The organism is uncultured Chryseobacterium sp. (assembly GCF_936933875.1).
GTDB lineage: Bacteria > Bacteroidota > Bacteroidia > Flavobacteriales > Weeksellaceae > CAKZIK01.
This window is the reverse complement of record NZ_CAKZIK010000046.1, coordinates 1-57671: the sequence shown is the minus strand read 5'-3', so window position 1 is coordinate 57671 and position 57671 is coordinate 1. Positions and strand designations below refer to the sequence as shown.

At 35.8% G+C, this 57671-nt stretch carries 60 protein-coding genes (1 of these 60 running past the window's edge); 32 read left to right on the top strand and 28 right to left on the bottom strand.

The genetic code is table 11. From position 1 onward, the window contains the following. The 7 genes from Q0252_RS07130 to Q0252_RS07100 all read left to right on the top strand — a co-directional run. Nucleotides 1–232: the end of a hypothetical protein gene (locus tag Q0252_RS07130; protein ID WP_297984889.1), read on the top strand. It extends 362 nt beyond the left edge of the window; the window shows 232 of its 594 coding nt (coding positions 363–594); its start codon lies off the left edge, out of view; it ends in the stop codon at nucleotides 230–232. A gap of 6 nt (nucleotides 233–238) precedes the next feature. Then, nucleotides 239–781 carry a TlpA disulfide reductase family protein gene (locus tag Q0252_RS07125; protein ID WP_297984887.1) on the top strand — a complete coding sequence of 181 codons (543 nt, stop codon included), beginning with the start codon at nucleotides 239–241 and terminating at the stop codon, nucleotides 779–781. Nucleotides 782–802: 21 nt separating this feature from the next. Continuing rightward, on the top strand, nucleotides 803–1675 hold the full coding sequence (locus Q0252_RS07120; RefSeq protein ID WP_297984885.1) for a carboxypeptidase-like regulatory domain-containing protein: 873 nt from the start codon (nucleotides 803–805) through the stop codon (nucleotides 1673–1675). 1 nt (nucleotide 1676) lies between these two features. After that, on the top strand, nucleotides 1677–2315 hold the full coding sequence (locus tag Q0252_RS07115; RefSeq protein WP_297984883.1) for a DoxX family membrane protein: 639 nt from the start codon (nucleotides 1677–1679) through the stop codon (nucleotides 2313–2315). A 108-nt stretch (nucleotides 2316–2423) separates the two neighbouring features. Next, nucleotides 2424–2960, top strand: a complete 537-nt coding sequence (locus Q0252_RS07110) for a hypothetical protein (RefSeq protein ID WP_297984882.1) — start codon at nucleotides 2424–2426, stop codon at nucleotides 2958–2960. 157 nt (nucleotides 2961–3117) lie between these two features. After that, nucleotides 3118–3378, top strand: a complete 261-nt coding sequence (locus Q0252_RS07105; protein WP_297984880.1) for a DUF3853 family protein — start codon at nucleotides 3118–3120, stop codon at nucleotides 3376–3378. Between the two features lie 243 nt (nucleotides 3379–3621). Next, nucleotides 3622–5097, top strand: a complete 1476-nt coding sequence (locus tag Q0252_RS07100) for an RNA-binding domain-containing protein (RefSeq protein ID WP_297984879.1) — start codon at nucleotides 3622–3624, stop codon at nucleotides 5095–5097. Nucleotides 5098–5507: 410 nt separating this feature from the next. On the opposite strand, the gene Q0252_RS07095 is transcribed toward Q0252_RS07100, so the two are convergent. The 12 genes from Q0252_RS07095 to Q0252_RS07040 all read right to left on the bottom strand — a co-directional run bounded on the left by Q0252_RS07095 (nucleotide 5508) and on the right by Q0252_RS07040 (nucleotide 20212). Continuing rightward, on the bottom strand, nucleotides 5508–6038 hold the full coding sequence (locus tag Q0252_RS07095) for a hypothetical protein (RefSeq protein WP_297984877.1): 531 nt from the start codon (nucleotides 6036–6038) through the stop codon (nucleotides 5508–5510). Between the two features lie 23 nt (nucleotides 6039–6061). Next, the gene (locus Q0252_RS07090) at nucleotides 6062–7204 is read right to left on the bottom strand and encodes a relaxase/mobilization nuclease domain-containing protein (protein WP_297984875.1); all 1143 of its coding nucleotides are present in this window, start codon (nucleotides 7202–7204) and stop codon (nucleotides 6062–6064) included. Further along, nucleotides 7197–7646 (bottom strand): special sigma factor, encoded by a 450-nt coding sequence (locus tag Q0252_RS07085; RefSeq protein WP_297984873.1) that lies wholly within the window; start codon nucleotides 7644–7646, stop codon nucleotides 7197–7199. The genes Q0252_RS07090 and Q0252_RS07085 overlap by 8 nt, the downstream gene beginning before the upstream one ends. Before the next feature lie 148 nt (nucleotides 7647–7794). Beyond that, nucleotides 7795–8706 carry a toprim domain-containing protein gene (locus Q0252_RS07080; protein ID WP_297984871.1) on the bottom strand — a complete coding sequence of 304 codons (912 nt, stop codon included), beginning with the start codon at nucleotides 8704–8706 and terminating at the stop codon, nucleotides 7795–7797. 220 nt (nucleotides 8707–8926) lie between these two features. Then, the gene (locus Q0252_RS07075; protein WP_297984869.1) at nucleotides 8927–10159 is read right to left on the bottom strand and encodes a primase-helicase family protein; all 1233 of its coding nucleotides are present in this window, start codon (nucleotides 10157–10159) and stop codon (nucleotides 8927–8929) included. A gap of 1 nt (nucleotide 10160) precedes the next feature. Beyond that, a complete protein-coding gene (locus Q0252_RS07070; protein WP_297984868.1) occupies nucleotides 10161–10484 on the bottom strand; it encodes a DUF3853 family protein in 324 nt (107 codons plus the stop codon). Nucleotides 10485–10692: 208 nt separating this feature from the next. Beyond that, complete coding sequence (locus Q0252_RS07065; protein WP_297984867.1) at nucleotides 10693–11646, bottom strand: hypothetical protein; 954 nt, start codon at nucleotides 11644–11646, stop codon at nucleotides 10693–10695. Beyond that, on the bottom strand, nucleotides 11643–12947 hold the full coding sequence (locus Q0252_RS07060) for a site-specific integrase (RefSeq protein WP_297984865.1): 1305 nt from the start codon (nucleotides 12945–12947) through the stop codon (nucleotides 11643–11645). The genes Q0252_RS07065 and Q0252_RS07060 overlap by 4 nt, the downstream gene beginning before the upstream one ends. Nucleotides 12948–13161: 214 nt before the next feature. Then, on the bottom strand, nucleotides 13162–13611 hold the full coding sequence (locus tag Q0252_RS07055; protein WP_297984863.1) for a response regulator: 450 nt from the start codon (nucleotides 13609–13611) through the stop codon (nucleotides 13162–13164). A gap of 186 nt (nucleotides 13612–13797) precedes the next feature. Continuing rightward, nucleotides 13798–15561, bottom strand: a complete 1764-nt coding sequence (gene argS / locus Q0252_RS07050) for an arginine--tRNA ligase (protein WP_297984862.1) — start codon at nucleotides 15559–15561, stop codon at nucleotides 13798–13800. Nucleotides 15562–15643: 82 nt separating this feature from the next. Further along, nucleotides 15644–17143 carry a SusD/RagB family nutrient-binding outer membrane lipoprotein gene (locus Q0252_RS07045; RefSeq protein ID WP_297984861.1) on the bottom strand — a complete coding sequence of 500 codons (1500 nt, stop codon included), beginning with the start codon at nucleotides 17141–17143 and terminating at the stop codon, nucleotides 15644–15646. A gap of 18 nt (nucleotides 17144–17161) precedes the next feature. Further along, the gene (locus Q0252_RS07040; protein WP_297984860.1) at nucleotides 17162–20212 is read right to left on the bottom strand and encodes a SusC/RagA family TonB-linked outer membrane protein; all 3051 of its coding nucleotides are present in this window, start codon (nucleotides 20210–20212) and stop codon (nucleotides 17162–17164) included. A gap of 134 nt (nucleotides 20213–20346) precedes the next feature. Here Q0252_RS07040 and Q0252_RS07035 point away from each other — a divergent pair, with 134 nt between their 5' ends. Further along, entirely contained in the window at nucleotides 20347–20940 is a 594-nt protein-coding gene (locus tag Q0252_RS07035) for a ribonuclease HII (RefSeq protein ID WP_297984858.1), read from the top strand. Between the two features lie 55 nt (nucleotides 20941–20995). Here the strand turns inward: Q0252_RS07035 and yidC are convergent, their stop codons facing one another. Together yidC and Q0252_RS07025 are read right to left on the bottom strand one after the other, a co-directional pair. Next, nucleotides 20996–22804: a membrane protein insertase YidC gene (gene yidC / locus Q0252_RS07030; protein WP_297984857.1), complete on the bottom strand. Its 1809-nt coding sequence runs from the start codon at nucleotides 22802–22804 to the stop codon at nucleotides 20996–20998. A 151-nt stretch (nucleotides 22805–22955) separates the two neighbouring features. After that, on the bottom strand, nucleotides 22956–24560 hold the full coding sequence (locus tag Q0252_RS07025) for a CTP synthase (protein WP_297984855.1): 1605 nt from the start codon (nucleotides 24558–24560) through the stop codon (nucleotides 22956–22958). A gap of 77 nt (nucleotides 24561–24637) precedes the next feature. Here Q0252_RS07025 and radA point away from each other — a divergent pair, with 77 nt between their 5' ends. Both radA and Q0252_RS07015 read left to right on the top strand, forming a co-directional pair. Further along, nucleotides 24638–25984 (top strand): DNA repair protein RadA, encoded by a 1347-nt coding sequence (radA, locus tag Q0252_RS07020; RefSeq protein WP_297984854.1) that lies wholly within the window; start codon nucleotides 24638–24640, stop codon nucleotides 25982–25984. Between the two features lie 88 nt (nucleotides 25985–26072). Continuing rightward, nucleotides 26073–26654, top strand: coding sequence for an ACP phosphodiesterase (locus Q0252_RS07015; RefSeq protein ID WP_297984853.1), 582 nt, complete (start codon nucleotides 26073–26075; stop codon nucleotides 26652–26654). On the opposite strand, the gene Q0252_RS07010 is transcribed toward Q0252_RS07015, so the two are convergent. Continuing rightward, complete coding sequence (locus Q0252_RS07010; protein WP_297984852.1) at nucleotides 26651–27154, bottom strand: DUF6702 family protein; 504 nt, start codon at nucleotides 27152–27154, stop codon at nucleotides 26651–26653. The two genes, Q0252_RS07015 and Q0252_RS07010, sit on opposite strands and share 4 nt — an antisense overlap. Nucleotides 27155–27216: 62 nt before the next feature. Between Q0252_RS07010 and Q0252_RS07005 the strand changes: the two genes are divergently transcribed. The 5 genes from Q0252_RS07005 to Q0252_RS06985 all read left to right on the top strand — a co-directional run bounded on the left by Q0252_RS07005 (nucleotide 27217) and on the right by Q0252_RS06985 (nucleotide 32980). Continuing rightward, nucleotides 27217–27789, top strand: a complete 573-nt coding sequence (locus Q0252_RS07005) for a HupE/UreJ family protein (protein ID WP_297984851.1) — start codon at nucleotides 27217–27219, stop codon at nucleotides 27787–27789. Between the two features lie 73 nt (nucleotides 27790–27862). Then, nucleotides 27863–30229, top strand: coding sequence for a M1 family metallopeptidase (locus tag Q0252_RS07000; RefSeq protein ID WP_297984849.1), 2367 nt, complete (start codon nucleotides 27863–27865; stop codon nucleotides 30227–30229). A gap of 172 nt (nucleotides 30230–30401) precedes the next feature. After that, entirely contained in the window at nucleotides 30402–30680 is a 279-nt protein-coding gene (groES, locus tag Q0252_RS06995; RefSeq protein ID WP_297984847.1) for a co-chaperone GroES, read from the top strand. A gap of 114 nt (nucleotides 30681–30794) precedes the next feature. Further along, complete coding sequence (gene groL, locus Q0252_RS06990; RefSeq protein WP_297984845.1) at nucleotides 30795–32420, top strand: chaperonin GroEL; 1626 nt, start codon at nucleotides 30795–30797, stop codon at nucleotides 32418–32420. 140 nt (nucleotides 32421–32560) lie between these two features. Further along, on the top strand, nucleotides 32561–32980 hold the full coding sequence (locus tag Q0252_RS06985) for a hypothetical protein (protein WP_297984844.1): 420 nt from the start codon (nucleotides 32561–32563) through the stop codon (nucleotides 32978–32980). 8 nt (nucleotides 32981–32988) lie between these two features. Here the strand turns inward: Q0252_RS06985 and Q0252_RS06980 are convergent, their stop codons facing one another. The 4 genes from Q0252_RS06980 to Q0252_RS06965 all read right to left on the bottom strand — a co-directional run bounded on the left by Q0252_RS06980 (nucleotide 32989) and on the right by Q0252_RS06965 (nucleotide 36839). Further along, the gene (locus Q0252_RS06980) at nucleotides 32989–34740 is read right to left on the bottom strand and encodes an ABC transporter ATP-binding protein (protein ID WP_297984842.1); all 1752 of its coding nucleotides are present in this window, start codon (nucleotides 34738–34740) and stop codon (nucleotides 32989–32991) included. A gap of 83 nt (nucleotides 34741–34823) precedes the next feature. Then, nucleotides 34824–35291 carry an IS200/IS605 family transposase gene (tnpA, locus tag Q0252_RS06975; protein WP_297984840.1) on the bottom strand — a complete coding sequence of 156 codons (468 nt, stop codon included), beginning with the start codon at nucleotides 35289–35291 and terminating at the stop codon, nucleotides 34824–34826. Nucleotides 35292–35460: 169 nt separating this feature from the next. Then, nucleotides 35461–36192, bottom strand: a complete 732-nt coding sequence (truA, locus tag Q0252_RS06970; protein ID WP_297984838.1) for a tRNA pseudouridine(38-40) synthase TruA — start codon at nucleotides 36190–36192, stop codon at nucleotides 35461–35463. A gap of 26 nt (nucleotides 36193–36218) precedes the next feature. Continuing rightward, a complete protein-coding gene (locus Q0252_RS06965) occupies nucleotides 36219–36839 on the bottom strand; it encodes a DUF3667 domain-containing protein (RefSeq protein WP_367174826.1) in 621 nt (206 codons plus the stop codon). On the opposite strand from Q0252_RS06965, the gene Q0252_RS12305 reads away from it, so the two are divergent. The 3 genes from Q0252_RS12305 to Q0252_RS06955 are packed head-to-tail and all read left to right on the top strand — an operon-like array spanning nucleotide 36840 to nucleotide 38080. Beyond that, the gene (locus Q0252_RS12305; protein ID WP_367174825.1) at nucleotides 36840–37133 is read left to right on the top strand and encodes a hypothetical protein; all 294 of its coding nucleotides are present in this window, start codon (nucleotides 36840–36842) and stop codon (nucleotides 37131–37133) included. Next, entirely contained in the window at nucleotides 37054–37548 is a 495-nt protein-coding gene (locus tag Q0252_RS06960; RefSeq protein WP_297984834.1) for a metallophosphoesterase family protein, read from the top strand. The genes Q0252_RS12305 and Q0252_RS06960 overlap by 80 nt, the downstream gene beginning before the upstream one ends. A gap of 37 nt (nucleotides 37549–37585) precedes the next feature. Next, the gene (locus tag Q0252_RS06955) at nucleotides 37586–38080 is read left to right on the top strand and encodes a Smr/MutS family protein (protein ID WP_297984832.1); all 495 of its coding nucleotides are present in this window, start codon (nucleotides 37586–37588) and stop codon (nucleotides 38078–38080) included. On the opposite strand, the gene Q0252_RS06950 is transcribed toward Q0252_RS06955, so the two are convergent. Further along, nucleotides 38077–38391, bottom strand: a complete 315-nt coding sequence (locus Q0252_RS06950; protein ID WP_297984831.1) for a DUF6370 family protein — start codon at nucleotides 38389–38391, stop codon at nucleotides 38077–38079. The two genes, Q0252_RS06955 and Q0252_RS06950, sit on opposite strands and share 4 nt — an antisense overlap. A 117-nt stretch (nucleotides 38392–38508) precedes the next feature. Here Q0252_RS06950 and Q0252_RS06945 point away from each other — a divergent pair, with 117 nt between their 5' ends. Next, nucleotides 38509–39222: a DUF3822 family protein gene (locus Q0252_RS06945; protein WP_297984829.1), complete on the top strand. Its 714-nt coding sequence runs from the start codon at nucleotides 38509–38511 to the stop codon at nucleotides 39220–39222. Between the two features lie 176 nt (nucleotides 39223–39398). Continuing rightward, nucleotides 39399–39974 (top strand): 16S rRNA (guanine(966)-N(2))-methyltransferase RsmD, encoded by a 576-nt coding sequence (rsmD, locus tag Q0252_RS06940; protein WP_297984827.1) that lies wholly within the window; start codon nucleotides 39399–39401, stop codon nucleotides 39972–39974. 187 nt (nucleotides 39975–40161) lie between these two features. On the opposite strand, the gene murI is transcribed toward rsmD, so the two are convergent. The 5 genes from murI to Q0252_RS06915 form a co-directional block, all read right to left on the bottom strand. Then, the gene (gene murI, locus Q0252_RS06935; protein ID WP_297984825.1) at nucleotides 40162–40992 is read right to left on the bottom strand and encodes a glutamate racemase; all 831 of its coding nucleotides are present in this window, start codon (nucleotides 40990–40992) and stop codon (nucleotides 40162–40164) included. Nucleotides 40993–41110: 118 nt separating this feature from the next. After that, nucleotides 41111–42235, bottom strand: coding sequence for a radical SAM family heme chaperone HemW (gene hemW / locus Q0252_RS06930; protein ID WP_297984824.1), 1125 nt, complete (start codon nucleotides 42233–42235; stop codon nucleotides 41111–41113). A gap of 36 nt (nucleotides 42236–42271) precedes the next feature. Continuing rightward, nucleotides 42272–43222 carry a PorP/SprF family type IX secretion system membrane protein gene (locus Q0252_RS06925; RefSeq protein WP_297984823.1) on the bottom strand — a complete coding sequence of 317 codons (951 nt, stop codon included), beginning with the start codon at nucleotides 43220–43222 and terminating at the stop codon, nucleotides 42272–42274. 35 nt (nucleotides 43223–43257) lie between these two features. Next, on the bottom strand, nucleotides 43258–44322 hold the full coding sequence (locus tag Q0252_RS06920) for an RluA family pseudouridine synthase (RefSeq protein ID WP_297984821.1): 1065 nt from the start codon (nucleotides 44320–44322) through the stop codon (nucleotides 43258–43260). A 42-nt stretch (nucleotides 44323–44364) separates the two neighbouring features. Then, complete coding sequence (locus tag Q0252_RS06915; RefSeq protein WP_297984819.1) at nucleotides 44365–45438, bottom strand: PASTA domain-containing protein; 1074 nt, start codon at nucleotides 45436–45438, stop codon at nucleotides 44365–44367. A gap of 159 nt (nucleotides 45439–45597) precedes the next feature. Here Q0252_RS06915 and Q0252_RS06910 point away from each other — a divergent pair, with 159 nt between their 5' ends. From Q0252_RS06910 to Q0252_RS06895, 4 genes are read left to right on the top strand one after another with little or no spacing between them, the layout of a single operon-like run. Next, nucleotides 45598–46584, top strand: coding sequence for a D-alanine--D-alanine ligase (locus tag Q0252_RS06910; RefSeq protein WP_297984817.1), 987 nt, complete (start codon nucleotides 45598–45600; stop codon nucleotides 46582–46584). A gap of 3 nt (nucleotides 46585–46587) precedes the next feature. Continuing rightward, nucleotides 46588–47046 carry a pantetheine-phosphate adenylyltransferase gene (coaD, locus tag Q0252_RS06905; protein WP_297984815.1) on the top strand — a complete coding sequence of 153 codons (459 nt, stop codon included), beginning with the start codon at nucleotides 46588–46590 and terminating at the stop codon, nucleotides 47044–47046. Beyond that, the gene (locus Q0252_RS06900) at nucleotides 47047–47679 is read left to right on the top strand and encodes a trimeric intracellular cation channel family protein (protein WP_297984813.1); all 633 of its coding nucleotides are present in this window, start codon (nucleotides 47047–47049) and stop codon (nucleotides 47677–47679) included. Then, a complete protein-coding gene (locus Q0252_RS06895) occupies nucleotides 47679–48035 on the top strand; it encodes an SdpI family protein (protein WP_367174824.1) in 357 nt (118 codons plus the stop codon). The genes Q0252_RS06900 and Q0252_RS06895 overlap by 1 nt, the downstream gene beginning before the upstream one ends. A gap of 52 nt (nucleotides 48036–48087) precedes the next feature. Here the strand turns inward: Q0252_RS06895 and Q0252_RS06890 are convergent, their stop codons facing one another. Together Q0252_RS06890 and Q0252_RS06885 are read right to left on the bottom strand one after the other, a co-directional pair. Next, nucleotides 48088–48654 (bottom strand): DUF2892 domain-containing protein, encoded by a 567-nt coding sequence (locus Q0252_RS06890; RefSeq protein ID WP_297984811.1) that lies wholly within the window; start codon nucleotides 48652–48654, stop codon nucleotides 48088–48090. 51 nt (nucleotides 48655–48705) lie between these two features. Beyond that, the gene (locus Q0252_RS06885; protein WP_297984809.1) at nucleotides 48706–49200 is read right to left on the bottom strand and encodes a dihydrofolate reductase; all 495 of its coding nucleotides are present in this window, start codon (nucleotides 49198–49200) and stop codon (nucleotides 48706–48708) included. A gap of 77 nt (nucleotides 49201–49277) precedes the next feature. Between Q0252_RS06885 and Q0252_RS06880 the strand changes: the two genes are divergently transcribed. The 5 genes from Q0252_RS06880 (at nucleotide 49278) to Q0252_RS06860 (ending at nucleotide 53723) form a co-directional block, all read left to right on the top strand. Continuing rightward, nucleotides 49278–49886, top strand: coding sequence for a LemA family protein (locus Q0252_RS06880; RefSeq protein ID WP_297984807.1), 609 nt, complete (start codon nucleotides 49278–49280; stop codon nucleotides 49884–49886). After that, the gene (locus Q0252_RS06875; RefSeq protein WP_297984805.1) at nucleotides 49886–50314 is read left to right on the top strand and encodes a TPM domain-containing protein; all 429 of its coding nucleotides are present in this window, start codon (nucleotides 49886–49888) and stop codon (nucleotides 50312–50314) included. The genes Q0252_RS06880 and Q0252_RS06875 overlap by 1 nt, the downstream gene beginning before the upstream one ends. Beyond that, nucleotides 50295–51116, top strand: coding sequence for a YgcG family protein (locus Q0252_RS06870; protein ID WP_297984803.1), 822 nt, complete (start codon nucleotides 50295–50297; stop codon nucleotides 51114–51116). The genes Q0252_RS06875 and Q0252_RS06870 overlap by 20 nt, the downstream gene beginning before the upstream one ends. A 208-nt stretch (nucleotides 51117–51324) precedes the next feature. After that, nucleotides 51325–51858 (top strand): NAD(P)H-dependent oxidoreductase, encoded by a 534-nt coding sequence (locus Q0252_RS06865; protein ID WP_297984801.1) that lies wholly within the window; start codon nucleotides 51325–51327, stop codon nucleotides 51856–51858. Continuing rightward, nucleotides 51858–53723, top strand: a complete 1866-nt coding sequence (locus tag Q0252_RS06860; RefSeq protein WP_297984800.1) for a monovalent cation:proton antiporter-2 (CPA2) family protein — start codon at nucleotides 51858–51860, stop codon at nucleotides 53721–53723. Before Q0252_RS06865 ends, Q0252_RS06860 begins: the two co-directional genes overlap by 1 nt. Here the strand turns inward: Q0252_RS06860 and Q0252_RS06855 are convergent, their stop codons facing one another. Further along, nucleotides 53724–54533 carry a head GIN domain-containing protein gene (locus Q0252_RS06855; RefSeq protein WP_297984799.1) on the bottom strand — a complete coding sequence of 270 codons (810 nt, stop codon included), beginning with the start codon at nucleotides 54531–54533 and terminating at the stop codon, nucleotides 53724–53726. 81 nt (nucleotides 54534–54614) lie between these two features. Here Q0252_RS06855 and Q0252_RS06850 point away from each other — a divergent pair, with 81 nt between their 5' ends. From Q0252_RS06850 to Q0252_RS06840, 3 genes are all read left to right on the top strand, one after another. Further along, on the top strand, nucleotides 54615–56759 hold the full coding sequence (locus Q0252_RS06850) for a M3 family metallopeptidase (protein ID WP_297984797.1): 2145 nt from the start codon (nucleotides 54615–54617) through the stop codon (nucleotides 56757–56759). An 83-nt stretch (nucleotides 56760–56842) separates the two neighbouring features. Beyond that, complete coding sequence (locus tag Q0252_RS06845) at nucleotides 56843–57184, top strand: hypothetical protein (protein WP_297984795.1); 342 nt, start codon at nucleotides 56843–56845, stop codon at nucleotides 57182–57184. Then, nucleotides 57181–57483 carry a hypothetical protein gene (locus Q0252_RS06840; RefSeq protein WP_297984793.1) on the top strand — a complete coding sequence of 101 codons (303 nt, stop codon included), beginning with the start codon at nucleotides 57181–57183 and terminating at the stop codon, nucleotides 57481–57483. The genes Q0252_RS06845 and Q0252_RS06840 overlap by 4 nt, the downstream gene beginning before the upstream one ends. Nucleotides 57484–57671: the final 188 nt, after the last annotated feature.

Here is a 57671-nt window from a genome sequence, read left to right as displayed (position 1 = left end):
CATTGAGAAGGAGGTTAAGCAGTTTACTAGTTTCTTTTTATCGGTTAATAAAGAGATTGAAGAAAGAGCATTTTATAATAAAAGCACTTTTGAGAAATATGGAAGTGTGGATAAATTTCCGCAAGAATTTTGGGAGGAACATTCAAAATTTGAAGCAAATATTTCGGCAAAAGAAGATGAACTATTATTTCAGTACACAAAGAAACATTCAGAATCTTATGTTGCTTTTTGAAAATTAGTGGAGAAATTTGAACGGCATGGATACAAAGAAATTTATGAGAAAACATACAACAATCTCTCTAAAAATATTAAATCTAAAAATTCTTCAAAAGTTCTTTTTTCTGCTATAAAAGAAGCCAAACTTTTTTCTGTAGGAAATCAGTTCCCAATTCCTGAAATTACAGATTTGCAGAAAAAGTCGGTCAAATTTCAACTGCCAAAAGCGAAATATACTTTAGTGGATTTTTGGTTCAGCCATTGCAAACCTTGCAGAGAAGAACTTCCGAAATATAAAGAACTTTATGGTAAATTTAATCCGAAAGGTTTTGAAATGGTAGGAATCGCGACAGATAAAACTTTCGCATTACCTAATCTTCACAAAACAATCGAAGAGTTTGAAATTCCTTGGACAATTTATCTCGATGAAAATTCAAAACAATCCGCTAAATGGACAATTAAGGTTTTTCCGACCAACTTTCTTTTAGATGAAAATGGAAAAATTATCAAGAAGAATATTTCTCAGAAAGAACTTGAGGGTTTGTTGACTCAAAACTTAAATTAGATGGCTTAAACACTAAAGAAAATGAAATTCAAACACCTTGATTTATTAATATTCCTCCTATTTTTCAATTGGTTTTCCTCACAAACCATACACGGAACCATCATTTCCAACGAAACCAAACAACCCGTTCCTTTCGCCAAAATCGGAATTCAGAACGAAACTTTCGGAGCGATTGCCGATGAAAAGGGAAACTTTTCTTTGGATTTTACCAATGTGAATAAAAGTGGAAACTTAATTGTGGAAGTAGCAGGATTTAAACCCTATCAAATTTCCGTAGGAAAATTTATTTCACAAAACAAACATCAGATTTTCTTGGAAGAAAGAATCAGCGATATTCCTGAAATCGTGATTACGCCGAAAAAATTCAAAGATGCAAATTTGGGTTACAACTCAAAATCCAAAAGTCTGCATATTGATTATCTCTCCAAAAATTCAGTGGGAGCGAAAAAACGTTATACCGACGAAGAACTCAGCCAACCGCAAAGTGAAATCGCGATTTCGATTGAACCGAAGAAAAACGCAAAACTCTTGAAGATTCATATCAATTTTGCTCAATTCACTTTAGACAAACCGCTTCCTACAAGATTCAACATTTATGATGAGAAAGATGGAAAACCCAATCAACTAATCAATTCGGAAGACCTTGTTTTTGAGATTTCGAAGAGTGAGATAAAGGACGGTGTTTTCACGCTTGATGTTTCAAAGAAAAACATTTGGCTGAAAGGGAAATACTTTATCAGTTTCCAACCATTAGACAGGAATTTTGAAGGCAATTTCTTTGTCAGCGCAGGATTTTTAGGAAAAGCTTTTCAAAGAAGTTATCTCGAACCGTGGAGAGTTCTTCCTGCGAGTATCGTTCCTGCGATTAATGTGGATGTGAAAATTGAAAAGTAAAATGAAGGAAAAATTATTCCGTATCACGAATTCCAAAGGTTACGATTATTTTATTTTAATCGCGAGATTTGTTCTTGCGCTCAATTTCATCAATTATGGTTATGCAAAATTAATTGATGGTGGTCAATTTGGAGTTTCGGCGCAGGAGTTGGCAACTCCGCTGAAAGATTTAAGCACATTTCGCGTAATGTGGTATCTTTTCGACCACGAACCAATAAAAAGTGTCGTCGGGATTCTGCAGATTGTTTGTGGTTTGCTTTTGATTTACAATCGTACCGTAATTTTAGGCGTGTTAATGTTTATTCCAATTGCGCTCAATATTTGGTTGATGGACATTTCCTTTATGAATGAATCGATGGCGAAAGGATTTACGACCCGTTTTGGGTTTTATTTCATTCTTTGTTTTCTGATTCTTTTCCATTACAAAGAAAGGGTAAAACAAATGTGGATTTCTGCAACGAAAGGAGTTTCCACCAAATTCAAATTCCCGATTTGGATGTATTTGATTTTGCCGATTTTAGCATTTTTTTTAGAATTATCTTCAGCAGTTCCGGGTGTTATTTATTATTTGATTACGCAACCGAAAGAAATGATTCAAGCGATGAAGCATTTGTGGGAAACGTTGATGAAGGTGTTTTAAGACTAATCAGCAAGATTGATTTTAAATGATTTAGGTAATAGAAATTATGTATATTTGGGTGTTAAGGCAATTCTAACCAAACTAATTAATAAAACTAGTTTTTAAATAATGACCAAAGATGAAATTGAAATAAAACAAAATCAAGAGTTTTTAGAATTGTTGGAAAAAACAAGAAAAATTAAAAACAAATGGGAAGTTTATAATTTCGGAGAATTTCAAAAAAAATCTGACAAAACTATCGCCGAAAAAATTTATGAAGAAAGTTTTTTGATGTCTTCTATTTTGGACACTTTCACTTTCAGAGAATCATTAAATTTAAAAGAAATTCTTGAAATAGTATTATCCGAAAAAGTTCCTAGATATTTTTTTGATAAAGTTTCTATTCAAAAAATATATGCTGTTATAATTGAGATGATTAAACTTGGTTATATTGAACCTTATAGAAAAGAGGAAACAGTTGTTCCAATTTTTCAGTTAACAAAATTAGGTGTGAAAATTCTTCAGGAAAGAACACTTCAGAATCTTGCATTAACAGGCTTTTACAATTATCAATCTTATAACCTGAACAAAAAAGCAATAAATTTAAGTCTAATTGCATTAGCAGTTTCAATTATTGCTGTAATCATAACAATATATTTCTCATAGAAAGAACTGCCGAATAACATTTCTATGTAAACGAGGAATGGTTTCAATCACTGAAAAACATCCTTAAACACCAATCAATCTACTTCTCCAACAGTTGAATATCTTGTAGCATCCCTTTAATCAGATTATTTTTAACCAAAATATAAGTTAAAACACAATGAAGGGAAATGAAACAAAGAAATATCTTTGGGAACTCACCATAGATGAGTTCAAAGAATTGCAACGAGAAATTAGCAAAGAAAAAACATACGAATACGGCATCAAAGGATTGGCGAAAATTTTGGGATGTTCCCGCTCTAAAGCCTACAATATAAAAGCATCGGGCATTCTAGATGATGCCATTTTCCAAAATGGAAGAATGATGGTAATTGATGTGGAGAAAGCACTTCGATTATTATCTAAAAATAGTTCTGTGTAAAAATGAAGAGTGCAAAATTGGTTCAAAAATTTTGAACACAGAAACGGAATTTTTTCGGCTTTTTGATGAAAAGTATACAAGTGTAACTAAGTTTGATATAACAAAACTTTAATGATTTTCAGTATTTATAGGTGTTTTACAAGTTTTTATGAACTTTGTTATAAAGCAAAACTATACAAGTTGTATATAAGATTGTAACAGGAAATATCTTTCATTATCTTTGGATCTTAGTTTTAATTTCTGATGGCATTACCAATTAATATCGAAAGTCTTTTAACAGGACAAACCGTGGAGTGGGATCGTATCGAGTTCAAAAAAGGATGGAATCCCGAAGATGTGATGCATTCGGTTTGTGCTTTTGCCAACGACATCAACAATTGGGGCGGCGGATATATTTTCATTGGAATTGAGGAGAAGGACGGTCAGCCGATTTTGCCACCTCATGGTCTGCAGTTGAATCAGTTTGACGCCATCCAAAAAGAACTCATGAAAATTGCCAATCTTATTTCGCCTTATTACTGTCCGGTAAGCCAACCGTATAGACTGGTCGATAAAGATGTGTTGGTGATTTGGGCTCCAGGAGGAGATAACAGACCTTACAATGCACCAGTAAAATATGGCTCAAAGGATTCAGGAAGAAAATATTATGTTAGAAGAAGCTCGGTAACCAAGCAAGCAAACCGACAAGAAGAAATGCTATTGGTGGAAATGGCTAAGAAAATACCCTTTGATGACCGTGTAAATCATCACGCTTCAGTAGAGGATTTAAGCTTCAATCTTATTCGTGGTTTTTTGGAGGAAGTTAAAAGTGATCTGCGTACAGAAGCCCTTAAAATGCCATTGAAAGATTTGGCTGTCCAAATGCGTATTGCTTCGGGTCCTGTAGAAGCATTGCTTCCTTTAAATGTTGGATTGTTATTTTTTAATGAAAATCCACAGAAGTTTTTCCGTGGAGCAACCACAGAGTTTATTGTTTATTCGGACAATTCAGGGAAAGATTTTACGGAAAAGCGTTTCACGGGCCCTATTCATTTACAAATGAGGGAGGTTTTGGAATATTTTAAAACCAATGTTCAAAAAGAAAGAGTAAATAAGAGTTCTGTAAGAGCCGAAGCAAACAGAGTGGTTAATTATCCTTTTGACGCTGTGGAAGAAGCTATTGCAAATGCATTCTATCATCGAAGTTATGAAAATGAAAGTCCGATAGAGATAAATATATGGCCCGATAAAATGGAAATTTTGAGTTTCCCTGGTCCGCTTCCACCCGTTACTCAAGAAATGCTGAAAGAACGCAGGATTGTAGCAAGAACCTATCGTAATCGCCGTGTTGGCGATTTCTTCAAAGAAATGAAACTTACTGAAGGTAGAGCTTCCGGTTTTCCAACAATTTATGACAGTATGGAAGAAAATGGTTCCCCAAAACCAAGCTTTGAAACGGATGATAATTTCAGCTTTTTCCTTTGTACACTGCCAGTAAATCAGTTTTTCATCAATGTGGAATTAACAGACAGAGAGAAATCAATTCTTAAATTTTGTATCACTTCGCAAAAGAGAAGTAGCGTTTTGGAGCATTTAGGTTTGCAAAACCAGCATTCCAACTATGTGCGAAACATTCTACCACTACTTGAAAGAGGATTAATTGAGTTTACAATTCCGCAAAATCCAACGAGTCCACGACAGGAATATATTACAACCGAAGCCGGAAAAGACTTCTTATAATTTGTAGCTGAAAGTATACAAGTGTAACTAAGTTGTTATGTAGCCGAATTTAATATTTCCTTTATTTAATGGTGTTTTGGGTAGTTTCTGTACATTGATTTATAGATAGAAGTATACAAGTTGTATGTAAGTTAGTATGGTTTCTTCGGAGCACTCTAATACCTTTTGCTGTGCGAATTTTAGATAAATAATGAGTATTGCTTAAGAAATAAACTTATCGTCTTTTATTCTATCACGGATGGCGTACTAACCTTTTGCCCATATTTTGAAGTCCAGAATAGCTCTGAAATTTTCAAGCGGTAAATCCTTCTTGTATTTATAATTCTTCGGGTTATAGCCTGCCTCAATTGCATTGTAAAAAAAATACTTTTTCCATTTTTTTCGTTTTTAATTGTTAGTATTTATTTGAATTATTTTTTAGCATCAAATCCTTCTTTAAAATTTAATAATTTGTTTGCCTCTTTAGGATTTCTTTTTATGAATTCATTCATCATTTTTGTGTTGTTTTCCAAATTGTCTAAATATTCCGTTGAAACTACAGTTCTATTTTCTTTTTCTAGATCAATCAGAAACTCTTTTTTGGATTTAATCGCTTCTGAATACCATCCATCCGACATTTTTTTAAGATAAAACAGATAGATTAAGGACATAAGGAAATACACTACGGAACTTATCACAACTATTTTCAATATATGAGATTTTCGATTTAGTTGGTCAAGTTGGCTCTTGCTGGATTCGGAAAACTGTAATTCAATTGTCTTTGGTAGCGTTTCAAGCACTTCTCTAAGAGAATCAGTCTTTTTTGAAATAAAAGCTTTAATGATTCTCAATCGCTGTATGTCCCGCTTTAAGTTAGAATTATTGTTATTATTCTTTTTTAGTTCTTCAAGTAAATTTGCTAGTAGTTCGGTTGGATTTGGTTTTTGTTCTGAATTTTCCATTTGATTGTATTTTTTTATGTTAATTATCTTCTAAAATGACGACTTTCATCGTCATAAATTGACTTTCTCCTCTTCTTGAGCAAACTATCATCAGCTGATACATAATTGGGTTTGATAAAATCTTTGACTAGTTCTTCCAAAGTAGAAATCACACTTTGTTCCTTGGTATTTTCATATTGATTTGTTGAAATTTCCAAATTCATATTTTCAATAAATTTCTTGGATAAACTTGGGTCTATTTCCGACAATTCAAAGCCCATTTTTTTATCACAGAAAAATCCTGATTTATTATTACTTATTGGCTTTATCCAAAGTTTTTCGATTTGAAGTTTTCCCATTGAAGTTGAATATTTGACTTTTATTTGTAAGTTTTCTTTTTCTGCTCGTTCTCTAAAATCAATAAGTGATTCGATATTCAAATTTTTCGAAATAAAAGACTTCAACTTGAAGATTTCCTTCATTTCTGCAATTTTCAATTTATTGGTAATTTGACTTAATGTAAATCCTGGAAGGTATATTCGTTCAGTCTGATCGTTGATATCATCGTGGCGAACGATCCGCATACCTGAAATTCCAATTTTTTCATTTTCTGATAATGTTACACGAAATCCTACTGAGTTCATTTGAAAAACAAGTTGCTCGAAGTTGTTTGAAGACCGAATACAATTTTTCAAATTCTGCAGCATTTCAGCCTTCTTTTCAATTCCAATTTCAACATCTGTTTTGATACCGTGTTCACGTAAAATCGCCCTCAACTCCTTTCCAAATCTATCCCCACATTTTGCCGATTTAATCGAGCATTTTCCATTGGTTTGGATGCGGTTAACGATGAAGTGTATATGGAAGTTTTTGGTTGAATTATGGGAATCCACAATCGCTTGATTATGGTCGGTCATTCCCATCTGTCGCAGTGCTTGCAAAGTGATTTCAGTGAGTTTGTCTTCTGAAATATTATTTGCAAAATGCGGAATTGAAACATATCCTGTTAAAGCCCATTTATGAACATTTTCATTTCTATCGGCAATCATCTTCATTTCTTGAAAGATCTGCTCAGGAGTTGTACCCAATAAATTTTGTGAATGAACCATTTTTGCAAAACCTTTATCATTGCCATTGTATTCAATTGCGATGGAAGAAATTCTTCTTGTGGTGCAAGAGTTATTCATTTTCATTTAGTTTTTCAATTAAATATCTACGCATCAATTCGGTCACTTTCTCAATTTCTTGAAGGATGATTTTTTTGTTTTCAAAAACATTCCATTCTCGATGTCGTAATAGATTTTTGATATGCGTAAAATTATTGGCATATGACAGTAAGATTTCATCCGTTCTAAATTCATGTATTTTTAATTCTTTTTCCGTCAAAACCAACCTTATATATTCCGAGATTTTAAGGCTATGTTTTTTGGATAATTTCTGAATTTCTTCGAATTCATTTTCTGTAAATCTCACGGTGAATTTTCTCAAAAAATGAGTGGATGTCTTTTTCCGAAGACCACCTTTTCTACCAATTTCTCTAAAGAATTCTTTTCGCTTTTTTTCTGCATTTCTTGCCTCTTCTTCTTTCGATATTTGTTGTACAAAATCGGTTAAAAAATCATTTTCCATAATATTTGTATTTAATGTTAAAATTGTAAATCATCTTGTTTGCTATCCGAATTTTTAGTTCAAAAAAGTATTTTCGACGGCAGGAGAAAATCAAAAATCCCTACCGACGACACGCTAGTGGTCGGACGTAGGGTACTTTTTGCACAACCTATCTGCCGATTTTGCGTGTCGTTATTTCACGTAGGTCTCTTTCCTCTAAACCTATATCCATTTTACGCATGTTCCCACTGATTAAAAACTCATTTAAGTCTTTGTGATTTTTGAATAAAATCCGTTCGTCAGAAACATTGGAATTTTGTTTTTTGAGAATGTCGGTTACAGAATCTCCCGTCCTGTCATTGTCCAAAAAGAGTTCAATATTATGATAATTTTCGAGTTGATTTTTGACCTTTGAAATCATCGTGACGGAATTCAAAATGATGTAATCCGAAGGTTCTTTTTCGAGTGGTTTTTCCAAAATTTTGAACGACAAATAATCTGCAAATCCTTCAAAAATCCTTAAAGTTTTAGATTGATTTTTCACTGAAGTGAGGTCTTTTTTACCTAAACAAATTTTGACGTATTGATTCCTCATTTCATATCCGTCCGAATCGTTTTTGAATCCCAAACCGAAATAATTCTTTCCGTTGAGTTCATAATGAATTTCTTTGAGTTCAGATTTTAAGGAATCGAGTTTTCTTGATTTTAAATAGTCAATCAAACTTGGATGTTCCACTTCTTTGATTTTGAAAATCTGATAGCCTGATTTTGGTTTATCATCTTCATTTTCCATTTTCTTCATTGTTGGAATTGAATAATCAAATCTTTTCAGATATTCCAACGCTTCGGAAACTGAACATTTTTTGATGCCTTGAACCAAGGAAACATTGTCGTATTTCACTCCTGTTCCAAAATCAAATGCAGTGTTCTTTTCAAAATTCACTGAAAGACTTGGTGTTTTTTCTTCACGATCAAATGCAAGATAAAAAGCGGTTCTTCGGTTGTCCTTGCTCGGGAAAAGAGAAAAACTCTCCAAGATTTCCCTGATGCTGATATTTTCGTTTGCCTGTTTGCAATTCATTGTTTTGTGTTTATTAATTAAAAGCTGTTTCTATTTTGATGATTTGATGAAATTGTTTTGTAATCGGTTGTGTTTTAAATGATTATTACATCATCAGTTCTTCATCATTTCATCAAATTGGTTTATTTCTATTCATCATTTTGTCATCAAAAAACAGAGTGAATTGCTTTGATGAGGGTTTTGATGAACCATAACTGATTGTTTTTCTTTTCAATAGCAATTACTTCATCAAGTCATCATACTTTTTGAGGATAAAGTCCTTTTCAATAGTAAAATATCTCCCTTTTGCATTGTTCTGATAAAAAACACCTGCATGATCGATATCATATCGGATGTATGCGAGGGAATTGGATTGAGCTGTCAATTTCCAATTCTCTTTCAGGATATTTCGGACATCTCTTCTTGTGAAATAGGTCAATCTGAACATTCGGTTAAGCATGTTCAAAATGTCCTGCGGAGCAACATTAACACTTGTGTCATCAATAGATTCGAAGAATTCAAAAAAAAGTTCTATAACTTTTGATTCCAGCTTGTTGTTATTTCGGAAGACAAGTTTCTGAAGGGCTTTGGTTTTGATGTCCTGAGGGGCGAACCACATTCGGCTCTTTTTTTGAGAAAAGAATGATCTATCAATTAGATATTTTAGGAATAATGGAATTTCCTCTTTAAGATTATTGAGAAATTCTGTGTTTTCCGTTTTGATTGGATTGATTTTCAAAATCCAAAATCTGATTTCGTTTTCATCAATTTGAATGAAATTATCCTCATTGTTACTGCAGAGAATAAACTTTCCAAAGAAGTCAATTTCCTCACGGTCTTTACCTTTATTTTCAAGTTTATCTTTGTTTGTAGTTGAAAGATATTTAAGTCGCTCGGTAATTTCTTTTCGGTCAAAAAACACTTCGTCAATTGCAATTAGAAGCATAGAAGCCCAGTCTGAATTGAATTGACTATTAAAGGAATCTCCTTTAATGTAAGTCATATTTAGTCCGAAAATTTCCTTAAGCCATTTTATGAAAGTGGTTTTCCCTGTTGCTCTCTCTTTGCTAACCAAACATAAAATTGGAAGAATCTGTGTTGGGTTAATCAATAGGATTTTCAGATAATCAAGACCTAAGTCTATCTGTTTTCCGAAAATGTGTTCTAAAAACTGTAAAGTAAATGGAAGGTCTTCTATAGTAACTTTTGCAACAACTGGTTGGAAAGGAATTTCGTTGTAGATGTTATAGAAATTTTCAACATTTTGCTTAAAATTCAAGTTGTCAGGAATGCAACAAAAACCATCATATTTTGGGATTTTACTCAAATAATTTCGCTCATGGTCTTGAATAATGGTTTCACGAGACCACTTCGTTAGAATTGTTATTTTATCTCCAGAAATTTGAGGTTTTGTGACTAACTTATAATAAGTAGTTCCAATTCGGAGGTAAGGTATATGTGCAGGATTATTCATTTCAATTTTCTTTAGTGGATATTTCCTTATTGTTTGATTTGAAAAGCTGCAATGCAATTTCCGCATCTACCACAATTGTTCGATTTCGTTGAAAAATTGCATCATCAATAACTCCACTTTTCTTAATTCGATTCGCTGTTGCTATTGAACAATCAAAAAGATTTGCTATGCCTCGTATTCCATAAACAAGTTTTTTATTTTCCTTAATTATTGGCGGGCCAGTTTGATTAGCAATTTTCTCTTTCTCTTTGGAGTTTGTAAGTGCTAGAAATTCTTCGCCTGTCATTTGCCATAGTGGCTTTGTTAATAAATTCTGTGTTTCCATTTTTAATAAATTTGATACCACAAAATTTCAACGATTCCCAAGTTCAGCAAAATTCAAAATGAAAAATCAGCGCAATTTTTTGCACTGATTTACAGGTTATTACATTAAAAAATATTTATTTTATGCTACTAATAGATTCATAGAAATTCAAAAGAGCTCAAAAGCACTCATTAATTGATTTTTTTTTCAAAAAAACAGTTAATGATGTTTAAAGGAGTTCATGTTTTGCCGAATTAATAATTGCGTCAATCTCTTTATGTAATTGTACTTTGTTTTTGCTAGAAGGATTAATCTTCTTTTCGAAATCATTTATATCAAAGTAAGTTACCATTTCATCTCTCCAAATTGCTTTTTTCGCTGGCTTAATAAATTCAATCGCAACCCTATTAATAGCATATGCAATGAACTTATCTGTATTTCGCTTCTTTTGTACAGCCATGAGATCTTTTCCAGCCATTTGATTTACAAAATCTAGGAACTCTACAAACTCGATAAGATCTAATCCAACAAACAAATCATATAGAACTCCCAAAACTCTTCCGTTGACGAATACTTCATCAAGATACTTTTCAAAAACACTTAATGAGGAAAAAGCAAACTCAATTTCTTCAATTTTTTCAATCATTTTCTGAGGATGAAAACCATACAAATAATCTAATTTTCGTTCCTTTCTCCCCCAATCATTATACAAAGAATTGCAATATTCCCTCTCTTTTTTATATTCATTATTAATTTCTTCATATTCTTTTCTCAATTCAATCATTTGCTCGGACTCTTCACTGTATCTCATACACCACGATTCTAATCTCCCATTGAGTTCGAGCCGTTTGTCACTTATCTGTCTTAAAACTTTGTATTGTGAATTGTAGATTGATTCTTCTTTTGAACATTCAGTCGAGATCACCGAAGAAATACGGTGATACTTAAAAAGAAATCCTTTTTCAGTTAGTAAGTTTTTTAAGTTTGATAATTTCGCTTTGTATTCTCGGTAAATTAGATTGGGTCTTTGGTGTTCAAACAAAGCACTAAATTCAATTTTGTTTTTATAATCAGTAAAAACAATACACGAATCAATAATTTCTTTTGATAAGTTTTCGTTGTTTAATGTTGTGAGAAACTTCTCCATTACGATTAGTTCATCAATATGTTCTGTTATTTTCATAGGATATTTAGTTTTTGCATTTGCGCTTCTCTTGTCGAATCTACTACATCGATATATGGTTTCATAGACTGATAATCTGAATGACCAGTCCATTTCATGATAACCTGAATTGGAATTCCTTTTGCAACGCACAGACAAATAAATGTTCTCCTTCCCAAATGGGATGAAAAACATTCCGACTTTGGTTTTACATCGTCATGCCGTTTGTTCCCAATAAAATAAGTGTGACTAATAGGGTCATTTATTTTTGCAAGAGCACCCAATTCCTTTAAGTAATCATTATACTTCTGATTAGAAATAACAGGAAGTGCAAAATCACTCTCCGGTTCGTAATCGTTATACTTTTTAAGTATGTGTAACGCAATATTGTTAAGTTCGATTGTGAGGTTGTCCGTAGTCTTCTTGGTTACAATTTGTATTTTGTCATTCTTGATATCACTTTTTTTCAACTTTGCAACATCAGAATGTCTTAATCCGCAAAAACAAGTGAATAGCAGAATATCTCGTACTCTTTCTAAATATTGTTTGGTTTCTGGAATTTCTAAATCTCGTATTTTTTTTATTTCTTCTTCAGAAAGAAAAACGATTGGTTTTTCTGCTGTTTTTAGTTTCGGATTAAATTCTTTGAATATGGAGCCGTCCACATATTCGTGCTTAATAGCAAATCTTAAGAACCATTTCAAGTTCTTCAAATATTTTTTTGTAGTAACATTATTTAATTTGATTGTGCCAAAAAAGTACGACATCAACTTTGTCATTCCATCGGAGTCCAAATCTTCAAATGACAAATCTTTGTTAAATTCAGTAAGGTGATTTTTTAAGGCTGCAAATTTCTTAAAGGTGTCTTCACTCCAATTATTAATTTTTCCTGAGTAAGAAGTGAATTCGTCATAAACATCAAAAAAGGTTTTGCTCTCTTCTTCTGCCGCATTTAGTAACTTGCTTTTTCTTTTCTCTCCCTTATCTTTTAGATCGTTGAAGTAGTTCTTTAACTCTGATGGTTCAGGAATTCTATCTTCAATTTGGCATTTGATGAAAAAGGTTTGAAGGTCTGATAGGAGAGTTTGTATTTTTGTATTTATTTCTTCAGCACTTATGCCATTTTTATTAATAGACCCTTTCTTTACTTCTAGTAATTGTTCATTCCATAGATTTCTATCAATTCGGTATCCTGTAAATAAATTGATTCTATTAGCATTATAAGTCAAGCGAAAAAAAATCGGAACATTATCGTCGATAATCTGACCATCTTTTTTTCTCTTCTCTAATTCTATATTGATTTTTCTCCTAATTGTAATCATACCATAAAATTTACAGCCAAATTTACAGCCATTTTTTATGATACACAATAAGATTATTTAAGTTTCACAAAATATTATTTAAATGCTAAACATTGATTAACAGTAAATTATATATTTTATGATGTTCTATAATTGATAAGGTTCGAATCCCTGTGAGTCTACATAAGTAATTAATCCTCTGAAATTTCAGAGGATTTTTTTTATTAATAAGTTTTTATTTTGTGACTTCGAGGACGAAATTGTCTTCCGTACGCTTTGAATTGTGGTCTTGCCAGTTCATCGTGAGAACAATGTTCATGGTTTTTACAATATCCTGAAATGAAGACTGCTTTTTGATATAAAGGTTTGCGCCCTGCTTATAGCTACTTCCTACATCTTTATCTGCATCTGAGGTGGAATAAATAGCAACAGAAATGTTTTCGAATTTTTTGTTGCCTTTAAGCCTTTTCAAACATTCCAGTCCGCTGATGTGTGGCATATTTAAGTCAACAAAAATAATCTCGGGCAAAATGGTTTCTTCTTCCAGCTGCTCCAACATCTTTAAACCACTGTCGTACGTAACAATTTCCGGGCTATAATCGGTTTCAGCAAAGGCATCAGAAAAGAAAAGCCTGTCGTCTTCATCATCATCAACCAGGTAAATAAGGGATATATTATTTTTCATACATATTGTAATTGTCAGCAAATTTACAAAATAATCAACAAAACTATCATTTTTTTTATCAATTATTAATCATAAATAAAAACAGTAATTATAAATAAAAAATAAAATACAAATCAATAATAGCTTCCTAATTTTATTCACTATAGTAAACAAAAAAAGTCTTCAGAAATCTGAAGACTTAATTTTTTACATTCGGTTAACTGTACCAATCCCTAACAAACCAAGCGATTTTTTGATGGTTTTACCAGTTAAATCTGATAATTCCAGTCGGAACTGTTTAATACTTTCATCATCCTGATTCATAATCGGATTGTTCTGATAAAACGAGTTATAAGATTTTACCAAATCATAAACATAATTCGCAACCTGAGCCGGGCTTAAAGTTTCTGCGGCTTTTGTCACCACTTCTTTATAGGTGGAAAGCTGCATAATGAGCTCTTTTTCAAATTCGTTGAGATGATAATTTACAGAATTTTCTTTTGAGCTAAACTGAGCTTTATTCAACAGTGATTGAATCCTAGCATAGGTGTATTGGATAAAAGGACCTGTATTTCCGTTAAAATCAATACTTTCAGCAGGATTGAAAAGCATTTTCTTTTTTGGATCCACTTTCAGCATAAAATATTTTAATGCTCCCAAACCAACAGTTTCGTATGACGCTTCCTTTTCTTCATCTGAAAGATTTTCAAGCTTTCCTAACTCCTGTGCTTTCGCTTTAGCAGTTTGATACATTTCTTCCATTAAATCATCTGCATCTACAACCGTTCCTTCACGCGACTTCATTTTACCTTCCGGAAGTTCAACCATACCGTAAGAAAGGTGATATAGCTGATCTGCCCATTCGTAGCCTAATTTCTTTAGGATTTTAAACAAAACATCGAAGTGATAATCCTGCTCGTTTCCTACTGTATAAATTAGTTTCTGAATATTATTGTCTTTAAAACGCTGCACCGCAGTTCCCAAATCCTGCGTCATGTAAACGGAAGTTCCATCAGAACGCAGCAAAAGTTTTTGATCCAAACCTTCATCCGTTAAATCACACCAAACAGAACCATCGTCTTTTCGGTATAAAACTCCTTTTAGAAGCCCTTCCTGAATTAAATCTTTACCAAGTAAATACGTATTACTTTCGTATTGCTTTTGATCAAAATCTACTCCTAATCTTTTATACGTTTCATCAAACCCTGCATAAACCCAGGAATTCATCATTTGCCAGAGGCTTCGTACATGTTCATCTCCTTTCTCCCAATCCAACAGCATTTTTTGAGCCTCAAGAATGGAAGGCGCCTTTTTCTTTGCCTGTTCTTCATCTATTCCGTTGTTCTTGAGCTCGTTAATTTCTTCCTTGTATGTCTTATCAAATTCAACATAATAGTTTCCAACAAGTTTATCACCTTTCAGATGAGTGGATTCCGGAGTTTCATTCTTCCCCGATTTTTCCCACGCCAACATCGATTTACAGATATGAATTCCTCTGTCATTAATAATCTGTGTCTTGATAACATTATAACCGTCTTCCGCCAGAATTTGGGCAACGGAAAAACCTAAAAGGTTATTTCTAATATGACCTAGATGCAAAGGTTTGTTGGTATTTGGTGAAGAATATTCTACCATTACGGTTTGATCTTTATTCTCAATCTGTTCTAAACCATTTTTAATTGTATTGAAATTATCAACAAAAAAACTGTCTTTAATTTTAAGATTAAGAAAACCTTTCACCACATTAAAGCTTTCAACAAAATCAGACTGTACTGTCAATGAAGTACCTAATTCGTTTGCTATAATATCCGGACTTTTCTTCGCCAGTTTAACCAAAGGAAAAGTAACCACTGTAAAATCACCTTCAAACTCTGTTTTATTTTGCTGAACTTCAAGAGTAACATCATTAAGTTGATAAGTGCTTCGGATGATTTCCGAAATTTTATTTTGAATCAGGTCTTTAATATTCATATAGAAAAAATTGAAGTGCAAATATACGGAAATAAAAAAACCGCTCCGAAGAGCGGTTTGAGTTTATCTTAATGAAAAGATATTATAGTTCCCACCAGAATTTAGAAGTGTTTTTATCTTCTGCAGGTGATAATCTTGATACAGCTTCATTATAATTTGTTGCGTTATAATTTGCTTCTTCAAGAGGATAAGGCATTCTTGTTGGGATTTTACCTCCATTGATTGCACTGTGAGCAGGCAATAAAGTAGGGTATCCTGTTCTTCTCCATTCGGACCAAGAATCAAATCCTTGGTTGAACAATGCAACCCATTTCTCTTCAGCAATTACTTTAGCAGGAGCAGCAGCATAATCCACAACTCTAGCAGCAGCGTAAGCAACAGCATCAGCAGCAATTGCGGATCCGTATTTAGCATCAAGTGTTTGGTAACTTCTTGTAATTCCTAAAGTTAGCATTGCAGTAGCACTTTCAGCAGTCCAACCCAATTGAGCAGCTTCTGCTCTGTTAAGGTAAGTATAACCAGCAGTCATTAAAGCCATTGGAGCATCAGCACCTTTGAATTTAGTTGATTGTTGTGCAGCATTTGCAGAGTTATCCAAACCAGCTGCAGTTAAATCATCCACTGTGTATCCATAAGCCAAACCAGTTCCTGTATTACCACCAGTACTAAATACGCTTAATCTTTTATCTAAAGTATGGTTTGAAGTTCTGTTAAATGTATTAGCAGCACCTTTTAAAGATTCAGTAAACTCTCTTGAAAGATAGTAGTCTGCCGCTCTAAAAGTATTTAGTGGATTAGCAACTAAACTAGCAGAAGAGAACGTCCAGTAAGCTTCCTGTGCAGTAGTTTCAATTACACCTCCCGAGTTAGACAGTGCCTCATTAAAAGTTTGAGCAGCAAAACCTGAAGCACCTGGATATTTCTTGCTTAACTGCAAAGCTGTTTGCAACAATACAGAGTTCGCCAATCTTTTCCAGTTTGCTGTAGATCCTTGATAAAGGATATCTCCCTGAACAGCAGTTTTAGCAGTGTTCAGCATGTTTCTACCTTCCTGAAGATCTTTAATGATTCCTTTGTATACAGCTTCCTGTGTATCATACTTCGGAGTACGAAGACCTTCACCAATTTTAGCAGCTTCAGAATATGGAATATCTCCATACGTATCTGTAATTCTCTTATAGATAATAGACTTGAAAATCTTAGAAACACCAATCATATTCTCCGCTGCCCCTTGAGTTAACATTGCAGGCGTTGGGTTATTAGAATAATCTGCTATTATTTTATCTAAGTTAACAATTTGGTTAGCATAATATCTACCCCAAGCTCCACGCTCAAAACCATAGATTTGTTGAGTAGTATATACAGACTGTGCTTGATACTGAACATACAATTGTGGGTTCATCAAGTAAGAATTTCCCCCGTTTTGCGCAAAACTCATCATTGATCCAGACATCAATGCAGAGTAACTTGCGTCATACGCACCGTACTTATCTTTATTTAAATCCCCGAAGTTTTCATCTCTACAAGACCCTAATGAGCCTAAAACGAAAAGGGATAGTACTACAATTTTTAATTTTCTCATTGTAATTATTTAATATTATTAAAAATTAATTTTAACATTTACACCATATCCTTTTGTAGATGGCAACTGTCCGTCTTCACCATAAACTTGAGACATCTCTGAAGGATCTTGTCTGTGGTAGTTATCTTTAGATACCCAAATTAACCAAGGGTTTCTTGCTGTTAAACCAACTGTAATTCCCTGTACTGTAGTGTTTGCAAACAAAGATTTAGGGAAAGTATAAGATAATCCTACTTCACGTAACTTAATGTAGCTGCCATCGTGGATATATTGCTCAGCTAATCTGTTACCGTGGAACTGTGTAAAGTAATCGTAAGCTTCGATGTATGTATCAACTGGGTTACCAGCTTCATCTACACCAGTTACACGTACACCCCCACCATCAGCTACTGCATCTCTTACACTGTGTCCATTCTCGTTAATTGCAGCTGTAGGTGCTAACAAACCACCTGAGTTACCCCATTGTTCTGATAAAGAGAACCATTTTCCTCCTTTTTGGAAATCAATACTTGCTGCTAATGTAACACCTTTGTAACCAAATGAGTTGTACCAACCACCTGTAAATTTAGGAAGGATACTTCCAAAGTTTTTGTTACCTTCAATTACATACAAGCCATCAGCATTAAGAACTTTATTACCGTTCTCATCTCTTGCGAAACCGTTACCAACTAACTGACCCCATTCTTCACCTACCATTTGAAGGACAGATACATAACCGAATGCAGGTGACAAACCATAGTTGATTGCATTAAGTCCTTCAGCTACTTTTTCAATAGTAGATTTGTTCATCGCAAAGTTTGCAGATGTAGTCCAGTTAAATCCATTTGAATTTCTGATAACATCACCAGAAAGGTTCAATTCGATACCTTTTCTTCTAGCATCCCCAGAATTTAAGAAAATACTTAGTGCTCCTGAAGAAGAAGGCAATGTTACCGGAAGTGGCTCATCATTTCTCTTCTCATCATAATAAGTAGCTCCTAAAGTAACTCTGTTTTTAAGGAACTTAATATCAGCTCCAAATTCAAGGTTTTCGTTAATCGCTGGCTTCAAAGTAGGATCAATATATCTTGTTGGCTGTAATGCCATTTGATATGATCTTGTACCCATTGCCAAAGGCTTGTCATAGAAGAAATACTCAGGATTAGTAGCTCTTGCATTAATATCACTCGCAATCTGTGCAATACCTGCTCTTAACTTGAAGTAAGTGATATAATCGTTTTTAGCCCAAAGATTGTGTAGCAAAACACTCGCTCCCAAAGAGTAAGTAAAGAAAGAGTTATTACCGTTCAAATAAGCTGAGTTAACGTCATTTCTGGCAGAAGCATCAATATAGAAAGTATCATCATAACCAACAGAAACGTTACCAAATAACGATTTGTAAGTTTTACCATAATCCCATGGATCTGGAACCGGAGCAATATTAGCATTCTTGAAATCCCAAACATCAGGAGTAAGCAACCACTGAAGTTTTCCAAAAACATCCATGTTTTCAGTTGTACCAGTCCAAGACTGGTTTGTAATATTTCCTCCTACAAAAGTATTAAGGTCAATTTTACCAAACTTGTTAGAGTAGCTTAATCTACCTTCATATTGATCTTCAGTATAATCAGAATCAGTTAAACCAAAACCGTTCAAGAAGTCCATGTACCCTCCTTCTGTTCCACTTGCACTTTTTGTAAGTGAATAAGGCATGAAATATCTGCTGTTAGAGATATTGTTTACTCTTGAATAAGAAACTCTAGCCGTTAAGTCATCAGTAATTTTGTAAGATGGTGCAACGGAGAACATAATGGTTTTTCTATCCACATAAGGTCTGTATCTCTCCATATATGTAAATGGATTATACCAGAATCCAGGTTTTGTTCTGTAAGCACTTGGCCCATCAATTCTGTAATAATCTGGTCCCCACCAGTTCCAAGATGCATGATATCCTCTAGGTGTTTCAAGATCTTTAAGCTCCTTCATTTTGTTGATATCCAAATCTCTACCAAACCATTGGTTGAAAGATCCGGAAGTCTGGTTAGAATAACCATCATCAAAATCTCCGGTTGTTCTGCCCTGAGAAAAGTTCAGTACTGCTTCTACATTTAATTTGTCATTAAATTTGTAGTTTGCAGTAGAGTTGAAATAATTTCTTCTTAGTTCAGTATACGGAGTAATACCATTTTGAAGCAAGTTAGTGAAAGATACTCTACCTGTGAAAGCGTCAGTTCCGCCAGATACAGAGATTGAATTCTTAAATGTGAATGCGTTATCGTAGAAATCTTTTACGTTATTGGGTTGCGCAACCCATTTAGCTGTCTGTCCGAAATATGGACTGTCTTTCCAGAATGCATACCAAGGCAAATAATCTCTACCATCAAATTTAGCACCCCAAGATTCGTCAGCAAGGTAATTTTGACCTCTCTTATAAGTCATACCTTCTAATGCAGCCCATTCTGCAGGATGTCTTACCGGATTGAAATGGAAAGTTCCGAATGAATCCTCTCCATCATAACCTTGTCCATATTCATTTTGATATTTCATTGTTCTTGCAACAACATCTACGTTTGTTGAAGAGTTCAATTCCACATTTAGTCTGTTTCTTGCACCTTTTTTAAGCGTCATTACAACAACACCATATTGAGCTCTTTGCCCATAAAGTGCAGTTGCGTTTGGCCCTTTCAAAACGTTAACAGACTCTAAGTTATCCATATCAATCGTATTGGGATCAACGATAACTCCATCCAATACATAAATTGGATCTGCATCAGATAGCATAGAAACCGCACCTCTTAAACGAAGTTTACCAGTTTCACCAAGTTTTGATCCAGCTTGTCCGTTAAGCTGAACACCCGCAACCTTACCAACGATTGCATTTTTAACATCCACATTCTGCGTTACGTTAAGCTCTGCAGCTTTAACAGTTTGTGTAGCATAAGGAAGCGATTTTTCTTCCCTTTTAATACCAAGAGCTGTCACTACAACACCCTCGATATCAGTTGTTTTAGTTGTATCAGTCTGTGCATCTACCATTGTAAATGATGCAGAAAGAACTACAGCTAAAACGCTTGTTGTTAGTTTCTTCATATCAAATTAAATTTTTCATTGGCACAAAAATGCAAACTTTTGTTAAATCTACCAAACTTTTTCTTAACAAATCGTTAATTATTTTGTAAATTTGTTAAATCATTAAAATTAAACATGCATTTAAGTTAAATTTTATGGAATTATTAAAAAAATGGTCTGATAATTATGTTGAAGCAGGTTGTGATGAAGTTGGAAGGGGCTGTTTATGTGGTCCTGTTGTAGCAGCAGCTGTTATTTTGGATGAAAATTTTAAGCAAAATTTGGTTAACGATTCTAAAAAATTAAACTTTAAAACAAGACAAGATTTAGATATTTATATCAAAGAAAATGTCAAAGAATATTCAATTGCAGAATTACCTCCCGAATTTATTGACCAACATAATATCCTGAATGCTTCTATCCATGCAATGCATTTAGCACTGGACAAACTTACATTAAGACCGGAATTGATTTTAGTTGACGGAAACCGTTTCCACCCCTATAATTTCATTCCTTATCAGTGTATAGTAAAAGGGGATTCTAAATTACTTTCAATTGCTGCAGCTTCTATCCTAGCAAAAAACTATCGTGATAATTTAATGATAAAACTTCACGAAGAGTTTCCTCATTACGGTTGGAAAAAAAATATGGGTTACGCAACAAAGGAACACCAAAAAGCACTGATGAAATTTGGACCAACAATTCATCACAGAAAATCATTCAGGCTTGAATATGAATTTGAGGAATAAAAAAACGGAAGAGGTAATCTTCCGTTTTTTTATTCCTATATTTATTTAAGGAGTACTATTTTTTCTTATTCTGCTGTTGCTGCTGAATCTTTTGTTGTTCCTGCGCTTTCTCCATCATTTCACGCATTCTCTTCTGGAACTTACCTTCTGCTTTTGGCTCTTTTTGTTTGTTGGCCTGAATTTGTGCATGAATCTTATCTTCGTCCAAAATCCAGTATTTAATCACCAGAATGATTAAGATATTCAATGCATTCGATACAAAATAATACCAAGATAAACCTGAAGCTGACGTATTTAAGAAGAAAAGGAACGTTATCGGAAAAATGTACATTATTACTTTCATATTCGGCATTCCCTCCTGTTGTGGCTGCTGAATATTTCCGGAAGTCATAATCGTGTAAATTAAGATAACAACAGTACACGCAATAGCAAAAATACTCAAATGTTCTCCCAAGAAAGGAATATTGAAAGGCAACTTAATTACGTCATCATAAGCTGTTAAATCTTTTGCGAACCAGAAGCTTTTTCCTCTCAAATCAATCATGTTCGGGAAGAATCGGAACAAAGCATAAAAAATCGGGATTTGAAGCAATGCCGGTAAACATCCCGCCATTTGGTTAACGCCGGCTTTTCGATAAACATTCATCGTTTCCTGCTGCTTCTTCATTGGATCTGCGTCTTTATACTTCGCATTCACCTCATCAATTTCAGGACGAATGACCCTCATCATCGCACTCAGTTTGTGTTGTTTGAACATTACCGGTGAAAGAATAATTTTCGTAGCAATCGTCATCAAAAAGATAACCCAACCCGCTGCAATTCCGTAGTTGGTTAACCAGTTGTAAATTGGGATAAAGAACCACCTGTTCAAAGAACCAATGAAAGACCACCCTAAAGGAAGAATTTCATCAAAGTTTTTGTCGTAAGATTTTAGCAATTTCAAATCCAAAGGCATGAAATACCATTTGAAATTTTGGTTCAGCTCGTTTCCTGTTAAATCAATTTGACCATCAAAATTAAATTTCTTCAAAAATTCACCATCTTCAATATTTTCCTGATTCCCTTTTGAATTTTTAAATCCAGTTTGAGGCTCTAAAACTGCAGAGAAAAACTGTTGTTTTACCCCAATCCAATTCAACGTTTCTTCAGGTTCATCCATTGTTGTTCTCGCGTCATAATCATAGGATTTATAATTATTAAATGCGTAGGAAAACTCAGAATGCGTTTGTTCCTGTGCTCTACCTTTTTCCATTGCTCTCACGCTGTAATCCCAGATGAAATCAGCTTTATTATCTGAAATAATTTGGCTTAACCCCTGAGTTTTAACATTGAAATCAACCGTGTATTTATCTAACAATGTGTAGATAAACTGAATTATCGCACCATTTACATTTGCCTGCATCGTCACAGAATTTCCGTTTTGTGTTGGCGCGAAAACTAAATCTTTAGTATTGAAGACTTTTCCGGTTTTATCCTTAAACTGAAACCCGTAAGTAGAATTATTTTTATCGAACAACAAAAGTGGTTTGTCGTTCGTATCTGTGGTTTTATTGTAAGCTTTGTACTCATTTAGCTGAACGGTAGAAATTTGTCCACCCAATGAATTTACTGAAACTGTAAGTTCCTTATTTTTTAACAGAACTTGCTGAATAGAAGATGTTTTCAGGCTGTCGTTAAGATTGGTTGCAATGGCAGGTTTTGTAACAGGATTTTGTACCTGTGTTACCTTTGCTTTGTCCTGATTTCTTAGTTGCTCTTCTGTCTGCTGTTTGTTCTGAAAATAAAACATAAAACCAATAAGAATCATCGAAAAAACCGCGAAACTTATCAGCTGATTTTTGTCCAGTCCGTTATTTTGCTGCATTATTTTAGTTTAAATTAAATGTTTCGGGCACAATTCACAAAATCTGTACCCCTTAATTTTGCGGTGACAAAAATAATGATTTTTTATAAACCCTTGTCTATTTTGTCATTAAATAAAAATGTCCGAATTTTTTCGGACACTTATTTTTTTACTATTTAGTACAAGCCTTTATCAACGCTTTAAACAAAGGATGCGGAGTTTCTACCGTACTCTTATATTCGGGGTGATACTGCACTCCGATGTAGAAAGGATGGTCTTTCAGTTCCAAAGTTTCTACAAGCTTTGTATCCGGATTAAATCCTGTCGGAACCAAACCGTTCTTTTCGAAATCTTCCTGATATTCTGAATTGAACTCGTATCTGTGGCGATGCCTCTCCGAAATATTTTTATTTCCATAAATATCTGCCAGTTTCGAACCTTGCTTCAACGAACATTTCCAGGCACCAAGACGCATCGTTCCACCTTTATCAACCACATTTTTTTGGTCTGCCATTAAAGAAATTACAGGATCAGGGGTTGAAGTATCGAATTCCATAGAATTGGATTTTTCAAGTCCTAAAACATTTCTTGCAAATTCAATGGTCATAATCTGCATTCCCAAACAAATTCCCAGCAAAGGAATTTTATTTTCTCTGGCATATTTTGCAGAAAGGATTTTTCCTTCAATTCCTCTGTCTCCAAAACCGGGTGCAATCAACATTCCGTCAATTCCTTTAAAGGTTTCTTTCACGTTTTCAGCCGTAATATCACCGCTGTACACCCAACGGACTTTCACTTCGGTTTCCTGTTCAGCTCCTGCGTGAATAAAAGCTTCCGCAATAGATTTATAAGAATCTTGAAGCGAAACATATTTTCCAACCAGTGCAATTTCCACCGATTTTTTCGGATTCTGATATTTTTTAAGGAAAGTTTTCCAGTCTTTCAGTTCTGCTTTTTTGTCCGATTTCAAGCCTAATTCTTTCAAAACTACATCATCAAAATCCTGCTTCTGAAGATATAAAGGAACCTCGTAAATGGTGTCCAAATCTTTACATTCAATTACATTTTCTAAAGCAACATTGCAAAACTGCGCCAATTTTGCTCTTTGTTCCTTCGGAATTTTATGCTCTGTTCTGCACACCAAAACATCGGCCTGAATTCCGCTTTCCATCAACTGACGAACAGAATGTTGCGAAGGTTTTGTTTTTAATTCACCACTCGAAGAAAGATAAGGAAGCAGCGTCAAATGAATCACCATCGAATTTTTTTCGCCCAATTCCCATTTCAACTGACGAACAGATTCTATGTAAGGAAGGGATTCAATATCTCCCACAGTTCCACCAATTTCGGTGATGATGATATCGTAATTCTGTTTTGCTAGGATTTTAATACGGCGCTTTATCTCATTGGTAATATGCGGAATAACCTGAACGGTTTTTCCAAGAAAATCGCCTTTACGTTCTTTTTCAATAACGGTTTGATAAATTCTTCCTGTCGTCACATTATTGTTTTGCGATGTTGGAGAATCAAGAAATCTTTCGTAATGTCCTAAATCCAAATCGGTTTCCGCGCCGTCTTCTGTTACATAACATTCGCCGTGTTCATAAGGATTAAGAGTTCCGGGATCGATGTTGATATAGGGATCAAGCTTTTGGATGGTAACGTTGAAGCCGCGAGATTTTAACAGAAGTCCCAAAGAAGCCGAGACAATTCCTTTACCAAGTGAAGAAGTAACGCCTCCTGTTACAAAGATGTACTTCGTGTTCTTTTTACTCATTAGATTAGGTTTGTGCAAAGTTAAAGGAATTTGAGATACGAGGCAAAACTTTTGCGAAAATTCCCGACCTTCGCAGTATGGCAAAACTCAAAACTGCATATTACTGCCAAAATTGCGGCACCCAGTTTACACAATGGCACGGACAGTGTAAAAACTGCGGCTCATGGAATACTTTGGTGGAAGAAATCGTGGAAAAATCTTCTCCAAAAAATTCATTGGAGAAAAAGAAAAACCACATTATCAACATCATCGAAGTTGAAACCAATGAAGAACCACGCATTAAAACCATTTCCGAAGAACTGAACCGCGTTCTAGGTGGCGGAATTGTTTTGGGCTCGGTTATTTTGATTGGTGGAGAACCTGGAATTGGGAAATCCACACTTTTGCTACAGTTGGCTTTGAAAATGAAGAAGAAAATTCTTTATGTTTCGGGCGAAGAAAGTGCGTCGCAAATTAAAATGCGTGCAGATAGATTAACAGATATCCAAAATCCTAACTGTTTTCTGTTTACCGAAGTTTCGGTGGAAAAAATCATCCACGAAGCTAAAAAACTCGAGCCCGATTTGATGATTGTGGATTCCATTCAAACGCTTCATTCTCAATTATTGGAAAGTTCTCCTGGAACCGTTTCACAAATCCGCGAAACTTCCAACGAACTCATCAAATTTGCCAAAGAAAATAATACTCCGATCATTTTAGTCGGACACATCACCAAAGACGGACAAATTGCAGGTCCGAAAGTTTTGGAACATATGGTGGATGTGGTTTTAAATTTTGACGGAGACAGAAATCACCTGTTCAGATTATTGAGAGCCAACAAAAACCGTTTCGGTTCCACACAGGAAATCGGGATTTATGAGATGGTTTCTCAAGGTTTGAAGGAAATAAAAAATCCTTCAGAAATTCTTATCACCAAAAAATTTGAAGAACTTTCCGGAAATGCCATCGCCGTAACTTTGGAAGGAAATCGTCCGATGCTGTTGGAAATTCAGGCTTTGGTTTCCACCGCTGTTTATGGAACTCCGCAAAGAAGTTGCACCGGATTTGATTCCAAAAGACTGAATATGCTATTGGCAGTTTTGGAAAAACGTGCAGGTTTTCAACTTGGAGCTAAAGACGTTTTCCTGAATATTACAGGCGGAATAAAAACCGACGATCCTGCTTTGGATTTGGCAGTGATCGCTTCCATTCTTTCATCAAATGATGACATCGCAATTTCCGAAAAATTCTGTTTTGCCGGAGAAATAGGTTTGAGCGGGGAAATTCGTCCGGTTCCGCAAATCGAACAAAGAATTTCTGAAGCTGAAAAGTTGGGTTATGACAAAATTTTCGTCTCTAATCTGAATAAAATTCCAAAAAGAAAATACGGAATTAAGATTGAAGAAGTGAGTAAAATTGAGGAGTTTCATGAGAAACTTTTTTAATGGAAAAGATAGAATTGAAAGCTGAAAATGTTTAAATTTATATAGTGAAAAATTTTCAATTCACCATTTTCAATTTTCATTTAAACGAATGAATTTCCTTGCGCACAGCTTCCTTTCCTTTACCGATGAACAAATCGTGGGAAATTTAATTGGTGATTTCATCCGAAACCGCGATAAGAAACTATTGCCTGAAAAAATTCAACAAGGCGTAATGTTGCATCGAGCGATTGACGCTTTTACCGATGTTCATCCCAAAGTTTCGGAAGCAAAAACTGTTTTTCAACCTTTGGTAAGGCTATATTCCGGAGCTTTTGTAGATGTTTGCTTTGATTATTTTTTGGCGAATGACAAATCCATAAAATCTGCAAAAGAATGGCGGGAATTCACCGCTCATGTCTATAAGGTTTTATATCAATATGAAAAAAATTTGCCCGAAAATTTTCGGCAGGTTTTACCAAGAATGCAACAGGACAACTGGCTTTACAATTACAGATACGATTGGGGAATGGAATACAGCATCCGCAATGTGCTGCATAAAGCCAGGTTTTTAGAAAAAAATACACCGGTTTACGGTTTATTCATTCATCATAAACCTTTTCTTAAAGAGTGTTTTGATGCTTTTTTTCCGGATTTACACGAGTTCTGCATTAAAATTAACGAAACGTTCTAGAAAGTTTGAAAGGAATACCGATCCGGATAGGTTAGTTTGGTACTTTTGCGGTTACCGTTGACGATAATATGCACGAGATTAATTTGGTCATCATAATAATTATATAGAAAACTTACCGCGGTTTCTACTTTTTTGGGCGCCTTAATTTTATCGGATTCCAGATAAATATTTACGCTTTCTCGATCTTCTTCATAGCCAACGTAATTAACATTAACAAATTGACTATCAGTCTTTAAACGTAAATACTCAGCACAATATTTTTTTAATACTTCATCCATATTAGCTTTGTATTTTTCATCCTGAAAACGAAGCATTGTGCCATATTTTTCTTGAAGTGCTGTTTCCAAATCATCTAAAAAAAATCTGCCCGTAATTTCAAAAGTTTTGGAAGTTACATTATATTTAAATTCAACAGAACCAACATGATATGGATGTATAACTTCGGTAAATGAACTTGTTAAAAACAATAAAGAGCATAAGATTAAGATAAGTTTCTTCATCAGTAATTTCTAAGAATAAGAAAACGAAAATAATCATTATTTTCGTACATCAAAATTACTTAATGAACGATTTTCTGTTTTATATAAAAATTGGTTGGGAACATATTATCTCATTAGATGCACTTGATCATCAGCTTTTCATATTGGTTTTAGTAGCGGCTTATTCATTTAAGGAATGGAAGTCAATTCTGATTTTGATAACTGCATTTACGATTGGTCATTCTATCACTTTAACTTTGAGTATTTTAGATATCATAAGACTTTCATCAAAACTCGTAGAAATTTTAATACCAATAACAATATTTTTAACCGCTTTGGATAATATTTTCTTGCAAAAACAACAAGCCAGACTGATGAAAATAAATTACTTTTTGGCCTTATTTTTCGGTTTTATTCATGGGCTGGGCTTTGCCAATACAGCAAGAGTGATGATTTCTTCTGAAGAAAATATTGGAGTTCCTCTTTTGGGTTTTAACATCGGTTTAGAATTGGGACAAATAGTTGTGGTAATCCTTATTTCAGGAATTTTTTACCTGCTTTCAAAATTTTTAAAATTAAATCAAAAATATTGGATTTTCGGTGTTTCAGTATTAGCTATTTTACTATCTTCAAAAATGATTTTAGAAAGAATTTAGTGCAATGTCCATTATTATGTAAAACATTTAAATTAAATTTGAAATTCAAAAAAAATAAAACTCACTTTACTATATGAAAATCAAACTATTACATTCCATTATTTTCTGCTCCGCTTTGGGATTTGCTCAAAATCATCAGAATAATCCGGGTAGCAACCACGGCAATAAGTTTGAGCAATTAGGAACTATTCTTCCCACTCCCAATGTTTACAGAACAGCATCCGGAGCTCCTGGACAAGGTTATTGGCAAAATAGAGCAGATTACGATATTACAGCATATTTGGACGAAGACAAAAGAAATCTAAAGGGTTCAGAAACTGTAACTTACATTAACAACTCTCCTGATAATTTAGATTATTTGTGGCTTCAGCTCGATGAAAATCAACATTCTTCCATCAACAATTCCGGCTACAGTGGAAACTCAAAACTTCCAAAACAGGCTAATGCAGATAATTTAAAATCTTCTGAACTTCCTGTGAAAGACAATGGTTACGGCGTAAATCTTGAAAAAGTTACAGATGCTTCCGGAAATGCTTTAAAATATACGGTAAATAAAACCATGATGCGTATTGACCTTCCTAAGGTTTTAAAAAAAGGAGAAAAATTCACTTTTAAAATTGATTGGAATTACAATATTTCCGACCGTATGAAAATGGGAGGACGTGGTGGTTTCGAAAACTTCCCTGAAGACGGAAACGATGTTTATACGATGACGCAATGGTTCCCAAGAATGTGTGTTTACAGCGATTTCCAGGGTTGGCAAAACCATCAGTTTACCGGAAGAGGCGAATTTGCTTTGGTTTTCGGAAATTATAAAGTTGCGATGAACGTTCCTGCAGACCACATCGTAGCTGCAACAGGACAGGGAATAAATTACGAACAGGTTTTGTCTTCCGCTCAACTTTCACGTTGGAAACAGGCACAAACTTCCAGCGAACCTGTTGAAATTGTAACTTTAGATGAAGCCAAAAAAGCTGAAAAGTCAAAATCAAAACAAAGAAAAACATGGGTTTTCGAAGCCAATGATGTAAGAGATTTCGCATGGACTTCATCCAGAAAATTTGTTTGGGACGGTATGAAAGTTACCATTCCAGAAAACAAAAACCAGGTTATGGCGATGAGTCTTTATCCAAAAGAAGCGTATGGACTTTACAGAAAATATTCAACAAAAGCGGTAGCTCATACCATTAAAACGTATTCTGAATTCACCATTCCTTATCCTTATCCTGTAGCACAGTCTATCGAGGCTTCTAATGGGATGGAATATCCGATGATTTGCTTCAACTTCGGTAGAACTGAAAAAGACGGTACCTATTCCGAAGGAACCAAAAACGGAATGATTGGCGTAATTATTCATGAGGTTGGTCACAATTTCTTCCCAATGATTATCAATTCTGATGAAAGACAATGGAGCTGGATGGATGAAGGTTTAAATACTTTTGTTGAATATCTTACTGAAGAAAAATGGGACAATAAATTTCCTTCCAGAAGAGGACCTGCACATACGATTGTAGATTATATGAAATTGCCAAAAGATGAGCTGGAACCAATTATGACCAACTCCGAAAACATTGCACGCTTTGGTCCGAATGCCTATTCAAAACCTGCAACAGGCTTAAATATTCTTCGTGAAACCATTATGGGAAGAGATTTGTTTGATAAAGCATTCAAAACCTATTCCCAGAGATGGGCTTTTCGTCATCCGGAACCTGCAGATTTATTCAGAACGATGGAAGATGCCAGCGGTGAAGATTTAGATTGGTTCTGGAGAGGATGGTTCTACGGAATTGACCCTGTTGATATTTCTATTGACAAAGTTTCTGTGGCAGCTCCGGATTTTGATTCTCCTGCAAAACCTTTTGAAAGAAAATATACTGTAGAGAAACCAAACATTAATGAATTTGATGACATTTCTAAGGTTCGTAACCGTGAAGAAAAAATAGCATTTGAAGTAGATAAAGATAAAAGTCTTCAGGATTTTTATTACCGTTACGACAGAGGTCAGGAAAAAGTGGATAATGTAAAAGAATATACTTTCAAAGCTGATGTTTACGAAAATGTAAGTGCTGCAGACCGAGCAAAACTTCAGAATCTTAATGCTTACCAAATAGATTTTACAAACAAAGGCGGTTTGGTGATGCCGATTATTCTTGAATTCACTTTTGAAGACGGAACAAAACTTCGCGATAAACGTGCAGTACAAGTTTGGAGAAGCAATGAAAAAAATGTTTCGCTGACATATTATTTTGATAAAAAATTAAAATCCGTACAGCTTGACCCAATGAAAGAAACGGCAGACATTGATACTTCCAATAATTTCTGGGGCGAAATTCCAGCGCCAGAATCGAAGTTCCAGGTATTCAAACAAAAACAAGGTGCTGCAAGAGGTGCAGGTTCCGGAACCATAAATCCAATGCAGGCTGCAGGAAAGAAAAATTAATTCAAGAAGAAGAAAAAGAAAAAAAGTCATTTCAAAAATTTTGAAGTGACTTTTTTTCTGCCAAAATTTCACGTTTCATTATCACAGTCTGACAGATTTTCAAAGTATTTTTGTTGGCACTTTTTTAGGGAATAAGAAGTCAACTTGAAAAAATTAATTAAATAAATATGTTATGTCAGTAAATTTTAAACCTTTAGCAGACCGAGTATTGGTAGAACCAACGGCTGCAGAAACAAAAACCGCATCAGGAATCATCATTCCGGATACAGCAAAAGAAAAACCACAAGAAGGAACTGTTGTAGCAGTTGGCCCGGGAAAAAAAGACGAACCAATGACAGTAAATGTTGGTGATAAAGTGCTTTACGGAAAATACTCCGGAACAGAGTTGAAATTCGAAGGAAAAGATTATCTGATTGTAAAAGAGGGTGATTTATTAGGAATCATCGGATAAGATTTGTAAAAAGTACGATGTACAAAGTACAAAGTATTTTACAGATCTGCAATCAAATTAATTAAACAAAAAAGTACATTTTACATTGTACATAATACAATAATACATTAAGAAATGGCAAAAGAAATAAAATTCGATATCGAATCAAGAGACGCCCTGAAAAGAGGTGTTGACGCATTGGCAAATGCAGTAAAAGTAACTTTGGGTCCAAAAGGTAGAAACGTAGTCATCGAAAAATCTTTCGGTGCGCCACATGTTACCAAAGACGGTGTTTCCGTAGCAAAGGAAATCGAGCTGGAAGACAAAGTTGAAAATATGGGAGCACAAATGGTAAAAGAAGTAGCTTCCAAAACCAATGATATTGCAGGTGACGGAACTACAACCGCAACTGTTTTAGCACAGGCAATCGTTCGCGAAGGTCTGAAAAACGTTGCAGCAGGCGCAAATCCAATGGACTTGAAAAGAGGAATCGAAAAAGCAGTTACGGCTGTAGTTGAAAATTTGAAATCTCAATCTCAAGTTGTTGGTGATTCTTCAGAGAAAATCAAACAAGTTGCGGCAATTTCTGCAAATAACGACGATACCATCGGTTCGTTAATCGCAGAAGCTTACGGAAAAGTTGGAAAAGAAGGCGTAATCACCGTTGAAGAAGCAAAAGGAACAGATACAACCGTAGATGTTGTAGAAGGGATGCAGTTTGACAGAGGTTATCAATCTCCATATTTCGTAACCAATCCTGAAAAAATGGTGGCGGAATTGGAAAATCCATACATTCTTTTAGTTGAAAAGAAAATTTCTTCAATGAAAGAGTTGCTTCCAGTTTTGGAACCAGTTGCACAGGCAGGAAAATCTCTATTAATCATCTCCGAAGAAGTTGAGGGCGAAGCTTTAGCAACTTTAGTAGTGAACAAATTAAGAGGTTCTTTAAAAATCGCAGCGGTAAAAGCACCGGGATTCGGCGACAGAAGAAAAGCAATGTTAGAAGACATCGCCATTTTAACAGGTGGACAAGTTATCTCCGAAGAAAGAGGATTCACGATGGAAAATGCCACTTTGGAAATGCTTGGAACTGCTGAAAAAGTAACCATTGATAAAGACAATACAACCATCGTAAACGGTGGTGGTGATGAAGCGCAAATTAAAGGTCGCGTAAACCAAATCAAAGCGCAAATGGAAACCACGACTTCCGATTATGACAGAGAAAAACTTCAGGAACGTCTTGCAAAATTAGCAGGAGGTGTTGCAGTTCTTTACGTTGGTGCTGCTTCCGAAGTAGAAATGAAAGAGAAAAAAGACAGAGTTGATGATGCTTTGCACGCAACTCGTGCTGCTGTAGAAGAAGGAATCGTTCCTGGAGGTGGCGTTGCTTTGGTTCGTTCAATTTCATCATTGAATTTTAATGGAGCAAATCTTGACGAAACTACAGGTATTAAAATTGTAAAAAGAGCGATCGAAGAGCCACTTCGTCAAATCGTAGCAAACGCAGGAGGAGAAGGTTCTGTAATCGTTGCAAAAGTAGAGGAAGGAAGCGGTGATTTCGGTTTCAACGCGAAAACTGACGAATACGTGAATATGTACGAAGCAGGAATTATCGACCCTACAAAAGTAGTTCGTGTTGCGTTGGAAAATGCAGCTTCCGTTGCTGGAATGTTGCTGACTACAGAATGTGTAATCACCGAAATTCCAAGACCAGAATCAGCAATGCCACCAATGGGCGGAGGAATGCCGGGAATGATGTAATTTTTGCTGGAGGCTCGAAGCTGGATGCTGGAAGCTAAAAGCGATCACAATATAAAATCCGTTCAATTTTTTTGGACGGATTTTTTTTATTAAGTATTTAACCTTTGTAATGTTTAAGCATCTATCTTTAAAATCAATCTATGAAGGTATTATACATCATTATTCCTGCACTTATCATAATTTTAGGAGCAAGCTTTAAATCACCTTCTCAAAATTTGAGCTTTTACACCTCATACGATAATCAACAATTAATTGATACTGTAAGGGTTAGCAAGAATATAAATAATGTAGATTTGCCTATGTACGCAACAAAAGAAAACTTACAAAATCTTTTAGACAGTCAGAAAGCGGCGTTTGTACATTTTGGGTTTTTACCCTATTATGATAAAGAATTCGAAAAAAAGTACGGCATAAAAATTATTAATGAAGGATGTGTAATTACCCCAATCTTGCAGAAAACAGCCAAACTAAATAATATTCTAATAGCAGATTACCTCACTACAAAATTTGGATTAGGATGGAAAAATGATTTGAAAATCAAACCTTTAGGTTTAGATTAATTCAGTCTCTAATGAACGCCATCCTCTTCTGTTTCATGTTTTAGCTGAGCTTTATAGAGCGTTGCGTAATAGCCGTTTTTGTCAAGAAGTTCCAAATGTTTTCCTTCTTCCACAATTTTTCCACCATCCATCACAATTATTTTATCGGCTTTTTCGATGGTAGAAAGCCGGTGTGCGATGATAATGGACGTTCTGTTTTTGGTAATTTTTTCAGTAGCTCTTTGAATCAGTTTTTCACTTTCATGGTCGATAGAAGATGTTGCTTCATCCAAAATTAAAATTTTTGGATCAGAAAGATAAGCTCTCAAGAAAGACAGCAACTGTCGCTGTCCAAGAGAAATTGAAGAACCACGTTCGCTCACGACATAATCGTAACCTCCCGGTAAACTTTCGATAAAATTATCCACTTCAATATCTTTTGCAACGGCTTTAATTTGATCTAAAGTCACGGTTTCATCTCCGAAAGCTAGGTTTTCAAAAATGCTTCCATGGAACAGGAAAACATCCTGCAAAACCACTCCGATATGGCTTCTTAAGTTATACAGTTCATAATCCTTCAAATCCACATCATCCAACAGGATTTTCCCGGAATTGATGTCGTAAAGTCGAGTAATCAAACTGATAATGGTAGATTTTCCGGCTCCGGTCGCTCCAACTATCGCTACAGTTTCACCCGGATTTACTTTAAAACTGATTCCCTTCAACACTTCCTGCTTTTCATCGTAAGAAAAATGAACGTTTTGGAATTCAATTTTACCGTCGAAATGGTCTTTCATGACTTTTCCATTATTCGGCATCGCAAAATCTTCGTCCATCATACCCAAAACTCTTTCGGCACCTACAATTCCACGCTGAATATTATTGAAACGGTCTGCAATCTGTCTCAAAGGACGAATCAACATCGAAATAAACTGAATAAAGGCAATTACTTTTCCGGCCGTAATCGTTACATAACCTCCGTAAAAAAGAATGAATCCAATGAATAATGAAGAAATTAGTTCCACCACCGGAAAAAATAGGGAGAAGATAAATACCGTTCTGAGAAGCGCAGATTTTAAGGTAATATTAATTTTATCAAACTTTTCAAACTCTGCTTTCTGTCTGTTGAACACCTGAATTAAAGGCATTCCCGACAATCTTTCCTGCACAAAAGAATTTTGATTGGCTGTCCATGTTCTTTCATCACCAAAAGCTTTCTTCAGTTTTTTCTGAAAAAATCGTGTAATTAAAACCATCAAAGGCAAAATCGCCAACGAAATATAACTGAGATGAACGTCCGTTTGAAACATCATCACGAGCACAAAAACAATCCTCAAAATATCGCCGAAAACCATCAAAAAACCGTCTGTATAAACCGTTGCAATGGTTTCAACATCTCCAACAGCTCTCGTTACCAATTGCCCAATCGCAGTTTTATCAAAGAAAGAAGTACGGAAATAGATCAGTTTTTTATACAGTCTTTCGCGGATGTCGCGAATCACGTTCTGTGAAATATAATTCGAGAAAAAAACGAGGACGAAATTCAGAATCGATTCTGCAAAAACCAAAGCCACCAAAATGTAAATGTGCTTCATCATCAAAGCCTTGTCCTTTAACGCGATGATGTCGTTGTCCACAATCTGCATCGTGAGGTATGGACGGTAGGTAGAAATAATGGAAAGGATGATGGAAATAATCAGTGTAATGATAAACCACGACCGGAATTTCATCCCAATCGTGAATAGTCTTCTGACAATATCCCAAGTGCTTTGATTTTTCATTTTTGGTTTGTCGCGGAGCGACAAAATATTGGTAGTTAAATATTGCTTTATGATGGAGTCGCGGAGCGACGAAATATTGGTTGCTAAATTAAGTCTTTAAAAATAAATTTCAGGTCATACTCCACCTCGAATTTCTCGAGAAATGCAATGTATTCAGTTTTAAAATCTGTCTTTTTATGATGTTCTTCCTGATTATTAATATATTGAATAACAGATTCAACCTGAGACTTTCCGTAGGAAAAAGCACCAAAACTATTCTGCCATTCAAAACGAGTTGGAAGAAACTTTTTTTCATTTATCCATTTCGATGAGCTTCCTTTAATATCTTTCACTAAATCTGAAAGTGATTGATGAGAACGCATTCCAACAAAAATATGAATATGGTCTGAAACGCCGTTGATAGCCAAAAGTTTATGCTTATTATGTTGAATAATGCCGGTGATATATTTGTAGAGTTCGTCTTTCCATTCTTCTTGAATTTGTGAATTTCTAAATTTTACAGCAAATACGATTTGAATGTGAATTTGAGTATAAGTGTTATTATCAGCCATTTGTTTTTCATTTTTTTATGTAGGGACCAAGATATCGCGCCTCTGGCGCTTGCCTTTAGCGGATATTATTTCTACCAATATTTCGCGCCTCTGGCGCTCCATTTAAAATACACCATACTAAATTCCCACCATTATTTAGTTGCTCCAAGTTCACAGTAACCGTAAAAATTTACCAATTATACCCAACATCCACCAAAAACAAACCTTGCGCAGGAGCTGAAGTTCCGGCAGCATTTCTGTTTTTCTTCTCGATAATTTTCCTCAAATCTTCAGGCTTAATTTTTCCGGTCCCAATTTCCACCATCGTTCCTACAATCGCACGAACCATATTTCTTAAAAAACGGTCTGCTGAAACCGTGAATTTCAGTTCGGTTCCGTTTTGCTCCCATTCTGCTTTGTAAATCTTGCAAAAATTGGTTTTATTATCGGTGTGAAGTTTCGCGAAGCTTGTAAAATCTTCATATTCAAATAAAATCTTGCAGGCCTCATTCATTTTTTCGACATCAAGGTTTCGTTTCCACATTTGCCATGCAGAATCCCGTGTGAATGGATTTTTTTCCATCGAAATATAATATTCATATGTTCTGAAGGCCGCATCAAACCTTGCATGAAAATCATCTTTTACCTTGAAAATTCTTTTCACCGCAATATCCGGAGGAAGAAATGAATTCAGTTGATAGGGTAAATTTTCATTTAAATCTGCTTCAAAATCGAAGTGGGCAAACATTTTTTTGGCGTGAACTCCAGTGTCGGTTCTTCCCGCTCCTGCTGTTTTAATTTCGTGACGTAAAATAGTTGAAAGTGCCTTTTCGAGCTCTTCCTGAACAGTAATTTCGTTCGGCTGAATTTGATATCCGAAATATTTTTTGCCGTTGTAAGAAAATTCGATGAAGTATCTCAAGAATTATTTTTTTTGCAAAAATACGGTTAATGTGAGGAATCTATCAAACCTGCAACCTGAAAACCGTAAGAATAAAGATAAGACAGAAAAAAATTCATCAAACAAAGTATCAAAATCAATGTGATTTTCTTTTTAAAAAAAGGAAACATTAAAAATCCAAAAACAGAACCGTACAAATACATGAAGAACATCAAAAACACCGTGAGAAAGATGGTGTAATTAATCTGCAATTCGCTTTTGGTAAATATTGCTACAATAAAAGTGACCAAATGCATCGTAATCCACATGAGGTTCAGTTGCGCTGCAATGTAAGTATTGGCTAAAAAATGTTCCCAAAAATTATATTTCTTTTTTAAGAAAAACAGCCAGGTAACCACACTTGCCAAAGGAATCATCAGGAAAATAAACACGCTGAAATAATGCTCAAAAAAATTATGACTTTCGTGCATATTCACGTTGTTGGCTTCCAAAATTTTCTTCGTTCCCCAATCGAAAAGTTTAACGAGAAGTGCACTTAAAGCTGTCATCACCATCACATAAGCAATGGGACGGAAATATCTTGCACGTTTGCCGTCCAAAAAATCTTTCACCATTTGTCCGGGCTTCGTGAAAAGCATTTTAATGGTATAGAAAAAACCATTATCCACATGAAAAACCGAATGTGGAATATCGTGCAGAAAATAATGCGCATCAACGCGGTGTTCATGGGCATTTTGTCCGCAATGAGGACAGAAATTTCCCACAAAAATTTCGTCGCAGTTTTTACATTCGTGTCTTTCCATCAATCAAAAATAGGAATTTGTTTTGCTGATTGTATGATTTTGATTTTAAATTTAATTAAAATTAAAGACCTTTGCAGCAATGAAAAAAATTCTGCTCCTCTCCGACTCGCATTCCTACATCGACGACCGAATTTTAGAATATGCAAAAAACGCCGATGAAATTTGGCACGGAGGAGATTTTGGAAGCATGGAAGTTATTGAAGAACTGGAAAAAATAAAACCTTTGCGTGGTGTTTACGGAAATATAGACAACGCGAAAATCCGTTCAGAATTTCCGGAAGTTACTTTCTTTGAGTGTGAAAAAGTAAAAGTGTTGATGATTCACATCGGTGGTTATCCCGGAAAGTATACACCTTTGGCAAAGAAAGAAATTGCGGAAAAACAACCCAATTTATTTATTTCCGGCCATTCTCATATTCTGAAAGCGATGTTCGATGAGAAAAATAATCTTCTTCATCTGAATCCCGGAGCTTGCGGAAAATCCGGATGGCATAAAATGCGGACAATGATGCGTTTCGAAATTAATGGAGACAAAATCGAAAACCTTGAAGTGATTGAACTTGGCTCTAGATAAACTATAACCTGCTAACTAGAATCTTTTAGCTTAAACAATGAAAATTGGCGATAAAATATCAGTAATCGATGAAGATTTGGGCGGAACTGTAACTTCCGTTCACGGAGAAATGGTGGTTTTTGCTGATGAGCATGGTTTTACACACAAGATTTCAAAAGATAAAGCGGTTATTCAGAATCATTCCCTGTACGAGAATATTTCGAAGATCGAAAAATATCAGGAAACAAAACGAAAATCCAAAAAGCACAACCGCAATCATCTTGTTCTCGACCTTCATTTCGAAAAATTAGTAGAAAATCCTTTGGCGTATGAAAGCTTTGAAAGGCTTTTCCTGCAGAAAGAAAAATTATTGGAAACCATTGAGTTTTGCCGAAAGAACAATCTTAAAAAACTTGAAATCGTTCACGGTATTGGCGACGGAACTTTACAGAAAATGGTTTACGACGTTCTGGAAAGCCAAACCGGACTGGATTTTCACAATAAGGAAATCCTGCATCACCAATCCGGAGCAGTTATGGTAAATTTTGTTTAGTCTTTTTTCGCCGTTACAAAATCAAATTTTGTTGCATAGAATTTCCCGTTTTTAATGGTTCCGCTTACTTTCGCCGGTCTTTTTTGGTTACAGTAGCCTTCCTTCGCGTGCGCATCGCCGTAATGCTCATCTTTAAATCCTAGTACAGGATATACTTTTCCATCAATTTTTACAGACATGGAGCAACCTTTATTGGATTTTACTTGGTACTGACACATGCCGCAACCTGACTCCACCATTTTATTCGTTACTTTCTGCGCGAAGACCACCACAGAAAACATCATGGCACATAATACAAGAAATTTTTTCATTGTTCCGAAATTTTATGGGATAAAAGTAAGAAATTTTCAAATCATCAGATATAATTTCAGTCATCACGCTCTCTTTCAAACTCATTATTTTTATTAAATTTGCTGACGTTCAAAATTATGCAGAAATTATCTTTACTTTTTACCGAAGGTGGTTTGCAGTACCAAGTTTCAGAAGGAAAAACGGTACGCGAAGAACAGTCGCATTTCATGGATGAGGAAAAACCTCAGCATTATATTTCGGAAAAATTGGATGAAATTTTAACCAGAAAATTTCAGGAAATTACCGTGATTTCAGCTTTAAATCATTTCACTTTAATGCCAGAAGGATTTTCTGAGCACGAAATGGGTTACGCTTTAATTGCCTACAATGCTCCCGTGAATAAAGAAACGGAAGAACTGATGCTGTCTGTGAACAAAAAATTTGGCGTTCAGTTTTATTATACTTTTCCGAAAGATTTTTATCAGAGCATTAAAGGTTTGAATCTTCCTGCGAAATTCAATTTTTCGGGTGAAAAATTCCTGAATTCTCTTAACAACAAAAGCGGTAAGGAAATCCACATCAATCTTTATCATCAACAGTGTGAATTTTTCGCATTGGATGGAAAAAAAGTGGTTTTATACAATAATTTGAACGTTAACTCTGAAGTGGACTTTCTATATTTCGTGATGTTTACTTTAAGCAAAATAGGTTTTGGTATTAATGAAACCAATTTTTATGTTTACGGCGAAACCACAGAAAACGAAACTTTTATCTCCGAACTCAGAAAGTTTGTGAAGAATCTTAAAATAGTTTTCGATAATATTCCGAACAAAAATTTTATACTTAATTAAAAATTTAAAACCACAAAAGAGACAAAAGCGTAATTCAGCAAAATAAGAATTACAAAAGTGGACATAAGCAAAAAAATCAAAGATTTTTTATTTTTTTTGTGCTTTTAAAGGTGAAATTTTTCAACTTTTATGATAGAAAAAACTTTTGTGCCTTTTGTGGTTAAAAAACATACACAATGTACCGAATCATCAGCGGAAAATGGAAAGCCAAAAGAATTTCGGCGCCAAAAAATTTCGACGTAAGACCTACAACAGATTTCGCCAAAGAAGCGCTTTTCAGCATGATTGAAAACCGTTTTGGTTTTGATATTGAATTTATTTCTGTGCTCGATTTATTCGCAGGAATTGGTTCAATTTCTTTGGAATTTGCTTCGAGAGGTTGCAACGATGTTACTTCTGTGGAAATGAATCCGAAACATGCGGCGTTCATTAATTCTACTGCGTTAGAATTGGATATGCAGTTGCAAATAAATGTTCAGAGAGCCGATGTTTACGAATATCTGAAGAAAAACAGAAATCATAAAACTTACGATTTAGTCGTTGCAGATCCGCCTTTCGAAACGGATGAGAAAAAATATCAGGAACTGATTTCTCTGGTTTTGAACAATAAATTCCTTAAAGAAAACGGTGTTTTCATTCTTGAACATCAAAGCCGCACAAAATTGCAGCATCCCAATTTGCTCGACACCAGAAAATACGGAAATGTAAGTTTCTCTTTCTTTAAAGCGAATGAGGAAGAAGTTTCTGAATAATTTTTTGCCACGAATACACGGATAGAATTACAGTCAGAAAAACCACAAAAGTCACAAAAGAATCTGCTTAATGATAAAGCAGTTCAAAAAATTACAAAAGTAAAAAACGAAGTTTTTTTATTTTGTTAACTTCTTAAAGCATAAGCCCTGAAACTTAAAATGCAAAAAACTTTTGTGTCTTTTGTGATTAAAGAACTTTCAGCTCCAGATTAATCGCTTTTCCAAAGAATTTTTTGGAGATTTTTTCGAAGTTTTTAGTCAAATCAGAAAGAAAGAAATGGTATTCCGGTTTTGGATTGTTTTCGTTGAGCAAATGATGTTTATCCAAAATTATTTTCAACTGATTTGCGACAATATTCGGAGAATCAATAACACGAACGCGGTTTCCGTAATACTGCTTGATTTCGTCTATCAGCAAAGGATAATGCGTACAGCCTAAAATTAAAGTTTCAATATTTTTTAATTTACTGTTACTCAAATAATTATAAATTATCGCATGCGTAATGGGATGGTTTTTAAAACCTTCTTCAATCGCAGGAACCAAAAGTGGCGTCGCCAATTCGTCAACCTTGATAAACTTGTTGTGCTTTCGGATAGATTTCTTGTAAAGCCCAGAATTTACGGTGGCTTTCGTCGCAATAACACCCACGTTGTTATGAATTTCGTACGAAACTTTTTCAGCAACAGGATTAATTACATCGATGACGGGAACTTTTTCATCCACCAAATCAACGACTTCTTTCAGCGCGTTTGCCGTGGCAGAATTACACGCAATTACGATTGCTTTACAGTTTTTTTCGAGCAAAAAATTGGTAATTTTTGTGGAATATCCAACGATAGCTTCACGGGATTTTTCTCCGTACGGAAGATGTTTTGTATCGCCGAAATAAATTAAATCTTCGTTGGGAAGCAACCTTTTAATTTCCTTTGCAACGGTAAGACCTCCAACTCCGGAATCGAAAATCCCAATCGGTTGGCTGGCTGAAAGATGGCTGTAATCCGTTTTTTTCTTTTTCAAGTGGCCGAAATTTTTACAAAAGTAATTATTTTGGTTGGATGTTGAGTGCTTGATGTTGGATGAGGCAATTATTGAGACGAATGTTTGTAGCTTCAGCATCCGATTTCCAGCATCCACCTTATAGAATAAACAAATCCGAGGCAATTCCGTCGGCTAAAAACCAATGTTTTTCGGGGATTTTAAGATGTTCGTTTTCGATGATTAAAATTCCTTCCTCTATTTTTGGCTGAATTTCTTTCTGAAAATGTTCCAAAACTTCATCACCGAATTTTTCATTGAGTTGCTTTAAATCAACTCCCCAAATTGTTCGTAAGCCAATCATGAGCATTTCGTTGAATTGGTCTTTTTCAGAAAGTATTTCAGTTTCATAAGCTGTTTTACTGTCATTCAAAAAAAGAATATATTTTTGATTGTTGGCAATATTCCAGCTTCTTCGGTTATCGCCGTTGTAAGAATGCGCAGAAGGTCCGATTCCCAAATATTCCTGATATTTCCAATACGCAGAATTGTGTTTGGAATGAAAGCCGGGTTTCCCGAAATTCGAGATTTCATAATGGTCGAAACCGTTGTCTTTAAGAAAATCCGACATATAATAAAACTCGCGGTTTTGTTCCGCTTCTTTTGGAGACTGAACTTTTCCTTTGGAAATCCAGTTTTCGAGCGCAGTTTTCGGTTCAACAGTTAAAGCATAGGAAGAAACATGCGGAACTTGAAGCGCAATGGTTTTATTGAGGTTTTCTTTCCAGATTTCGAAATTGGAAGTTGGAGACCCGTAAATTAAATCTATACTGATATTCTCCAGCCCGAAATCCTGTGCTCTTTTGATAGAACTTTCCGCTTCGGAAGCATTGTGAGCACGGTTCATAAGTTTTAAATCTTCATCAAAAAAACTTTGTGTTCCGATAGAAAGTCGGTTGATTTCTGTTCTGGACAATTCTTTCAGAAAATCTTTGCTCAAATCATCGGGATTGGCTTCGAGGGTGATTTCGATATTCTCTTCAAAATCGAAATATTTCAGAACCTCATCAATCAAAGATTTTAATTCATCAACGCTTAAAATTGAAGGCGTTCCTCCACCGAAATACAGCGATTTTAAAGTTGTGTTCTGAAGCTCGTCTTTACGCAGAAAAATTTCCTTTTTCATCGCAGCCAACATCTCATCCTTAAAATTTAAAGACGTTGAAAAGTGGAAATTGCAGTAGCTGCATTTCTGCTTACAAAAAGGGATGTGAATATAAATCATCTCGAGTTCGGAGCTGTAAATTGAAAGCCCGAAAATTTATCTGTAACGGTAACCTCTCGTGTTGATAATGTTGTCGAAATTATAGCCAATACTCAACATAAAACTGTTTCCTCCATAGGTTTGAATGTCACTCATACCGATGTTATAGGTTGCGCCGAAAGTAAAACGGTCAACTTTTCCTTTAATAACAGGAGAAAGGGAAAGCTGTTGGTTTCCGACATGGTCATTTGCAGTTCTAAAACTGATTCCGGCTGCGAAAAGATTATCTTCGTTAAAAACTTTTCCCATCAAATTCAAATCCACCATTTTGGAAGAATTGGTATTTAAATTTACCAAAACAGATGGTTCAACCGAAATTCCTTCGGAAATTTGCCAGTCATAACCTGCATTCAGAATAAATTTTGTAGGAGAAGGCTCAATTCCATTTACCACAGGAATATCATTACTCAAAGGAATATCGAGAACAGAAACGCCACCAAAAATATTTTTGAACGTTGCCTGCATCCCCAAATTCGCGTAAACGATGAACATATCATTGGTTCCGTCCTGCAAAACAGGATCTCCTTGCTGTTCTGGATTTAACATTCCCAAATCGATATTGGCGTTGTAAAAGTTGACAGCCGTACCGAATGAAAACTGGTCTTTACGCTCTCCTTCATCACTCAGTGGAATAAAATAAGAAGCTCCGGCTGTAATTCCGTTCGCAGAAATGGGTCCGTTCTGGTCGCGGAAAAAAGATAATCCGGCTCCCAATCTGTCCACAATATTGGCATGAAGTCCAACTGACTGTACATTTGGAGATTGGTCGAATTTTGAAAACTGTTTTTGATAGTTTCCATTAATTACCAAGTAATCGTTTTCTCCGTAATGAGCAGGGTTAATGAGAAATTTTCCATCCAACAAATATTGCTGATAAATGGGAAGTGTTTCCTGCGCTGCTGCCAAAAAACCTAAAAGAATAGAGAATATGCTGAATAGTTTTTTCACCTTATATTAATTCTAACAAATATAAAAATTTATGTTTAATTGCTGTCCAAATATTTTCGCCAGCGTTCTACTGCATTTTGCATGTCTTCCGGCATTGGACTTTCGAAATACATTTCTTTTTTGGTAACCGGATGTACAAAGCCTAAAGTATGTGCATGAAGCGCATGTCTCGGCAAAATTTCGAAAACATTCTGGATGAACTGCTTGTATTTGGGAAGATTAATTCCTCGCAAAGGAACGTGTCCTTCATATCGTTCGTCATTAAATAAAGTATGTCCGATATGTTTAAAATGTGCCCTGATTTGGTGAGTCCTGCCCGTTTCCAGTTTACATTCCACCCAAGTCATATAACGGAATCTTTCCAAAACTTTAAAATGCGTAACTGCGTGCTTTCCATGACTTCCATCTTGGAAAACAGCCATTTGCATTCGGTTTTTTAGGTGTCTTCCTATATTTCCGCGAATCGTTCCTTCTTCATCCGCAATATTTCCCCAAACAAAAGCCCAATACAAACGTTTTGTTTTGCGGTCGAAAAACTGTTTGGCAAGATAACTTAAAGCGTATTCGTTTTTGGCGATGACCAAAAGTCCGGAAGTATCTTTATCAATTCTGTGAACGAGACCAATTCTGTCCAAATCGGTTTTAAGTCCATTTTTTTCAAAGTGAAAAGCAAGCGCGTTCACCAATGTTCCGTCCCAGTTTCCGTGTCCGGGATGTACAACCATTCCTGCAGCTTTATCCACCACCAAAACATCATCATCCTCATAAACGATTTTGATGGGAATATCCTGCGGAACAATCACATTTTCACGTGGTGGACGCGCCAAAAGTACAGAAATTTGGTCGCCCGGTTTTACGCGATAATTTTGTTTTACGGGATTTCCGTTCACCACGACGTTTCCTGCGCGACACGTCTGCGAAATCTTGTTTCGGGAAGAATTCTGTCTGAAAATCAATAAAAATTTATCAATCCGCAGTGGTTCCTGTTTTTTATCAACAATAAGGTTCAGATGCTCGAAAAGACCATTGTTTTCGTCATCAGAGGTCGTTTCATTCTGCTCCAGAATTTCGTCTTCAAAAAAATCTTCGTTGTCTTCCATGTTGTTAAAAAAAGCTCCAACGGAATGTTGAAGCTTTAAAAATTATTCTACAATAACCTTTTTCACTTTCGGTTTTTCTTCCGTCTTTGGAGTTTCCGTTGCTTTAGGTTTTGTATCCGTCTTCGTCGTAGAAGTTGTTGTCGTTTTTGGTTTATCCGAAGTTTTGGTTTTCGGCTGCGTTGTAGTGGTCGTTGGTTTTGGCGCCGGTTTCGGTGCTTCTGCCTTCGGCTCTTCTCTTGGAGTGTATTGCGGTACTGGAGTTGGCTCGTTGTACACAGGAACTTCTTCGTATCTAATTGGAGGAAGTGAAGTATCTATTTTTACACGGTAAACCGAATTCAATTCAGAAATTTTTCCTCTCATTTGAGCCGGCGTTTTCTTGCTTGCCCAAAGGTCAATCTGCATTCCCTGGTCACGAATAGCGCCACCTTCCGGGTCTTGGTAATATACAATATCAGATTCGTCGCTTCCGCCATCTTCAAATTCTACCAAACCTACCTCAAATAAGTTTTGAGCAATAACTGCTTTCGCTTCCTGAACGGTTAAACCAACCAAATTTGGAACGGTAACGTTTCTTTTCGGTCCGGAACCAATTACCAAATCGATTGCTGAAAATCTTGGCAACAATGTTCCCGGTTTAATTACAGAACCATTTAGCTGCATTCTGATAACGGCATCACGCTGAATATTCGGTTCGAAAATGGTATCTCCAACTTTTAACCCAACCTGCTCCAACTGTCTAAAAGCAAGACCTTTGTATCTGTCCAAAATATCCGGAACAGAAACTTTAGCCCAAGTTCTAGGATTTACCTTCAAAATAATGGTTCTTCCTCCTTTTACACGCGAACCTGCGGAAGGAAACACCTGTAAAACCTGAAATGGTTTAAATTTCGGGTCGTATTTGAAACTGTCCACTTCGTATTCCAATCCGGAATCGTCGAGGATTTTAATGGCATTATGCACAGACATGTTCATTACGTTAGGAACCGGAATTTCTTTGCCATGATTGGTATGAACTTCCAGCCAACGAAACGTTAACCAAACTAATCCTGTGAAAACTGCTGCAGCAAGTAATAAATTCAATAATACTTTCCAGTGGAAAAGCGATTTTATCATAAGTATTTTTCAGGTAAATATTAGGCAAAGATATAAAAATCTGCTTTACGGGAAACGAAAATAATGCTGCAAAATTGTGACCCCAACAATAAAATGTAAGTTTTAAAATCGTGCATTCAACAAAATCATTAAATTTGCCTTTTACGTTAATAATTATTTATGAGCAAGAAAAATGTAGCCGTTGTAATGGGCGGTTATTCTGATGAATATAAAGTTTCTTTAAAAAGCGGACAGCTGATTTTCGATTCTCTTGACCGCGAAATTTACAATGTATATAAAGTAGTCGTTCTGAAAGACGAATGGTATTTCCTTGATGAAAACGAACAGAAATTCCCGATTAATAAGGCTGATTTTTCGGTAAACCTGAACAACGGAGATGTTTTAAAATTTGATGCCTGCTTCAACATTATCCACGGGAAACCGGGAGAAAATGGCGAACTTCAGGCTTATTGGGATACGATTGGTCAAAAATATACCGGTTGTAATTTTTATCAGAGTGCATTAACATTCAATAAAAAAGATACATTAGCGGTTCTTGCAAAATACGGAATTCCTTCCGCAAAAAGCATTTATCTTAAAAAAGGACAGGAAATTAATGCCGATGAAGTGATTGATGAACTTGGACTTCCTTTGTTTGTAAAACCTAACCAAAGTGGCTCTTCATTAGGAATTTCAAAGGTAAAAGCGAAAGATGAATTTCAGAATGCGTTGGATTTTGCCTTTGCTGAGGACGACGAAATTTTAATTGAAAGTTTCCTCGACGGAATGGAAGTTTCCGTGGGTGTTGTAGATTTTAATGGCGAAACAATCGTTCTTGGGATTACAGAAATTGTTCCTTTGAAAGAATTTTTCGATTACGAAGCGAAGTATGAAGGTGCTTCGGAAGAAATTACACCCGCAAGAATTGACGATGCAACCCGAATTAAGGTTGAAGAAATTGCCAAAAGAGCTTACGATTCTTTAGGAATGAGCGGATTTTCGAGAAGTGAATACATTATTATGAACGGAATTCCTTACATGCTGGAAATGAATACAAACCCCGGTTTTTCTCCGGCTTCCATTTTACCACAACAAGCAAAGATATACGGCATTTCCATAAAAGAACTCTGTGGAAACGAAGTTGAAAAAGCGCTTAATAAAAACTAAAACATGAGAATAGCAGTTTTCCCCGGATCTTTTGATCCTATTACTTTAGGACATTACGATATTGTTGAAAGAGCAGCTCCGCTTTTTGATAAAATTATCATCGCAATCGGACAAAATTCCCAAAAAAAATACATGTTCCCTTTGGAAAAAAGGATGGATTTCATCCGAAAAGCAACTGAACATTTTGATAATGTTGAGGTAGATTTTTTTGAAGGCTTAACGGTTGATTATTGTTTAGAGAAAAATGCACAGTTCATCATTCGCGGACTTAGAAATCCTGCCGATTTTGAATTTGAAAAAGCTATAGCACACACAAACAGAACTTTAGCCCACAAAAAACTAGAAACGGTTTTCCTTTTAACATCTTCAGGAAAATCGTTCATCAGCAGCAGTATTGTCCGCGAAATCATTACACATAAAGGCGAATACGAACTTTTGGTTCCGGATGCGGTTAGAGTATAAATGCACGAACAATTCAATTTCATCATCGAAGTTCTCGGAACAATATCTTTCGCCATGTCCGGAAGTTTTGCGGCAATGCAGAAAAGGCTTGATCCTTTTGGTGTTTTGATTATCGCATTCGTAACTTCTGTTGGAGGCGGAACAGTTCGGGATTTGTTGTTGGACAGACCGGTGTTCTGGATGCACGATTTGTGGATGTGTTCGCTGATTTTCATTACCTGTATTTTTTCGATGATTTTTAAATCGATTGAAAAAAACTTCCGGGTGACGCTGTTTATTTTTGACAGTTTCGGATTGGGACTTTTTACTATTATCGGGATCCAGAAAGGATTAAGTGCAGAACTTCATCCCTTGATTTGCCTTACATTAGGAACCATTACAGGCTGTTTCGGTGGTATAATTCGTGATATTTTGCTGAACAGAATTCCACTGATTTTCAGAAAAGAAATTTATGCAACGGCGTGTATTTTGGGCGGTAGTGTATTTTTATTATTGGCGAAATTCACAACACTGTCTTACACTTTAGTTCAGATTCTAACGATATTACTGATTGTTGCAATAAGAACTTTAGCCGTAAAATACCACTGGCAAATGCCGAAATTTTATGGAACAGACCAAAATGCGGAAATGTAATGTACAACTTTGAAAATCCATTATTTGTCACCTTATCCGTTACAGGAATTGCCATAATATTGACTGCAATTATAATGACGATTTTTCCTCCCAAGAAAATAAATAGTTTTTATGGTTTTAGAACAAATCGCTCTATGAAAAATCAGGAAAACTGGGATTTTGCACAACAACATTTCTCAAGACAACTGATTTTTGCAGGATTAATCACAATATTTGTTTCGTTTACAGGATTGCTGCTGAATTCTACTGCAACTTACTGGATGATTATTGCTTTGATAATTCTTGTTCTTATTCTCCTCTTTTTTACTTTGAAGACAGAGAACGCACTCAAAGCATTTGAACATAAAAAATCCTGAAAATTTTTCAGGATTTTTAGTTTTATACTGTGAATAACATCTCTACATCTTTTTAGAAAAATTTTCCGCGCTGTCTCATGTTCGGGTTGTGCATATGTTTCTGCATGGAAGGCATTTTCAACTGATCTTTCATCATTTTAATTTGGTCCGTCATCATTCCGGCGCTGTCCAATCTTTTTGCTTCTTCCAATAATTTTTGCGCTTCCTGCTTTCTGCCTTTCTGCAAAGCTGCAGCTGCCAAATTTAAAGTCGCCATAGCTCTGTCGTGCTTCATATTCAAGCCATATTCCAAAGCTTTTCTCATTAAAGGTTCTACTTTAGTTGGATTGTCCTGAGCTAAAGTTAATCCCTGCAAATAATGGAAATATCCGTACTGAGATTTGTGAAGTTGGGATTGATAATTCGTGATTTTTGTTAACCATTCTGCAGCTTTAGGCATGTTTTGCTTTCTGAGTTGCCAAAATGCCAACAAAATAAATTCATTTTTAAAGAAAAGAAAAATTGGAACTGCCGCCAAAAGTGCAACCACAATTCCCCACCCAATCTGTCTGTTCATCATCAAAAAAACTCCTGCAGCAATTAGTAACGCCGCGATGACGAATTTTATGTATTTGTTCATTGTTAAATTTTAGAAGTGCAAAGATAGAAATTAGATGTTAGATTTCAGATATCAGACCTCAGACTTTCTTTCAAAGGTTTGAAAACAGAAATTGTAATTATTTTTTTCATCCTTTTGGTGGCAGATTTCGTCTGTTTTTCTCCAGATTTTTTCATCAATTTTAGGAAAGAAGGTATCTGCATTCAGTTCGGCATCAACTAATGTAACTTCAAGTTTATCAACCAAATCAATCGTCTGTTCGTAGATATTTCCACCTCCGATTATGAAAACGTTTTCATCAATTTTTTTAGCAAATTTGAGGGCTTCTTTAAGGCTACCAACGATCAGAATTCCTTCTTCAAACCAATCTTTCTTACGACTTACGACAATATTGGTACGGTTCGGAAGCGGTTTACCAATACTTTCATAAGTTTTGCGTCCCATAACAATTGGGTGGCCGGAAGTAATTTCTTTAAAATGTTTTAAATCTTTTGGAAGATGCCAAAGCAACTGATTATCAACACCAATTTCTCTGTTTTTGCCCATGGCAACAACGATGGTTGTCATTTTTCTTAAATTTTTACAAATTTAGCACATAATTTGTATATTTGGGTAACGTTAAAAAACAATAAAATAAACAAACTATGAGAAATAGAGGTTGTATGAGCGCCGGAACTATCGGTATTGCTCTTCTTGTCATCGCTGCTTTACTGTTCTTCTGGGGTAAAAACGGATACAATAGTTTTGTGGCTAAAGAACAGAACGTGAACACAAAATGGTCAAACGTTGAAACGGTTTATCAAAAACGCGCAAACTTGATTCCTAATTTGGAAAGAACCGTAAAATCTTACTCAAAATTCGAACAGGAAACTTTAACAAAGGTAATCGAGGCTCGTTCCAAAGCTACTTCTGTAAACATTGACCCAACGAATATGACTGAAGCAGACATGGCAAAATTTCAGGCTGCACAAGGAGAATTGAGCGGCGCTTTGAGCCGATTGATGGCGGTTGTAGAACAATATCCTAACCTAAAAGCTGACCAACAGTACATTAACTTCCAGAGAGAATATACTGCGATTGAAAACAGCATCCGAAGCGAAACCGTTTATTATAACGAAGCTGCACAGGATTACAATACTAGCATTAAGACGTTCCCGAATAATATTTTAGCGAACTTCACAAACTTTAAAGAAAAACCATACTTTAAAGCTGAAGCAGGAGCACAAAAAGCACCTGAAGTTTTCACTAACTAATGAACAAATTCTTAACAGATCATCAAATGGCTTCCCTCGTGGAAGCCATTCAAACAGCAGAAGACCATTCTACTGGCGAGATAAGAATCCATATCGATTCCAACACCGAAGGTAATAATGCAGAGATGGCTTATGAAGTCTTCCGAACATTAATAAAGGATAAAACTGTTGCACAAAACGGTGTGCTTTTTCACGTTAATTTCGAACAGCATTATCTGACGATTATTGGTGATGAAGGCATACACAATAAAGTTCATCAAAGTTTTTGGGACAAAATGCACGACGAAATCACGCACGAATTTTCCAAAGGAAATTATTTCGACGGATTGCGTAAAGCTGTTCTGGAAACTGGTTTAGAACTTAAAAATTATTTCCCTATTTCCGGGGAAAATCCAAACGAATTGCCGAATGAGATTACCTTCTCTTAAAAACTTTTTTGCTTTTTTATTCTTAGGCTTAAACCTTTTTGTTTTTGCCCAGAATATTCCTGCAAAACCGGCTGTTCTTTATCCGGTTTACGACCAGGCCAATCTTCTGAACGATACAGAAGAACAGATGCTGAACCAAAAACTCATCAAATTTGCAGATTCTACTTCCACAGAAATTCAGGTTATCATTATTCCTACAACTGGTGGTGAAGATGTGAATTATCTCGCAACCATGTATGGTGAAAAATGGGGCATCGGTGAAAAAGAACAGGACAACGGTATTGTTTTCCTTATCGCAACTGAAGACAGAGTGATGTCGATACAGCAAGGTCGTGGTGTAGAACGTTATCTTACTGCATCTGTTGCCGGACAAATTATTGATTACATTGTAACACCAAACTTCAAGCAAGGCCTTTACTACGACGGTATTAACCGAGGTACAACTGCAGTAATGGAAGCTGTACAGGGAAAATTTAAACCTGTTATCGACACGAATTCCGGAGAAGGCGGTTTGAGTATACTACAGCTTTTATTAATAGCTTTTGTCATCATGTTAATTTTAAGCTTCCTGTTCAGAAACCGTGGTGGCGGAAACGGAAATTATGATGACGATGACGACGATGTGATTCTTTCCAGACGCGGACGCAGAACTTATCCGGGAGGATTTTTCCCATTCCCTGGAGGATTCGGTGGAGGAAGCTTTGGAGGAGGCGGATTCGGTGGTAGTTCCGGTGGTGGCGGATTTGGAGGCTTCGGCGGTGGCGGAAGTTTCGGAGGCGGTGGTGCTTCCGGAGGTTGGTAAGAAAAGATTCCAAAAAATATAAAATCAGTCAGAAAATTTCAGGCTGATTTTTTTTTGAACCACCCCGTCTAAAATTCTGCGAATTTTATCCACCCCTCCAGAGAAGGGAGTTTTTTCGGGGCGGCGCTTCGCGCCGCCCCGAAAATCTTAACCACCAATTAACTTCCTGTTTTTGCACTTCAGCAGATTTTTCCCTATTTTTACTGATATGCCAAATTCCGACAAAAAAACGCTGGTGATTTTCGCTCATCCTTATCTGGAATATTCCAATTCCAACAGGGAGCTCATCAACTTTTATGAAAGACATCAGCATTTTACTTTTCGGGATTTGTATGAAGAATATCCGGATTTTCATATCCCCGCTTTTCGGGAGAGAAAAAGAATAAAAAATTATGACAGAATTATCTTCCATTTCCCGATGATCTGGTTTGGAATGCCGCCTTTGGTCAAACTTTGGATTGATGAAGTTTTCGACAGAAACTGGCTCAAAGAAGATGCAGAAAACCCTATAAAAGGGAAAGAAGTCTTCTTTTTGATTACAACGGGAGGTAAAGAAAAATCCTTTCAGAAAGATGGAACCTATCAATATACCATTGATGATATGATTAGCGGATTAATTGTTTCTCTGCGAGTTTTCGGGGCAGAAATAAAAGATATGATGATTGTATATGAAGCAGAAAAACTTTCCAAAAAACAAATTATCGCCCATAAACTCAAATTTGTAGAACTCCTGAACCAATAATGGAAACATCAATTGCAATGAATGCCCTTATTTTTCTTGGCGCCGCCATTATTATGGTTCCGGTGGTGAGGAAACTTGGGCTTAGTTCTGTTATCGGTTATATTTTAGGCGGAATTATAATTGGTCCATTTGTTTTAAAACTTACAGGAAAAGACACGGCAGACATTATGCACGCGGCAGAATTTGGCGTAGTAATGCTTTTATTTTTGATAGGACTCGAACTGGAACCTAAAAAATTCTGGGCAATGCGGAAGAGAATCGTTGGACTCGGACTTTCGCAAATGGGTTTTACCATTGTAATTCTTGCCGCGATTTTTTTGATCGCAGGTTGGAGAAGCGACCAGGCAATTGCTGTTGCGATTTGCTTTGCAATGTCTTCTACAGCTATTGTGCTGCAAACTTTGCAGGAAAAAAATCTTTTTAAAACCGTTGCGGGAGAAGCTTCGTTCTCTACCCTACTTTTTCAGGATATTGCGGTGATTCCTATTTTAGCCATACTTCCATTTATCGCGAATTATAAACCAAAAGAAGAAAACGAAGTTCAGTTGTTGCTGCAAAAATTTCCGGAATGGATTCAGGCTGCTTCTGTACTTTTCGGAGTTGTTTTGTTGATTTTATTGGGAAGATTTGTTTTCGTTCCGTTTCTGAGATATGTTTCAAAATCCGGGATGAGCGAATTGTTAACAGCCTCATCATTGTTTCTAGTCATTGGAGTTTCGGAACTGATGGTTGCGATTGGACTTTCGCCGGCTTTAGGTGCCTTTTTAGCAGGAGTCATGTTAGCCAACAGCGAATTCCGTCATGAACTGGAAGCGCAAATCGACCCTTTCAAAGGATTGCTTCTCTCAGTTTTCTTTGTGAGTGTAGGTTCTACCATCAACTTTTTCACGATTAAGCAAGATCCTGTTTTTATTTTCAGTTTGGTGGCCGTAGTTTTGGTTGTGAAATTTTTAGTGCTTTTTCTTACCGGAAAGTTTTTCAAAATAAATAATACCCAAAACTTTTTCTATGCTTTTGCGCTTTCGCAGGTGGGAGAATTTGCGTTTGTTTTGATTAATTACTCAACCAATCTCTATCTGTTTGATAAGGTTTTGAATTCTCAATTGATGGCTGTAACCGCGATTACCATGTGCATTACGCCGTTTCTTTTAATTTTGAATGACAAAGTAGTTACCAAGCGATTTAATCCCGAACCTGAAAATGAAGATACCGAGTTTCATATTCTAGATAATAAAGTTCCACAGAAAAAAGTGATCATCGTTGGTTTCGGACATTTCGGAAGTACGGTTGGAAGGCTTCTGAAAGCCAATAAAGTTCCTGCAACAGTTTTGGATTACGATTCGGACAGGGTAAGACTTTTGAGAAGTTATGGTTTTAAAGTTTTTTACGGTGATGCAACAAGAATTCCGGTTCTTCGAGCCGCAGGTATTGAAGACGCCGAAATTTTGGTTTTATGTTTGGACGACCCTGAAGACAACAAATTTATCGCCAATTTGGTTAAAGAACAGTATCCAAAAGTGAAAATATTTGTTCGCGCAAAAAACCGTCTCGACGCATATCATTACATCAATACCGGAATTGATAATATCTACCGCGAAACTTTAGGAACCGCTGTTGATATGGCGGTAGATGTTCTGAATGAAACCGGAATGCGTAAATATGCCGCACGAAGACTCGGCAAAAGATTTGTCACGATTGATAAGGCTTCCGTAAGGAAATTGGCAAAAGAAATGATTGCCGACCAAGTAACCTTCACCACTAAAGACGCGCTGGAACGAGAAGAAGAACTTCTTGCACTTGATTCCCTTAATTTTGAAACTCAGGAGTGGAAAGACCGTGATGATGAAGGCGACGACGACAAATAATTACAGTATGGAAATACTTCCACCACTCGATTTCTTACTTCTGGTAACATTAAGATTTCCTCTTTTTGAAACCGAAATATCACCACCCGAACTTGCGGAAGCGCTTAATGTATTCTGAACACCAACATCAATTCCACCTGAACTTGAAGCATCCAAATCTGCATTTTCAACTACTAAATTTTTTGCGTCAATAGAACCGGAAGACGAAACATCGAAATCGGCGTTTTTAGCTTTACCCGAAATTTCAACATCACCGGATGAAGAAACGTCGCCGGAAAGATTGACTGCCCAAATTTTTCCTTTGAAGCTACCACTGCTCGAAACATTGATATCAAAATCATTGGCTTCCAAATCTCCGATTACGGAACCTGAACTTGAAGCATCAACAGATAATCTTTCAATTAAAAATTTATCTTTCAACGTAATAGAACCGCTTGAATTTGCCTGAAGTTTGCTAAAATCTTTCGCGTAAACTGTTGCTTTTACCATTCCGTTCGAACGCACATTGGTATTCGGTTTAAAATGAATGTGCAGTTTCCCGTTGTTGTTTTCAACAAGAATGACGTCCAATAAATCTGACGGCGCGGAAATTACCACCTTTTCTTCATTCGATTTCAAAACCGTAGCCTCAATGGAAGTTGAAACCTGAAGTTCATCAAAATCGCCACTAAAAGTTTTTTCGCGAACCGGGCCTTTTCCTTCCACAGTTGTTGTGTTAAAAGGATTAATCACGATGGAATCGGATTTGCTGTTGGTACACGAAGCTGTTATCAGTGAAATAAATGCTGCTGAAATAATCGTTGTTTTCATAGTGTTATTTTGGTATTTAAATTTAAATAAAAGTATTAGAAATTGTATCTTTAAACCTTTAAATAATTCAACAACTTAAGAATGAAAAATATTACATCACTGTTTTTCCTTTCCGCATTAGGCTTCGGAATAACGTCTTGTTCTACTATGAAAAATACTGAAACTTCTGCAACAGAAAGCGTTGCTGTATCTCCGGAAATGGCTTCTAATCCGTTTATGACGAAAAGTAAGCTGCAATATCAAGCGCCAGAATTCGATAAAATTAAAAACGAACATTTCAAACCTGCTTTCGATTACGGGATGAAAGTTCAGTTGGCAGAAATTAAAAAAATTGCCGAAAACAAAGACGCTCCAACCTTCGACAACACCGTTCTTGCCCTTGAAAACAGTGGCGAAGTTTTGAAAAGAGCACAGATTGTGTTCTTCAATCTTACCGGTTCCAATACGAATCCAACTTTACAGCAGGTTGATGAAGAGTTTGCACCAAAATTTGCAGCTCAGGAAGACCAAATTTTCCTGAATGACAAATTGTATCAGAGATTTAAAGCTGTAGATACATCAAAACTGGATGCTGAAAGCAAAAGATTGACTGAATATTATCTTCAGAAGTTTGAAATTGCTGGAGCAGACCTTTCTGAATCTCAAAAAGAGCAGGTGAAAAAAGTAAATGCTGAATTGGCAACGTTATCTACACAGTTTTCCAACAAACTTTTGGATGCCCGTAAAAACGGTGGCGTTTTAATTACGGACGTAAAAGAACTGGATGGACTTTCTGCTGATGAAATCGCAGCAGCTGCAGCAGACGCAAAAACTGCCGGAAAAACTGGATATCTTTTGACATTGCTGAACACAACACAGCAACCGCTTCTTCAAAACCTTAAAAACCGCGCGACAAGAGAAAAACTTTTCAAAGCATCTTGGTACAGAGCAGAAAAAGGAAATAATGATGACACCAGAAATATTTTGGAACGTCAGGCGAAACTAAGAATGGACAAAGCACATCTTTTGGGTAAAAAATCTTTCGCTGAATGGAAATTACAAGACCAAATGGCAAAAACTCCGGAAAATGCAATGAATCTTTTGGCTCAGTTGGCAACTCCGGCTGTAGAAACTGCAAAAAGAGAAAGGGATGAAATTCAGGCTTTAATTGATAAACAAAACGGAGGTTTCAACCTTGAACCTTGGGACTGGAATTTCTATGCAGAACAGGTTCGTAAAGCGAAATACGATTTGGACGAAAACCAAATCAAGCCTTATTTTGAAGTAAGAACTGTTTTGGAAAAAGGAGTCTTCTTCGCAGCGGAAAAATTCTATGGAATTACGTTTAAAGTAAGAAATGATTTGCCAGTTTATCATCCTGATGTAACGGCTTACGAAGTTTTCGACCGTGATGGAAAATCTTTGGCAATTTATTACTTGGATTTCTACACAAGAGACAACAAAAATGGTGGAGCCTGGATGAGCAACTTTGTAGAGCAATCTCATTTGAACGGAACAAAACCTGTAATTGTGAATGTTTTCAACTTTCAAAAACCTGCTGAAGGTAAACCATCTTTAATTTCTTATGATGATGTTTCGACAATGTTCCACGAGTTTGGGCACACGTTACACGGACTTTTTGCGAACCAGAAATACACTTCAATTTCCGGAACCAATACACCGAGAGATTTTGTAGAGTTCCCTTCTCAAATCAACGAGTTTTTTGCTTTGGAACCAGCAGTTTTGAAAAATTATGCGATTCATTACCAAACCAAGCAACCAATGCCACAAAGTTTGGTAGATAAAATTAAAAAAGCCGCAACCTTCAATCAAGGTTATGCAACTACAGAATTGGTTTCTGCAGCTACTTTGGACATGAACTGGCATTCGGTAACCGATGCTTCTCAGTTTAAACCTACTTTGGAATTCGAGAAAAATGTACTGAACAAATATGGCTTCACACTTTCTGAAGTTCCGCCAAGATACCATACTCCGTATTTTGCACACATCTGGGGAGGTGGTTATTCTGCAGGATACTATGCTTACATGTGGAGCGACGTTCTGAACGCTGCAGCTTGGGACTGGATTTCCAACAACGGCGGAATGACACGTGCAAATGGTGACCGTTTCCGTCAGTATATCCTTTCTGTAGGAAATTCCGTTGACTTGAACAAAGCCTTCAAAGATTTCACAGGAAAAGACCCGGATATTAAACCTTTGCTGAAGAATAAAGGGTTTATTAAATAATTCAATTTATCTTTCATCCAATAAAAAACCGTCTGAAAATTTTCAGGCGGTTTTCTTTTGCAAAAAATCTCTACATTCGTTAGATGAAGCGCAAAGGAGTCTACATCTACATTATTCTCATCATCATTTTTATGCTGATTCAGATAATTTCGTCGCCGGATTTGGACAGTAAATTCTCGATGTTTCGGGTACCGATTTTTCAGCGAGAAATGATGCAGATGGCTTTGCTCATTGCATTTTTCTATTTTAATTACGTGGTGCTGATTCCGAAATTATTTAATCAGAAAAAATATTTTCTGTTTGCAATTTCCGTATTTGCCTGTTTTTTTCTCATTGCAATTCTGCCTCAAATTTTAATACTAACATCAGGATATCCAGTTCCTCCTATTCCACCAAACGGACAGAACGAATTCCCTTTCTTTTGAGTGGTGCAGCGAGTAATTACTTTTCGCAATTGGGTGGCGTCATCCGAAGTATTTCCGATGTTTTGGGAACTACTTTTTATCCGTTTGATTATTTTAAATTGGATTTGGTTTCTTCCAATGTTGAAGATGCTTCCAAACACACAATCGGTCTCACTTTTTATACTCCCGAACTTTTATTGATTGATATTATTGATAATAAATACCTGCTTTCAAAAGAGCTGGAAAAACAGAATGGTTTTGAAACATTTATGCTGCCGTTTCATCCGCAGGTTTCGGTTTCGTGGGTGGAGAATACTTAAAATTTGGCTAAGCCAGAAGTGTTCTTTAAATATTGAAGCGGGCTAAAGCCCGCTCCGTTTGATATAAAAATTTATTCTTGCTGTGACACGCGATAAATAACGTCTCTACAAAAAAAATCGGCGCGATTTCATCGAGGCCACTGAAAAACCGTATCAATTTTAGGATTTATGGTTTTCGGTCATTAACT

Coding starts and splice junctions, on each gene's coding strand:
- Q0252_RS07070 (WP_297984868.1), bottom strand. CDS start 10,484: ATGGAAACACAGAATTTATTAACAAAGCCACTATGGCAAATGACAGGC.
- Q0252_RS06985 (WP_297984844.1), top strand. CDS start 32,561: ATGAAGGTATTATACATCATTATTCCTGCACTTATCATAATTTTAGGA.
- Q0252_RS07000 (WP_297984849.1), top strand. CDS start 27,863: ATGAAAATCAAACTATTACATTCCATTATTTTCTGCTCCGCTTTGGGA.
- Q0252_RS06885 (WP_297984809.1), bottom strand. CDS start 49,200: ATGACAACCATCGTTGTTGCCATGGGCAAAAACAGAGAAATTGGTGTT.
- Q0252_RS06895 (WP_367174824.1), top strand. CDS start 47,679: ATGTACAACTTTGAAAATCCATTATTTGTCACCTTATCCGTTACAGGA.
- Q0252_RS06860 (WP_297984800.1), top strand. CDS start 51,858: ATGGAAACATCAATTGCAATGAATGCCCTTATTTTTCTTGGCGCCGCC.
- Q0252_RS06880 (WP_297984807.1), top strand. CDS start 49,278: ATGAGAAATAGAGGTTGTATGAGCGCCGGAACTATCGGTATTGCTCTT.
- Q0252_RS07100 (WP_297984879.1), top strand. CDS start 3,622: ATGGCATTACCAATTAATATCGAAAGTCTTTTAACAGGACAAACCGTG.
- Q0252_RS06980 (WP_297984842.1), bottom strand. CDS start 34,740: ATGAAAAATCAAAGCACTTGGGATATTGTCAGAAGACTATTCACGATT.
- Q0252_RS07060 (WP_297984865.1), bottom strand. CDS start 12,947: ATGATTACAATTAGGAGAAAAATCAATATAGAATTAGAGAAGAGAAAA.
- Q0252_RS06955 (WP_297984832.1), top strand. CDS start 37,586: ATGAAAATTGGCGATAAAATATCAGTAATCGATGAAGATTTGGGCGGA.
- Q0252_RS07095 (WP_297984877.1), bottom strand. CDS start 6,038: ATGGAAAATTCAGAACAAAAACCAAATCCAACCGAACTACTAGCAAAT.
- Q0252_RS06950 (WP_297984831.1), bottom strand. CDS start 38,391: ATGAAAAAATTTCTTGTATTATGTGCCATGATGTTTTCTGTGGTGGTC.
- Q0252_RS07080 (WP_297984871.1), bottom strand. CDS start 8,706: ATGAATTGCAAACAGGCAAACGAAAATATCAGCATCAGGGAAATCTTG.
- Q0252_RS07105 (WP_297984880.1), top strand. CDS start 3,118: ATGAAGGGAAATGAAACAAAGAAATATCTTTGGGAACTCACCATAGAT.
- Q0252_RS07075 (WP_297984869.1), bottom strand. CDS start 10,159: ATGAATAATCCTGCACATATACCTTACCTCCGAATTGGAACTACTTAT.
- Q0252_RS07055 (WP_297984863.1), bottom strand. CDS start 13,611: ATGAAAAATAATATATCCCTTATTTACCTGGTTGATGATGATGAAGAC.
- Q0252_RS07025 (WP_297984855.1), bottom strand. CDS start 24,560: ATGAGTAAAAAGAACACGAAGTACATCTTTGTAACAGGAGGCGTTACT.
- tnpA (WP_297984840.1), bottom strand. CDS start 35,291: ATGGCTGATAATAACACTTATACTCAAATTCACATTCAAATCGTATTT.
- groL (WP_297984845.1), top strand. CDS start 30,795: ATGGCAAAAGAAATAAAATTCGATATCGAATCAAGAGACGCCCTGAAA.
- radA (WP_297984854.1), top strand. CDS start 24,638: ATGGCAAAACTCAAAACTGCATATTACTGCCAAAATTGCGGCACCCAG.
- coaD (WP_297984815.1), top strand. CDS start 46,588: ATGAGAATAGCAGTTTTCCCCGGATCTTTTGATCCTATTACTTTAGGA.
- Q0252_RS06945 (WP_297984829.1), top strand. CDS start 38,509: ATGCAGAAATTATCTTTACTTTTTACCGAAGGTGGTTTGCAGTACCAA.
- Q0252_RS07065 (WP_297984867.1), bottom strand. CDS start 11,646: ATGAAAATAACAGAACATATTGATGAACTAATCGTAATGGAGAAGTTT.
- Q0252_RS12305 (WP_367174825.1), top strand. CDS start 36,840: ATGAAAAACCGAATGTGGAATATCGTGCAGAAAATAATGCGCATCAAC.
- Q0252_RS06850 (WP_297984797.1), top strand. CDS start 54,615: ATGAAAAATATTACATCACTGTTTTTCCTTTCCGCATTAGGCTTCGGA.
- groES (WP_297984847.1), top strand. CDS start 30,402: ATGTCAGTAAATTTTAAACCTTTAGCAGACCGAGTATTGGTAGAACCA.
- Q0252_RS07110 (WP_297984882.1), top strand. CDS start 2,424: ATGACCAAAGATGAAATTGAAATAAAACAAAATCAAGAGTTTTTAGAA.
- Q0252_RS07035 (WP_297984858.1), top strand. CDS start 20,347: ATGGAATTATTAAAAAAATGGTCTGATAATTATGTTGAAGCAGGTTGT.
- hemW (WP_297984824.1), bottom strand. CDS start 42,235: ATGATTTATATTCACATCCCTTTTTGTAAGCAGAAATGCAGCTACTGC.
- Q0252_RS07085 (WP_297984873.1), bottom strand. CDS start 7,646: ATGGAAAATGATTTTTTAACCGATTTTGTACAACAAATATCGAAAGAA.
- Q0252_RS07005 (WP_297984851.1), top strand. CDS start 27,217: ATGAACGATTTTCTGTTTTATATAAAAATTGGTTGGGAACATATTATC.
- rsmD (WP_297984827.1), top strand. CDS start 39,399: ATGTACCGAATCATCAGCGGAAAATGGAAAGCCAAAAGAATTTCGGCG.
- Q0252_RS06855 (WP_297984799.1), bottom strand. CDS start 54,533: ATGAAAACAACGATTATTTCAGCAGCATTTATTTCACTGATAACAGCT.
- Q0252_RS06890 (WP_297984811.1), bottom strand. CDS start 48,654: ATGAACAAATACATAAAATTCGTCATCGCGGCGTTACTAATTGCTGCA.
- Q0252_RS06865 (WP_297984801.1), top strand. CDS start 51,325: ATGCCAAATTCCGACAAAAAAACGCTGGTGATTTTCGCTCATCCTTAT.
- Q0252_RS07040 (WP_297984860.1), bottom strand. CDS start 20,212: ATGAAGAAACTAACAACAAGCGTTTTAGCTGTAGTTCTTTCTGCATCA.
- Q0252_RS06915 (WP_297984819.1), bottom strand. CDS start 45,438: ATGATAAAATCGCTTTTCCACTGGAAAGTATTATTGAATTTATTACTT.
- Q0252_RS06900 (WP_297984813.1), top strand. CDS start 47,047: ATGCACGAACAATTCAATTTCATCATCGAAGTTCTCGGAACAATATCT.
- Q0252_RS06870 (WP_297984803.1), top strand. CDS start 50,295: ATGAGATTACCTTCTCTTAAAAACTTTTTTGCTTTTTTATTCTTAGGC.
- Q0252_RS06845 (WP_297984795.1), top strand. CDS start 56,843: ATGAAGCGCAAAGGAGTCTACATCTACATTATTCTCATCATCATTTTT.
- Q0252_RS06920 (WP_297984821.1), bottom strand. CDS start 44,322: ATGGAAGACAACGAAGATTTTTTTGAAGACGAAATTCTGGAGCAGAAT.
- Q0252_RS07010 (WP_297984852.1), bottom strand. CDS start 27,154: ATGAAGAAACTTATCTTAATCTTATGCTCTTTATTGTTTTTAACAAGT.
- yidC (WP_297984857.1), bottom strand. CDS start 22,804: ATGCAGCAAAATAACGGACTGGACAAAAATCAGCTGATAAGTTTCGCG.
- Q0252_RS06875 (WP_297984805.1), top strand. CDS start 49,886: ATGAACAAATTCTTAACAGATCATCAAATGGCTTCCCTCGTGGAAGCC.
- Q0252_RS07115 (WP_297984883.1), top strand. CDS start 1,677: ATGAAGGAAAAATTATTCCGTATCACGAATTCCAAAGGTTACGATTAT.
- Q0252_RS07045 (WP_297984861.1), bottom strand. CDS start 17,143: ATGAGAAAATTAAAAATTGTAGTACTATCCCTTTTCGTTTTAGGCTCA.
- argS (WP_297984862.1), bottom strand. CDS start 15,561: ATGAATATTAAAGACCTGATTCAAAATAAAATTTCGGAAATCATCCGA.
- Q0252_RS06910 (WP_297984817.1), top strand. CDS start 45,598: ATGAGCAAGAAAAATGTAGCCGTTGTAATGGGCGGTTATTCTGATGAA.
- Q0252_RS07090 (WP_297984875.1), bottom strand. CDS start 7,204: ATGAATAACTCTTGCACCACAAGAAGAATTTCTTCCATCGCAATTGAA.
- Q0252_RS07120 (WP_297984885.1), top strand. CDS start 803: ATGAAATTCAAACACCTTGATTTATTAATATTCCTCCTATTTTTCAAT.
- Q0252_RS06960 (WP_297984834.1), top strand. CDS start 37,054: ATGAAAAAAATTCTGCTCCTCTCCGACTCGCATTCCTACATCGACGAC.
- Q0252_RS07015 (WP_297984853.1), top strand. CDS start 26,073: ATGAATTTCCTTGCGCACAGCTTCCTTTCCTTTACCGATGAACAAATC.